Origin of the sequence: Hydrogenophaga taeniospiralis CCUG 15921 (assembly GCF_001592305.1) — a bacterium.
Classification (GTDB): domain Bacteria; phylum Pseudomonadota; class Gammaproteobacteria; order Burkholderiales; family Burkholderiaceae_C; genus Hydrogenophaga; species Hydrogenophaga taeniospiralis.
Map to the genome: position 1 here is coordinate 110,869 of NZ_BCWR01000011.1, position 55,662 is coordinate 166,530.

Annotated in this window: 53 protein-coding genes (2 of these 53 cut by a window edge); 24 read left to right on the top strand and 29 right to left on the bottom strand. The window is 68.9% G+C overall.

The window, feature by feature from the left end; genetic code table 11:
* Nucleotides 1-6, top strand: the 3' portion of a protein-coding gene (locus HTA01S_RS14710; protein WP_068173112.1) for a TM2 domain-containing protein. The gene continues 456 nt to the left of window position 1, outside the view; the window shows 6 of its 462 coding nt (coding positions 457-462); its start codon lies beyond the left edge, outside the window; its stop codon occupies nt 4-6.
* Nucleotides 7-72: 66 nt separating this feature from the next.
* Here the strand turns inward: HTA01S_RS14710 and HTA01S_RS14715 are convergent, their stop codons facing one another.
* From HTA01S_RS14715 to HTA01S_RS14740, 6 genes are all read right to left on the bottom strand, one after another.
* A complete protein-coding gene (locus HTA01S_RS14715; RefSeq protein ID WP_068173115.1) occupies nt 73-1,029 on the bottom strand; it encodes an AEC family transporter in 957 nt (318 codons plus the stop codon).
* Between the two features lie 73 nt (nt 1,030-1,102).
* Nucleotides 1,103-1,501: a DUF3299 domain-containing protein gene (locus tag HTA01S_RS14720; RefSeq protein ID WP_322788365.1), complete on the bottom strand. Its 399-nt coding sequence runs from the start codon at nt 1,499-1,501 to the stop codon at nt 1,103-1,105.
* A 304-nt stretch (nt 1,502-1,805) separates the two neighbouring features.
* A complete protein-coding gene (locus tag HTA01S_RS14725) occupies nt 1,806-2,048 on the bottom strand; it encodes a hypothetical protein (RefSeq protein WP_068173120.1) in 243 nt (80 codons plus the stop codon).
* The gene (locus HTA01S_RS14730) at nt 2,045-3,265 is read right to left on the bottom strand and encodes an ABC transporter permease (RefSeq protein ID WP_068173122.1); all 1,221 of its coding nucleotides are present in this window, start codon (nt 3,263-3,265) and stop codon (nt 2,045-2,047) included. The genes HTA01S_RS14725 and HTA01S_RS14730 overlap by 4 nt, the downstream gene beginning before the upstream one ends.
* The gene (locus tag HTA01S_RS14735) at nt 3,262-3,924 is read right to left on the bottom strand and encodes an ATP-binding cassette domain-containing protein (RefSeq protein ID WP_068173125.1); all 663 of its coding nucleotides are present in this window, start codon (nt 3,922-3,924) and stop codon (nt 3,262-3,264) included. The genes HTA01S_RS14730 and HTA01S_RS14735 overlap by 4 nt, the downstream gene beginning before the upstream one ends.
* Nucleotides 3,921-4,436: a Fur family transcriptional regulator gene (locus HTA01S_RS14740; protein ID WP_245638096.1), complete on the bottom strand. Its 516-nt coding sequence runs from the start codon at nt 4,434-4,436 to the stop codon at nt 3,921-3,923. The genes HTA01S_RS14735 and HTA01S_RS14740 overlap by 4 nt, the downstream gene beginning before the upstream one ends.
* A gap of 77 nt (nt 4,437-4,513) precedes the next feature.
* On the opposite strand from HTA01S_RS14740, the gene aztA reads away from it, so the two are divergent.
* The 8 genes from aztA (at nt 4,514) to HTA01S_RS14780 (ending at nt 12,994) form a co-directional block, all read left to right on the top strand.
* On the top strand, nt 4,514-5,332 hold the full coding sequence (gene aztA / locus HTA01S_RS14745; protein WP_068173128.1) for a zinc ABC transporter ATP-binding protein AztA: 819 nt from the start codon (nt 4,514-4,516) through the stop codon (nt 5,330-5,332).
* Nucleotides 5,329-6,237: a metal ABC transporter permease gene (locus HTA01S_RS14750; protein WP_084236125.1), complete on the top strand. Its 909-nt coding sequence runs from the start codon at nt 5,329-5,331 to the stop codon at nt 6,235-6,237. Before aztA ends, HTA01S_RS14750 begins: the two co-directional genes overlap by 4 nt.
* 21 nt (nt 6,238-6,258) lie before the next feature.
* Nucleotides 6,259-7,203 carry a metal ABC transporter substrate-binding protein gene (locus HTA01S_RS14755; protein ID WP_068173130.1) on the top strand — a complete coding sequence of 315 codons (945 nt, stop codon included), beginning with the start codon at nt 6,259-6,261 and terminating at the stop codon, nt 7,201-7,203.
* A gap of 73 nt (nt 7,204-7,276) precedes the next feature.
* Nucleotides 7,277-8,842, top strand: a complete 1,566-nt coding sequence (locus HTA01S_RS14760; RefSeq protein WP_068173133.1) for an ABC transporter substrate-binding protein — start codon at nt 7,277-7,279, stop codon at nt 8,840-8,842.
* Nucleotides 8,842-9,828 (top strand): ABC transporter permease, encoded by a 987-nt coding sequence (locus HTA01S_RS14765; protein ID WP_068173135.1) that lies wholly within the window; start codon nt 8,842-8,844, stop codon nt 9,826-9,828. Before HTA01S_RS14760 ends, HTA01S_RS14765 begins: the two co-directional genes overlap by 1 nt.
* The gene (locus HTA01S_RS14770) at nt 9,825-10,625 is read left to right on the top strand and encodes an ABC transporter permease (RefSeq protein ID WP_068173139.1); all 801 of its coding nucleotides are present in this window, start codon (nt 9,825-9,827) and stop codon (nt 10,623-10,625) included. Before HTA01S_RS14765 ends, HTA01S_RS14770 begins: the two co-directional genes overlap by 4 nt.
* Nucleotides 10,622-12,088: an ABC transporter ATP-binding protein gene (locus HTA01S_RS14775; protein WP_068173143.1), complete on the top strand. Its 1,467-nt coding sequence runs from the start codon at nt 10,622-10,624 to the stop codon at nt 12,086-12,088. The genes HTA01S_RS14770 and HTA01S_RS14775 overlap by 4 nt, the downstream gene beginning before the upstream one ends.
* A 30-nt stretch (nt 12,089-12,118) precedes the next feature.
* Nucleotides 12,119-12,994 carry an EamA family transporter gene (locus HTA01S_RS14780; RefSeq protein WP_068173146.1) on the top strand — a complete coding sequence of 292 codons (876 nt, stop codon included), beginning with the start codon at nt 12,119-12,121 and terminating at the stop codon, nt 12,992-12,994.
* A gap of 6 nt (nt 12,995-13,000) precedes the next feature.
* Here HTA01S_RS14780 and msrA read toward each other — a convergent pair whose 3' ends face one another.
* From msrA to HTA01S_RS14805, 5 genes are all read right to left on the bottom strand, one after another.
* Nucleotides 13,001-13,534, bottom strand: coding sequence for a peptide-methionine (S)-S-oxide reductase MsrA (gene msrA / locus HTA01S_RS14785; RefSeq protein WP_068173149.1), 534 nt, complete (start codon nt 13,532-13,534; stop codon nt 13,001-13,003).
* Between the two features lie 68 nt (nt 13,535-13,602).
* Entirely contained in the window at nt 13,603-14,262 is a 660-nt protein-coding gene (locus HTA01S_RS14790) for a nucleotidyltransferase family protein (protein ID WP_068173152.1), read from the bottom strand.
* A 4-nt stretch (nt 14,263-14,266) separates the two neighbouring features.
* Nucleotides 14,267-15,316 (bottom strand): XdhC family protein, encoded by a 1,050-nt coding sequence (locus tag HTA01S_RS14795; RefSeq protein WP_068173156.1) that lies wholly within the window; start codon nt 15,314-15,316, stop codon nt 14,267-14,269.
* An 11-nt stretch (nt 15,317-15,327) separates the two neighbouring features.
* Nucleotides 15,328-17,565, bottom strand: coding sequence for a xanthine dehydrogenase family protein molybdopterin-binding subunit (locus HTA01S_RS14800; RefSeq protein ID WP_068173159.1), 2,238 nt, complete (start codon nt 17,563-17,565; stop codon nt 15,328-15,330).
* Between the two features lie 13 nt (nt 17,566-17,578).
* The gene (locus HTA01S_RS14805) at nt 17,579-18,052 is read right to left on the bottom strand and encodes a (2Fe-2S)-binding protein (protein ID WP_068173162.1); all 474 of its coding nucleotides are present in this window, start codon (nt 18,050-18,052) and stop codon (nt 17,579-17,581) included.
* A gap of 200 nt (nt 18,053-18,252) precedes the next feature.
* Between HTA01S_RS14805 and HTA01S_RS14810 the strand changes: the two genes are divergently transcribed.
* Entirely contained in the window at nt 18,253-19,203 is a 951-nt protein-coding gene (locus HTA01S_RS14810) for an AraC family transcriptional regulator (protein ID WP_084236126.1), read from the top strand.
* Between the two features lie 60 nt (nt 19,204-19,263).
* On the opposite strand, the gene HTA01S_RS14815 is transcribed toward HTA01S_RS14810, so the two are convergent.
* The 3 genes from HTA01S_RS14815 to HTA01S_RS14825 form a co-directional block, all read right to left on the bottom strand.
* Nucleotides 19,264-21,135: a TolC family protein gene (locus HTA01S_RS14815; protein WP_245638097.1), complete on the bottom strand. Its 1,872-nt coding sequence runs from the start codon at nt 21,133-21,135 to the stop codon at nt 19,264-19,266.
* Nucleotides 21,136-21,155: 20 nt separating this feature from the next.
* On the bottom strand, nt 21,156-25,928 hold the full coding sequence (locus HTA01S_RS14820; protein WP_157572119.1) for a DUF4347 domain-containing protein: 4,773 nt from the start codon (nt 25,926-25,928) through the stop codon (nt 21,156-21,158).
* Nucleotides 25,929-26,093: 165 nt separating this feature from the next.
* The gene (locus HTA01S_RS14825; protein WP_068173177.1) at nt 26,094-26,990 is read right to left on the bottom strand and encodes a LysR family transcriptional regulator; all 897 of its coding nucleotides are present in this window, start codon (nt 26,988-26,990) and stop codon (nt 26,094-26,096) included.
* A gap of 108 nt (nt 26,991-27,098) precedes the next feature.
* Between HTA01S_RS14825 and HTA01S_RS14830 the strand changes: the two genes are divergently transcribed.
* Nucleotides 27,099-28,286 (top strand): acyl-CoA dehydrogenase, encoded by a 1,188-nt coding sequence (locus HTA01S_RS14830; protein ID WP_068173181.1) that lies wholly within the window; start codon nt 27,099-27,101, stop codon nt 28,284-28,286.
* A gap of 78 nt (nt 28,287-28,364) precedes the next feature.
* On the opposite strand, the gene HTA01S_RS24755 is transcribed toward HTA01S_RS14830, so the two are convergent.
* The 5 genes from HTA01S_RS24755 to HTA01S_RS14855 all read right to left on the bottom strand — a co-directional run bounded on the left by HTA01S_RS24755 (nt 28,365) and on the right by HTA01S_RS14855 (nt 31,763).
* On the bottom strand, nt 28,365-30,086 hold the full coding sequence (locus tag HTA01S_RS24755; RefSeq protein ID WP_084236127.1) for a GIY-YIG nuclease family protein: 1,722 nt from the start codon (nt 30,084-30,086) through the stop codon (nt 28,365-28,367).
* Nucleotides 30,087-30,131: 45 nt separating this feature from the next.
* Nucleotides 30,132-30,452 (bottom strand): type II toxin-antitoxin system RelE/ParE family toxin, encoded by a 321-nt coding sequence (locus HTA01S_RS14840; RefSeq protein ID WP_068173186.1) that lies wholly within the window; start codon nt 30,450-30,452, stop codon nt 30,132-30,134.
* 5 nt (nt 30,453-30,457) lie between these two features.
* Nucleotides 30,458-30,733 carry a type II toxin-antitoxin system Phd/YefM family antitoxin gene (locus HTA01S_RS14845; RefSeq protein WP_068173189.1) on the bottom strand — a complete coding sequence of 92 codons (276 nt, stop codon included), beginning with the start codon at nt 30,731-30,733 and terminating at the stop codon, nt 30,458-30,460.
* Nucleotides 30,734-30,810: 77 nt separating this feature from the next.
* On the bottom strand, nt 30,811-31,344 hold the full coding sequence (locus HTA01S_RS14850) for a GNAT family N-acetyltransferase (RefSeq protein WP_068173192.1): 534 nt from the start codon (nt 31,342-31,344) through the stop codon (nt 30,811-30,813).
* Nucleotides 31,341-31,763, bottom strand: a complete 423-nt coding sequence (locus HTA01S_RS14855) for an MAPEG family protein (RefSeq protein WP_068173194.1) — start codon at nt 31,761-31,763, stop codon at nt 31,341-31,343. The genes HTA01S_RS14850 and HTA01S_RS14855 overlap by 4 nt, the downstream gene beginning before the upstream one ends.
* Nucleotides 31,764-31,873: 110 nt before the next feature.
* On the opposite strand from HTA01S_RS14855, the gene HTA01S_RS14860 reads away from it, so the two are divergent.
* From HTA01S_RS14860 to HTA01S_RS14905, 10 genes are all read left to right on the top strand, one after another.
* A complete protein-coding gene (locus HTA01S_RS14860; protein ID WP_068173196.1) occupies nt 31,874-33,358 on the top strand; it encodes a potassium/proton antiporter in 1,485 nt (494 codons plus the stop codon).
* Nucleotides 33,359-33,422: 64 nt separating this feature from the next.
* Nucleotides 33,423-34,064, top strand: a complete 642-nt coding sequence (locus HTA01S_RS14865; RefSeq protein WP_068173199.1) for a DUF2239 family protein — start codon at nt 33,423-33,425, stop codon at nt 34,062-34,064.
* A gap of 67 nt (nt 34,065-34,131) precedes the next feature.
* Nucleotides 34,132-34,815 (top strand): TetR/AcrR family transcriptional regulator, encoded by a 684-nt coding sequence (locus HTA01S_RS14870; RefSeq protein ID WP_068173202.1) that lies wholly within the window; start codon nt 34,132-34,134, stop codon nt 34,813-34,815.
* The gene (locus HTA01S_RS14875; RefSeq protein WP_068173205.1) at nt 34,812-36,011 is read left to right on the top strand and encodes an efflux RND transporter periplasmic adaptor subunit; all 1,200 of its coding nucleotides are present in this window, start codon (nt 34,812-34,814) and stop codon (nt 36,009-36,011) included. Before HTA01S_RS14870 ends, HTA01S_RS14875 begins: the two co-directional genes overlap by 4 nt.
* Nucleotides 36,012-36,020: 9 nt before the next feature.
* Complete coding sequence (locus HTA01S_RS14880) at nt 36,021-39,215, top strand: efflux RND transporter permease subunit (protein ID WP_068173207.1); 3,195 nt, start codon at nt 36,021-36,023, stop codon at nt 39,213-39,215.
* Nucleotides 39,216-39,257: 42 nt separating this feature from the next.
* On the top strand, nt 39,258-39,953 hold the full coding sequence (locus HTA01S_RS14885; RefSeq protein ID WP_068173209.1) for a protein-L-isoaspartate O-methyltransferase family protein: 696 nt from the start codon (nt 39,258-39,260) through the stop codon (nt 39,951-39,953).
* A 4-nt stretch (nt 39,954-39,957) separates the two neighbouring features.
* Complete coding sequence (locus HTA01S_RS14890) at nt 39,958-40,305, top strand: rhodanese-like domain-containing protein (protein WP_068173212.1); 348 nt, start codon at nt 39,958-39,960, stop codon at nt 40,303-40,305.
* A gap of 55 nt (nt 40,306-40,360) precedes the next feature.
* Nucleotides 40,361-41,722 (top strand): TolC family outer membrane protein, encoded by a 1,362-nt coding sequence (locus HTA01S_RS14895; RefSeq protein ID WP_068173215.1) that lies wholly within the window; start codon nt 40,361-40,363, stop codon nt 41,720-41,722.
* Nucleotides 41,723-41,953: 231 nt separating this feature from the next.
* Entirely contained in the window at nt 41,954-42,694 is a 741-nt protein-coding gene (locus tag HTA01S_RS14900) for a glycosyltransferase (RefSeq protein WP_068173218.1), read from the top strand.
* Between the two features lie 14 nt (nt 42,695-42,708).
* Nucleotides 42,709-44,709 (top strand): 3-deoxy-D-manno-octulosonic acid kinase, encoded by a 2,001-nt coding sequence (locus HTA01S_RS14905; RefSeq protein ID WP_068173220.1) that lies wholly within the window; start codon nt 42,709-42,711, stop codon nt 44,707-44,709.
* Nucleotides 44,710-44,725: 16 nt separating this feature from the next.
* Here the strand turns inward: HTA01S_RS14905 and HTA01S_RS14910 are convergent, their stop codons facing one another.
* From HTA01S_RS14910 to HTA01S_RS14925, 4 genes are all read right to left on the bottom strand, one after another.
* Nucleotides 44,726-46,012: an O-antigen ligase family protein gene (locus HTA01S_RS14910; RefSeq protein ID WP_068173223.1), complete on the bottom strand. Its 1,287-nt coding sequence runs from the start codon at nt 46,010-46,012 to the stop codon at nt 44,726-44,728.
* A 146-nt stretch (nt 46,013-46,158) separates the two neighbouring features.
* Nucleotides 46,159-46,959: a glycosyltransferase family 2 protein gene (locus HTA01S_RS14915; RefSeq protein ID WP_068173226.1), complete on the bottom strand. Its 801-nt coding sequence runs from the start codon at nt 46,957-46,959 to the stop codon at nt 46,159-46,161.
* Nucleotides 46,952-47,815, bottom strand: a complete 864-nt coding sequence (locus HTA01S_RS14920) for a glycosyltransferase family 2 protein (protein ID WP_068173229.1) — start codon at nt 47,813-47,815, stop codon at nt 46,952-46,954. The genes HTA01S_RS14915 and HTA01S_RS14920 overlap by 8 nt, the downstream gene beginning before the upstream one ends.
* Before the next feature lie 48 nt (nt 47,816-47,863).
* Entirely contained in the window at nt 47,864-49,246 is a 1,383-nt protein-coding gene (locus HTA01S_RS14925; protein ID WP_068173233.1) for a phosphomannomutase/phosphoglucomutase, read from the bottom strand.
* A gap of 138 nt (nt 49,247-49,384) precedes the next feature.
* Here HTA01S_RS14925 and HTA01S_RS14930 point away from each other — a divergent pair, with 138 nt between their 5' ends.
* Genes HTA01S_RS14930 through HTA01S_RS14940 form a run of 3 tightly spaced genes read left to right on the top strand, consistent with a single transcriptional unit; the run spans nt 49,385 to nt 52,495 of the window.
* Nucleotides 49,385-50,998, top strand: a complete 1,614-nt coding sequence (locus HTA01S_RS14930) for a DNA-3-methyladenine glycosylase 2 family protein (RefSeq protein ID WP_218017358.1) — start codon at nt 49,385-49,387, stop codon at nt 50,996-50,998.
* Nucleotides 50,995-51,573 carry a methylated-DNA--[protein]-cysteine S-methyltransferase gene (locus tag HTA01S_RS14935; RefSeq protein ID WP_084236130.1) on the top strand — a complete coding sequence of 193 codons (579 nt, stop codon included), beginning with the start codon at nt 50,995-50,997 and terminating at the stop codon, nt 51,571-51,573. Before HTA01S_RS14930 ends, HTA01S_RS14935 begins: the two co-directional genes overlap by 4 nt.
* Nucleotides 51,574-51,577: 4 nt before the next feature.
* Nucleotides 51,578-52,495, top strand: a complete 918-nt coding sequence (locus HTA01S_RS14940) for a DMT family transporter (protein ID WP_068173235.1) — start codon at nt 51,578-51,580, stop codon at nt 52,493-52,495.
* Between the two features lie 3 nt (nt 52,496-52,498).
* On the opposite strand, the gene HTA01S_RS26025 is transcribed toward HTA01S_RS14940, so the two are convergent.
* The 6 genes from HTA01S_RS26025 to nifN form a co-directional block, all read right to left on the bottom strand.
* A complete protein-coding gene (locus HTA01S_RS26025; protein WP_068173238.1) occupies nt 52,499-52,843 on the bottom strand; it encodes a nitrogen fixation protein NifQ in 345 nt (114 codons plus the stop codon).
* Nucleotides 52,844-53,027: 184 nt separating this feature from the next.
* On the bottom strand, nt 53,028-53,336 hold the full coding sequence (gene fdxB, locus HTA01S_RS14950) for a ferredoxin III, nif-specific (protein ID WP_068173241.1): 309 nt from the start codon (nt 53,334-53,336) through the stop codon (nt 53,028-53,030).
* A 25-nt stretch (nt 53,337-53,361) separates the two neighbouring features.
* Nucleotides 53,362-53,562 carry a CCE_0567 family metalloprotein gene (locus tag HTA01S_RS14955; RefSeq protein ID WP_068173244.1) on the bottom strand — a complete coding sequence of 67 codons (201 nt, stop codon included), beginning with the start codon at nt 53,560-53,562 and terminating at the stop codon, nt 53,362-53,364.
* Nucleotides 53,563-53,695: 133 nt separating this feature from the next.
* Nucleotides 53,696-54,190, bottom strand: a complete 495-nt coding sequence (locus HTA01S_RS14960) for a NifX-associated nitrogen fixation protein (protein WP_068173247.1) — start codon at nt 54,188-54,190, stop codon at nt 53,696-53,698.
* Entirely contained in the window at nt 54,187-54,597 is a 411-nt protein-coding gene (gene nifX, locus HTA01S_RS14965; protein ID WP_068173249.1) for a nitrogen fixation protein NifX, read from the bottom strand. The genes HTA01S_RS14960 and nifX overlap by 4 nt, the downstream gene beginning before the upstream one ends.
* Nucleotides 54,598-54,615: 18 nt before the next feature.
* A protein-coding gene (nifN, locus tag HTA01S_RS14970) for a nitrogenase iron-molybdenum cofactor biosynthesis protein NifN (protein ID WP_068173254.1) crosses the window boundary here: on the bottom strand, nt 54,616-55,662 show its 3' portion. The gene runs 354 nt beyond the window's last position; the window shows 1,047 of its 1,401 coding nt (coding positions 355-1,401); the start codon falls outside the window, past its right edge; the stop codon is at nt 54,616-54,618.

A 55,662-nucleotide genomic window follows, 5' to 3' on the forward strand; every position in this document is an offset into this window, starting at 1 on the left:
CAATAAAAACCGGCTCCGCCGGGCCGCAGGTGTTGCCCCTGGAGGGGGTCGCGCGCAGCGCGGGGGGTGGACCTAGCCTATCCAGGACATGAGCAACATCACCAGACTGAGCGTGAACAGTGCCATCGCGGTGGACAGCCCCATGCCGGCGGTGATGGCCTCCTGGGCGACCTCGTAGCGCTGGGCAAACAGAAACACATTGGCGCCCATGGGCAGCGCGGCGGCCACCACCATCACGGTCAGCGGCAGACCGTTGATGCCAAAGGCCCAGGCGCTCACACCCACCAGCAGCGGCAGCACCAGGTTCTTGGACGCGGTGATCCACAGCGTGGTGCGGATCTCGCCGCCCAGCGGGGTGCGCGCCATGGTCACGCCCACCAGCACCAGCGCCAGCGGACCAAAGGCACTGCCCAGCAACTGCAACGGCTTGTCCACCACCACGGGCAGCACCCAGCCGGTCTGCGCGAACAGCAGGCCGCACAGGATGGGCAGCGGAATGGGGTGGATCAGCGCGCTCTTGAAGGCCGACCAGGTGGTGGCCAGCACGTGCGGCTGCGCCTGGCCGTTGGCGCGGTTCTCGCGCGCCACGGCGAGTTCGAGCACCACCGTGGCGACGGTCAGCAGCGTCAGGGCATGGATCGACACCAGGGTGAGCAGCGTCACCAGGCCTTCCTTGCCGTACGCCAACTCGACCAGCGTGATGCCGATCATCACCAGGTTGGAGAACACACCGCCCAGCGCCAGCACCACGCTGCGCCGGTTGAAACCGCGCCAGGCGATCGAGGCGCCCAGCAGACCGAGCGCGGCCAGGAAATAGGCGGCCAGGGGCCGCAGGTCCAGCGTTTCGACGTGCACGGCGCTCATGGTGCGAAACAGCAGCGCCGGGATCAGCAGCAGGAACACGAGGTTGGAGAGGTCCTTGACCGCCTCGTCGCGTATCCAGTGCAGCCGCCCGGCGAGGAAGCCGGCGGCAATCAGCAGGAAGACGGGAGTGAGGGAGGCGACGACGGGGTGGGCAGCAAGGTTCACCGGTCGATGGTATCGCCCGGGCGCCCGGCGGTCCGTCGCGGGGTCATTCGCGGCGCTGGCCGCTGGCCCCGCATCACTTCACGCCGACGGCCTCGGTCATGCGGTAGTACAGGCCGTAGGGGTCATTCTTCAACACGTGGAACCGCCCCTCCACGACCACCGCGCCCTGGCTGTATTTGACCGGCGCCTTGGTGCGCACCTCGACCATGCTCTCGGGCCCGCCGGGCGTGCAGAACGCGCAGGTCAGGGGCACCGACGCCAGCAGGAAATGGCGTTGCTGCTCACCCGCTTCGAGCGGCATCATGAAGCCCTGGATACGCTGCGTCTTCTGGTCCAGCGTGTTCACGGCCGCGGGGTACACGGGCACGATGCGCCGGTTCTCGATGCGCGTCTTCACATCGGTGAGCACCGACCAAGGCAGCACGTCTTCGCGTGGCTTGAGCGGCGCAAACGGCGACAGCGGACTGTGCACACCCGCACCCTGGCCCTGCACATGCGGCAACCCAGACGATGCCCCGGAACCCGACCCAGCACCCGTCACCGTTGACGGTTTGGCAGCCGGCACAGGCGCACCCAGCGGCGACGACAGCTGAGCGCTGGCCAGTCCGGAAAAACAAGCCAACAGCAAAAAGGTGCAACGAAAAAGAGGGTTCATAAAAAAGAGGGGGAACTCCCAACCCAGAACGCGGCGGAACCGGCTCCGCCGGGCCGCTCGCGTTGCCCCCTTGAGGGGGTGACGCGCCGCCAGTGCGGCGCGGCGCGGGGGTGGGCCGCATTCAGTGGCTGTGTTTCATCCCGCAGTATTTTCCTATCGCCAGACCCTTGCACGCGGCCTGGAGTTCCGCCAAACAGACATTTTCACCCTTGCCCGACTCCAGGCACTTGGCCGCGGCTTCGTGGGCGGCGGCCATGGCGCGGTGGCGCGCCACGTCTTCCTTGGTCTCCTGATCGGAGTGTTGGGCCAGGGCGGCGGTGCTCATCAGCGCCGCGGCGGCCAGGAACAGAAAAGTTGGTTTCATGGGAACGACCTCGAATTCAACAATGACATGACATCCACACGGTAAGCCCCGAGCGCCGGCACCAGCGCCGCCACCAGGGCCACCCCCAAAGCCAGCACGGGCACCCACACTTCGGTGGACACCCATTGCCAGCCCGCGATGGCGAGCGACTGCTCGGCCATCAACATCCCGCCCAGCAGCGCCGTCAACCCGTGCGCGGCCAGCAGGCCCAGCCCACAGGCCAGCACGGCCAGCCAGAAGGATTCACACAGCAGCAGCGCGCCCACCTTCCAGGGCGGCGCGCCCAGCATGCGCAGCATCGCCAGATCGGCACGGCGCTCGCGCACCGCGCTCCAGAGCGCGATGAACACCGACAGCGCCGCCACGCCGAGCAGCACCGCGCCCAGGCCCCGCAGCACCCGCGTGCCCACGCCCACCATGCCGAGCAGGCGTGTGATCTCCATCGCCGGGGCGGCGGCCTGCAGGGCGGTGCTGTCGTTGACGTAGCGCGGAAAGCTCAGCGCCGCGATCGGGCTGCGGTAGCGGATGAGCGCGAGCGTGACCTCGCGGTCGGCCTCGATGGCGGCGCGGTCTTCGTCGTCCATGTCGTCGCTGGCATGCATGTCGTCGTGCACCCGCCAGACCGATTCGGTGGCGGTGAGGATCAGGCGGTCCAGCACGCAGCCGCAGGGAGCAAGCACGCCGGTCACCGCATAGTGCGAATCGCCATGCACCGCGCCGCCCGAGCCCAGGCCGTGCGCGCCCACGAAGCCCTGCCCGACCTGCAGGCCGGTGGCGCGCGCCACCTGGGCGCCGAGCACCGCGTCCATGGGCCGCGCCCACAACGCGCCCTGGGCCAGCGTGGCGCCGTAGTGCGCCGGGTAGTCGGGCGTGGTGCCCACGATGCGAAAGCCCTGCAGGTTGTCGCCCAGACTCAGCGGGATCAGCCGCGCCACCTGCGGGTGTTGGCTCAAGGCCTGCACCTCGGCCAGCGGGATGTTGCCCGGCGGCACGTCCAGGTGGAACACGCCCGCCAGAATCAGTTGCAGCGGGCTGCCCTTGGCACCCACCACCACGTCGATGCCGGCCAGATCGCGCTCGAACGCACGGTCGATCTGGTCCTGCGCGATCAGCACGAAGGCCATGGACGCCAGCCCGAGCGACAACAGCAGCAGGTTGAGCAAGGTGGCCAGCGGGCGCGACCACAGGTAGCGCCAGGACAGCGTGAACACGTTCATGGGCCGACCTCGCCGACCCGTTCGCCAAACGCCAGCACCTGCGCATCGGGCAGCGCTTGCCGCACGCGAGCGTCGTGTGTGGCGATCACCAGCGTGGCGCCGCAGCCCTGTGCGCTGCGCCGCAGCAGGCCGATGGCGGCGGCGCAGGCCGTGTCGTCCAGGCTGGCCGTGGGTTCGTCGGCCAGGATCACGCGCGGGCGCAGCAGCACGGCGCGCGCGAGCGCCACGCGCTGCGCCTGCCCGCCCGAGAGCTGGTGGGGCCGGCGTGCCGCGAGCGCCCCCAGCTCCAGCGCCGCCAGCGCCTGGGCGATGGCGGGCCGGTCCACCGGCAGGCCGGCGGCGAAGTGGGCCAGCGCGAGGTTGTCCGCCACGGTGAGCGCGTCGCTCAGGTGCAGCCGCTGCGGCAGGAACCCAATGCAGCGTGCGCGCCAGGCGTCGCGCGCGCCGCCGGCCAGCGAGGCCAGCGCCTGATCGGCCACCACCAGCTCGCCCTCGGTGGCCGTGAGCAGCCCCGCCGCCAGCGCCAGCCAGGTGGACTTGCCGCTGCCCGACGCGCCTCGCAGCAGCAGCGTGCGGCCCTGCTGCACAGTCACATCGTCAAAACGCAGCACCACCTGCCCGCGCGGGTAGGCGTAGGCCAGGCCACGGGTCCGGATCACGCCGACGGTTCCCGCGCGGGGCCGTCCGCCCCGGGTTGCACGCAGCTCGCGCAGGTGCCGTGCACCGACAGATCGACGCGCTGCCCCTGGTGGCCCAGCAGGGCCAGGGTACGGAACAGGTCGTCGGCCACGGCGCGTGTGGGTTCGCTGGCCTCGGTCAGGCGGAACTGGCGGTGGCAGGCGTCGCACTCGAAGCGCGGCACCACGCCCTCCTGCGGCGTGTCGGCCAGGCTGAAGCGCCAAGTGCGGGCGCCGTCGTCGGCGTGGCGCTGCAGCACGCCACAGGCCGCCAGCCGGTCCAGCAGGCGGTAGAGCGTGACGCGGTTGAGGTCCAGCCCCCGGGCCGTGAGCGAGGCCAGCACCTGGGCGTGGCTGAGCGCGCTCTGGGGGTTGCCCAGAAACAGCCCGAGCACGGCGCGCGTGGCCAGGGTGCGGCGCAGGCCGGCGCGCTCCAGGCGCGTCTGCAGCTCGGCGGGCACCGTCACCGGTTCTTTGGGGGGGCGTGTGGACACGGGCATGCTTTCATTATCGCAACAAAGTTGCGTTAATATCGACGTTACTGCAATTCAGTTGCAACAGTTTAAACCCCATGCCACCACTCTCCCTCGCCTCGCCCGCCGAACCATCGGCTCCCGCGCTGGAACTGCGCGACCTCACCCTGGGCTACGACCGCCACCCGGCGGTGCACCACGTGAGCTTGCGCATCGCCCCGGGTTCGCTGGTGGCGCTGGTGGGGCCCAACGGCGCGGGCAAGTCCACCCTGATCAAGGCGCTGGCGGGCCAGCTCAAGCCGCTCAGCGGCGAGCTGCGCGGGCCGGCCCGCCAGCGCATCGCCTGGCTGCCGCAACACAGCGAACTCGACCGCAGCTTCCCGGTAGCCCTGCGCGACATGGTGGCCATGGGCCTGTGGCACCGCGTGGGCGCGCTGGGGCGCTTCACCGCCGAACACCGGCGGCTGTGCGACGCGGCGCTGGCTTCGGTCGGCCTCACCGGCTTCGAGCAGCGCGGCCTGGACACACTCTCGGGCGGCCAGTTGCAGCGCGCCCTGTTCGCACGCCTGATCCTGCAGGACGCGCCGGTGGTGCTGCTCGACGAGCCCTTCGCCGCGGTGGACAACCGCACCACCGACGACCTGCTCGCCCTGCTGCACCAATGGCACCGACAGGGCAAGACGGTGGTGGTGGTGCTGCACGACCTGGCGCAGGTGCGGGCGCACTTCCCGCTGACCCTGCTGCTGGCGCGCGAGCTGGTGGCCTGGGGGCCCACGGCGCAGGTGCTGACCGAGCCGCACTGGGCGCGGGCGCAGCGCATGCAGGAGCCTTTTGACGACGACGCGCCCCTGTGCGAGGCGCCGCCCGCCGAGGCCGCGCGGCCCCACGCCCACCCGGCGCAGGGAGCGCGGGCATGAACGACGCCGCCACGCTCTCCACCGGCTGGAGCCTGCTGCTGGCCAACCCGCTGCTCGGCCCTTTTCTCGAATTCGGCTTCATGCGCCGCGCGCTGCTGGGCTGCCTGGCACTCTCGCTGAGCGCCGCGCCAGTGGGCGTGTTCCTGATGCTGCGCCGCATGAGCCTGACCGGCGACGCCATGGCCCACGCCATCCTGCCGGGCGCGGCCATCGGCTACCTGGTCAGCGGCCTGTCGCTGGCGGCCATGACGGTCGGCGGCATCGCGGCCGGTCTCACCGTGGCCGTGGGCTCCGGCCTGGTGGCGCGCAACACCGTGCTGCGCGAAGACACCAGCCTGGCCGCGTTCTACCTGCTGTCGCTCGCGCTGGGCGTGCTCATCGTCTCGGTGCGCGGCAACAGCGTGGACCTGCTGCACGTGCTGTTCGGCACCGTGCTCGCGCTGGACGATCCCGCGCTGGCCCTGCTCGGCGGCATCTCGGCCGTGACGCTGGTTTCGCTCGCGCTGCTCTACCGCCCGCTGGTGCTGGAGTGCCTGGACCCGGGCTTCCTGCGCAGCGTGAGCGGCTGGAGCCCGGTGGCGCACTACGGCTTTCTCGCTCTGCTGGTGATCAACCTCGTGGCCGGCTTCCACGCGCTGGGCACGCTGATGGCGGTGGGCATCATGGTGCTGCCCGCGGCCACGGCGCGCTTCTGGGTGCGCCGCATCGGCCCGCTGCTGCTCGGCGCCACCGCGATCGCCCTGCTGGCCAGCCTGGCGGGCCTGCTGATCTCGTACCACGCCGACTGGCCCACCAGCCCGGTGATCGTGCTCAGCCTGGGCACGCTCTACCTCGCCTCCCTGCTCCTGGCTCCACACGGTGTGCTGCGCCAGCAGCGCCCCGCTTCTTCCCACCTACGCGCCTGAACACCCCCCAAGGAAACCACCATGACCACCATCCACACCCGAACCCTGCGCCGCACGGCCCTGATCGCCACCGGCCTGTCGCTCACCCTGGCGAGCCCTGCCCTGTGGGCGCAAGCCGCCGCGCCCGTCAAGGCCGTGGCCAGCTTCAGCATCCTCGGCGACCTGGTGCGCCAGGTCGGCGGCGATCGCGTGGCGGTGGAGGTGCTGGTGGGCCCGGGCAGCGACGCCCATGTGTTCCAGCCCACGCCCGCGCAGGCCAAACTGGTCGGCCAGGCGCAGATCGTGTTCTCCAACGGCCTGGGCTTCGAGGGCTGGATGAGCCGCCTGCTCAACACCGCCGGCTACAAGGGCTGGCACGTGGTGGCCAGCCGGGGCATCAAACCCCTGCACAACGAGGAAGCCGGTGAACACAAGCACGGCGGCCACGGCCATGAAGAGGCCGACCCGCACGCCTGGCAAAGCGCGCCCAACGTGATGGCCTACGTGGGCAACATCGCCAAAGGCCTGTGCGAAGCCGACGCCAGCGGCTGCGACAGCTACCAGCGCAACGCGGTGGCCTACAACGCGCAGCTCAAGGCGCTGGACACCGACATCCGCGCCCTCTGGGCCGCCATCCCGGCACCGCAACGCAAGGTGATCACCTCGCACGACGCCTTTGGCTACTACGCCAGCGCCTACGGCGTGAGCTTCCTCGCGCCCCAGGGCGTGAGCACCGACAGCGAGGCCTCGGCCAAGGGCGTGGCGCAATTGGTGCGCCAGATCAAGAAGGAGCAGATCAAGGCCCTGTTCGTCGAGAGCATTTCCGACCCGCGCCTGATCGCCCAGATCGGCCGCGAGACCGGCGTGAAGCCGGCCGGCGAGCTGTTCTCCGACTCGCTGTCCGACGCCAAGGGCCCGGCCGCCAGCTATCTCGCCATGATGCGTTTCAACACCACGGCGCTGACGCAGGCCGTGCGCGGCGAGTGAAGGCCACCACGGGCTTCACCGGCGCTGCCAGGCCCGCCACTCGCTGGCCATCGGACACTTTTTTTGCACGACCATGACATCCCCCGCAGACTTCCATCATCACCGCCGCCATGTCCTGGGCATGGCGTCAACGGCCGCCCTGCTACCGTCGGCCTGGCCGCTGCTGTCCCACGCCCAAGGCACACCGCGCCCGCTCAAGGTCGTCTCGCCCTGGGAGGTGTCCAACCTCGACCCGTCCAAGACCGGCTACGTCTTCACCCGCCTGGAGATCGCCGAAACTCTGGTCGAAGTGAATGGCCAGGGCCTGCTCACCGGCGGTCTGGCGCGCAGCTGGAGCACGGCGCCCAACGGTCTGGAGTGGCGTTTTGCGCTGCGGCCGACCGCCCGCTTTCACGACGGCAGTGCCGTCACCGCCGAGGCCGTGGCCGCCTGCCTGCGGCGTGCGCTGGCGCAGCCCGGGGTCTTGCGCAACACCGGCCTGCAGCAGATCCAGGCGCACGGCGGCGAGGTGGTGTTCAGACTCGCCAAGCCGTTCAGCGCCCTGCCCGCCTTCCTGGCCCACAGCAGCGCGCTGATCCTCGCGCCGGCCGCGTTCGCGGCCGACGGCAGCGTCAAGCGCCTGATCGGCTCCGGCCCCTACCAGGTGGTCGAAGTGAACCCGCCGCAGTCGATGCGTGTGCGCCGTTTCGACGGCTACGACGGACGCCAACCCGTGATCGAGGCGGTGGACTACCTGGGCGCTTCGCGGGGTGAGACCCGCGGCATGCTGGCCAGCAGCGGCCAGGCCGACCTGGTGTTCACGCACGACCCGGTGAGCTTCGGGCGCCTGCGCCAGAACCGCAAACTCCAGCTGCACATGCAGGCCCTGCCGCGCAGCATCTACCTCAAGGTCAACGCGGACCACCGCTTCCTGTCGGACCTGCGGGTGCGCCGCGCGCTGAGCCTGGCGCTGGACCGCCCCGGCATGGCCGCCTCGCTGCTGCGCGCGCCCGAAGCCGCCGCCTCGCAGCTGTTTCCGCCCGGCATGGGCGAATGGCATGTGCGCGGTCTGACACCCCTGACGCAGAACCTTGAACAAGCGCGCCAGCTGCTGCGCGCGGCCGGCTGGCAAGCGGCTGCCGATGGCATCTTGCGCAACCAAGACGGCCAGCCGTTCAAGCTCACGCTGCGCACCTTCTCCGACCGCCCCGAGCTGCCGCCCATGGCCACCGCCATCCAGGCCCAGTTCAAGGCCGTGGGCATCGACATGGCGGTCTCCGTCGGCAACTCCAGCGAGATCCCCAGTGGCCACCAGGACGGCACGCTGGAGCTGGCCCTGCTGGCGCGCAACTACGGTCTGGTGCCCGACCCGCTGGGCACGCTGCTGCAGGACTTCGGCCCCCAGGGTGGCGACTGGGGCGCCATGGGCTGGCACAGCGCCCAGGTGAGCCAGACCCTGGCCGACATGAGCCGGTCGGTGGACCCCCAGCGCCGCTCGGCGCTGCGCGGCGCCATCGCCACCGTGCTGCAGGCCGAGCTGCCGGTGATCCCGGTGGCCTGGTACCAGCATTCGGTGACCGCGAGCCTGCGCCTGAGCAAGGTGAGCATCGACCCGCTGGAGCGCAGCTACCGCATCAGCCGCATGGGCTGGGCCGCGTGATGCGCTGGCACCGCTGGAGCCGCCTGCTGTTGCAGGCGGTGTTCGCGCTGCTCGCCGTGGGCACGCTGTGTTTCGTGATGGCCGAGTCGCTGCCCGGCGATGCGGCCTACCGCATCGCGGCCGGCCGCTACGGTTACGACGTGGTCAGCACCGAGATCGCACAGGCCGTGCGCGCCGAGCTGGGCCTGGACCGCCCGCCGGTCGAGCGCTGGGCCGCCTGGGTGGTGCAAGTGGCCCAGGGCCGGCTGGGCAACTCCATGGTGCTGGGCGACCCGGTGGTGGACCTGGTGCGCCACCAGCTCGGCCACACCGTCTACCTGTCCCTCGTGGCCTGGCTGATGGCGGTGGCGCTGGGGCTGACGCTCGGTCTGTGGACCGCGCTGCGCCCGGCCGGCTGGCTGCGCCGCGCGGTGGACGGCCTCAACACGGTGCTGCGGGCCAGCCCTTCGTTCCTGCTCGGCGTGCTGCTGTCCACCGTGCTGGCGGTGGAGCTGGACTGGCTGCCCGTCGCCGGGCACGGCGAGCTGGACCACGTGCTGCTGCCCGCGCTCACGCTGGCGCTCGCGCTGTGCCCGGGCTTCACCCAGGTGGTGCGCGACGCGGCCCTCAGGCTGCTGGGCTCCGACGCGTTCGAGTTCGCCCAGGTCAAGGGCCTGCCGCTGGCCGCCGCGCTGTGGCGCCACGCGCTGCCTCAGACGCTGCTGGCCACGCTGGCCTATGCGGGCGTGCAACTCGTGCTGCTGGTCGAGGGCATGGTGGTGGTGGAAACGCTGTTCGCCTGGCCCGGCATCGGCCATGCGCTGGTGCACGCCGTCGTCGCGCGCGACGTGCCCATGATCCAGGGCACCGCGCTGGCCATGGCGCTGCTGTTCGTGCTGCTCAACGGACTGATCGACCTGCTGCTGCACCGCCTGGACCCGCGCCTGGCCGACGCACAGGCCGCGCGGAAAGGCGGCGCCCCCCAAGCGCAGGAGAACGCCACATGACCCATTTTCAACGCGCTGCCCTGGGCCTGCTGCTGCTCATCGCCGCCGTGGCCCTGCTCACCCCGTGGCTGGCCCCCGACCCACACACCCAAGACCTCATGGCTTCACTGCAATCCCCCGATGCGCGCCACTGGTTGGGCACCGACCACCTGGGCCGTGACCAACTGGCCCGCCTGGGCGAAGGCCTGCGCACCTCGCTCGGCCTGGCACTGGCCTCTGCCCTGCTGGCGGTGGCCGTGGGCACGGCGCTGGGCCTGCTCGCCGCCGCCCGCGGCGGCTGGGTGGACCGGCTGCTGTCGGTGGCCGCCGACGCGGTCGCCTCCATCCCCGGCCTGCTCTGGGTGCTGCTGATCGCGGCGCTCGCGCCCGGCCAGAAATGGGCGCTCTACAGCGGCCTGGTGCTGACCGCCTGGGTGGAGTTCCATCGCCTGGTGCGCTCGCACGCGCGCTCGGCCCTGCTGGGGCAGCCGGTGCAGGCCGCGCGCCTGCTGGGTTTCGGGCCCTGGTACGTGATGCGCTGGCATGTGCTGCGGCCCATCGCCGGCGTGCTGGCGCGGCTGTGGGCCTACGCCGTGGCCACCGCCGTGCTGGCGATCGCGGCGCTCGGTTTTGTCGGCGTCGGCCTGCGCCCACCGCAGGCCGAGCTGGGCCTGATGATGACCGAGGCCCTGCCCTATTACTACGAAGCGCCGTGGTTGCTGGCTGCGCCGGTGGTGGCGCTGGTGCTGGTGATCGGCTCGCTGCAAGCCCTGGTGGGGCGCGAAGCACACGGTCAAACGGCGGGAGCAGCGGCATGAGCGCCACACCCAGCAACGATGTGGCGCTGCGGGTTCAAGAACTCGGCATCACGCTGCTGCCGACCCGTGCCCACCCAGAGGGCCGCCCCCTGCTGCAGGGCTGCAGCTTCGATCTGCGCGCCGGCGAGCGCCTGACCCTCGTCGGCGAATCGGGCGCGGGCAAATCACTGCTGGCCCAGGCCATCATGGGCACGCTGCCCGCCGTCATGCTCGCCAGCGGCCGGGTACAGATCGCGGGCCGCGACACGGATGGCCGGCGCGCGCTCACGCAGCCCTTGTGGGGCCGGCAGATCGTGATGCTGCCGCAGGAACCCTGGACCGCGCTCAACCCGGTCATGCGTCTGCGCACCCAGGTGGCCGAGGCCGGCCACTTTGCCGCCGGCCGGCCGTGGCCAGCGGCTTTCGAGCGCGCCGACCTGCACCTGGCCGCGCTCGGCCTGTCCCAGGCCGGGCGGCAGTGGCTGCACCAGGTCTCGGGCGGCATGGCGCAGCGCGTGGGCGTGGCCTGCGCCAGCCAGAGCGATGCGAGCGTGCTGATCGCCGACGAACCCACCAAGGGTCTGGACGCGGGGGCCTGCGAACAGGTGGCGCAGTTGCTGGCCAACGCGCAGCGGCAAGGCCAGGCGCTGCTAACCATCACCCACGACCTTGACCTGGCCCTGCGCCTGGGCGGGCGCGTGGCCGTGATGCGGCAGGGCCGGATCGTCGAACAGGGCGAGGTGCAAACCGTGCTGGCGGCGCCGCAGCACCCCTACACCCAGGAACTCATCGCGGCCCAGCCGCGCCACTGGCCTGGCCTGGCGCCCGCTCGCCAGCAGGACGGCAGCGAGGCCTTGATCACCACCGAGGCACTGGGCGTCACGCTGGGCGGGCGCACCATCCTGCGCGATGCCACGCTGTGCATCGCCGCGGGCGAATCGGTGGCGGTGGTCGGCCCCAGCGGTTGCGGCAAGACCACGCTGGGCAACGCGCTGGTGGGTGTGCAGCCACCCACGCAGGGCCGGGTGCGGCGCCGCGATGGCGTGGAGCGCTGGCGCTTCCAGAAGCTCTACCAGGACCCGGTGGCCTCGTTCGCGCCACAGCAGACCGTGCGCCAGGGCATCAGCGACCTGCTGCGCCTGCACCGTCTCGCCCCTGCGCCCATCGCGCACTGGCTGCAACGCCTGCGGCTGGCCGATGAGCTGCTGGACCGGAAGCCCCACGAAGTGTCGGGCGGCGAGCTGCAGCGCCTGGCCATCCTGCGCGCCATGCTGCTGCAACCGGCCTTCGTGTTCGCCGACGAACCGACCTCGCGACTGGACGCGCTGACCCAGCGCGACACCATGCGGGCCCTGTGCGGGGCCATGGCCGAGAGCGGCTGCGCGCTGCTACTGGTCAGCCACGACCCGCACCTGGCGCAGAGCAGCACCCAGCGCCAATGGCAGATCCATGGAAGGCAGTTGATGGCCAACGCGGTAAGCTGAGCGGTTGTTGTTCACCGCCACCGCCCGCCCATGCCCTTTTCCCACCTGTTGCTCGCCCTGGCCGTCGTCTTCGTCTGGGGCACCAATTTCGTGGTGATCCGATGGGGCCTGGACGGTCTGCCGCCTTTCCTGTTCGCCACGCTGCGCTTCACGTTTTCCGCCCTGCCCTGGCTGCTGTTCGTGCCGCGCCCCACCGCGCCCTGGCGGAAGATGGCCGCGTTCGGCGTGTTGCTGGGCGTGGGCCAGTTCGGCCTCTTGTTCCTGGCCATGCGCAGCAGCATCTCGCCCGGGCTGGCCTCGCTGGTGGTGCAGGTGCAGGTGTTTTTCACCATCGGCCTGTCGCTGCTGCTGATGCGCGAACACGTGCGCGGCTTCCAGATCGCGGGCCTGCTGCTGGCGCTGGCCGGTCTGGGCGTGATCGCCCTGAACCTGGACGCCGCCGTGGTCACGTGGCTGGGTCTGGCCCTGGTGCTGTCGGCCGCCTTCTTCTGGGCCTGCGCCAACCTGGTGATCAAGTCGCTCGGCCCGGTGAACATGCTGCACTTCATGGTCTGGAGCAGCGTGTTCGCGGTGCCGCCGCTGTTCGCGCTGTCCTGGCTGCTCGAAGGCCCGCAGCTGATGCAGAGCGCCGTGGTGCAGGCCAGTCCGCTGGTGTGGGCCAGCGTGCTCTGGCAGGCGCTGGGCAACACGCTTTTTGGCTACGGCCTGTGGAACTGGCTGCTGGCCCGCCACCCGGCCGCCACCGTCACGCCGCTGGCGCTGCTGGTGCCGGTGTTCGGCATGGGGGCTTCGGCCCTGTCGCTGGGCGAATCGCTGCCGGGGTGGAAGCTGGGCGCAGCGGCGCTCGTGCTCAGCGGTTTGGCCGTGATCGTTCTGTGGCCACGGCTGCGAGCCCGCCTGAACTGAGTCGGGTTACCTGGCCAGGCGAGCGAAGGTCTTGCGGAACTTCGCCACCTTGGGCGCGGCCACGGCCATGCAATAGCCCTGGTGCGGGTTGCGTTCGAAGAAGTCCTGGTGGTAGTCCTCGGCGGGCCAGTAGTTCGCCAGCGGCACGAGTTCGGTCACGACCGGGCGGTCAAAGGCCTTGTCGCGCGCGAGTTCGTCCAGCAGCGCCTGCGCGGTCTCGCGCTGTTCATCGTTGGTGAAGTAGATGCCGCTGCGGTACTGCGTGCCTGCGTCGTTGCCCTGGCGGTTGAGCGTGGTCGGGTCGTGGATCACGAAGAAGATCTCCAGGATCTCGCGGGTGCTGATCACGGCCGGGTCGTACACCAGCTTCACTACCTCGTTGCAGCCGGTGCGGCCAGTGCACACGTCTTCGTAACTCGGTCGTTCGGCCTGGCCGTTGCTGTAGCCCGACTCGACGTCGGTCACACCGCGCACCTCTTTGTAAACAGACTCGGTGCACCAGAAGCAGCCGCCGCCGAGCACGATGGTCGTTAGGGTCATGGTTGATTCTCCTTGGCCCGCAGTATGGGACAAGCACCAAGCACCCACCGCCCCTGGGGTCGGCCGCGTCAGGCTTGTTTCGGCCAGGCGATGCTCGCACCCGCCAGACGGGACCGCAGCGCCTGCAAGTCGTCCGGCGTGTCCAGGTCGGTGACGTAGGCGTCGCGGTCGGCCTGGAGCCACTGTGTCGAGCCGGTGTGGGCCAACATCCACGCCCGCACCGCATGGGGCCAGGGCTGCCCGGCAACCGCCTGCACGGCCTGCCAGGACAGCAGCACCGGATGACCGCGCACGCCGCCGACCACGGGCACCTGCGCCTGCGTGTGCGCGGGTCGTTGCGCCCAGGCTCGCAGCAGTGGCCGGATGTCGTCGGCCGCCAGCAGCGGCAGGTCCGCCACCAGCAGCATCAGGTCGGTGCCCAGCTGCTGCCGCAGGTGTTCATGCACCGCCAGCCGCTGTGAGGCCGCCAGTTCGTCCGCGGGCCCGCCGTGCCGGATGACCTGCACTTCGCAGCGCCGGGCAAGCGCCAGCAGGGTGTCGGCGTACGGGCCGATCACGACGCTGATGGCCTCAATGCCCGACCGGCGCAGCGCGCGCACCAGCCGCTCGAACAGGCTTTCCCCATCGATCAGCAACGCCGGTTTGGGCACACCACCCAGGCGACGGCCCAGCCCGGCCGCCAACAGGGTGGCCGCCACCGGGGCGCCGGGGTGCACGGGCAGGTTCATCTATTCACACCGGGCAGCTGGCCGGCAGGTCTGCGGGTGCAGCCCCACCGTCCAGCCACGTGGCCTTGCCTTCGGCCACCGGCACCGGCGTGGCCCGCTGAATGCCGTTCTTCGCCGCCACCACCTCGGCCATGATGGACAGGGCGATCTCGGCCGGCGTCTTGCTGCCGATGTACAGGCCGGCCGGCCCGTGCAGCGCGTCCAGCTCCGCCTCGCCCAGGCCGAAGTGTTCGCGCAGGCGCTCGCGCCGCAGCGCGGTGTGGCGTCGCGAGCCGATGGCGCCCACATAGAAGGCCTCGGACTGCAGCGCGTCGATCAGGGCCAGATCGTCGAGCTTGGGGTCGTGCGTCAGCGCCACCACGGCCGTGCGCGCGTCGGGCTGGAGGCGCAGCACCAGGTCGTCCGGCATCTCGTGGCTGAGGGTCACGCCGTCGAGTGACCAGCTGGCGCGCTGTTCCTCGCGCGGGTCGCAGACGATGACTTCGAAATTCAGGCTCAGCGCCATCTGACTCAGGAAGCGCGAGAGGTCGCCCGCGCCGATGAGGATCAGCCGGTGGCGCGGCCCGAAGTGGGTCACCAGCGCGTCGTCGCTCAGCTCCGGCACGCCGTCGCGCCGGCCCAGTTGCAAGTCCACCGCGCCGCTGTGCAGGTCCAGCCGACGTTCTGTGCTGCGCCGCTCCAGGTTGGCCTGCAGCAGCTCGGGCAGCTGGCTGTGCGCGGCCACCGGCTCCAGCACCAGTTCCACCGTGCCGCCGCAGGGCAGGCCGAAGCGGTGCGCCTGGTCGGCCGAGATGCCGTAGCGCAGCGTGGCGGGCCGGCCCTGCGCGCACACCGCGTCCAGGCCCTCTTCGCGCACGCGGCGGATCAGGTCGTCCTCGATGCAGCCGCCCGAGACCGAACCCACGGTTTCACCCCGGCCGTTGATGGCCATGAGCGAGCCCGGTGGCCGGGGCGACGAGCCCCAGGTGCGCGTCACCGTGACGAGCAACACGGGCAGGCCCGCCGCGTGCCAGGCCTGCGCCGCGCGCAGGACTTGGGTGTCCAAGTCTTCCATAGCGGTATTCATCACGCCAGCTTGAATGGCAGCTCGCGCAGCGGCTTGCCAGTGAGGCGGCTGATGGCGTTGGCAAAGGCCGGCGCCAGCGGTGGCAGGCCCGGTTCGCCCATGCCGGTGGGTGGGTCGGCGCTGGGCACGGTGTGCACGCTGATGGCCGGCATGTCGGTCATGCGCGCCACCGTGTAGTCGCCGAAGTTCTGCTGCTCGACCACGCCGTCCTTGAGCGTGATGGCCGCCCCCGGCAGGCACATGCCCAGGCCCATCAGGGCCGCGCCCTGCACCTGCGTCTCCAGCGTGCGCGGGTTGACCACCAGGTTGCAGTGCACGCCGGCCGTGGCCGTGTGCAGCACGGGCTGGCCGTCTTTCACCGAGGCCTCGACCACGTAGGCCACCACCGACTCGAACGACTCGTGCACCGCCACGCCCCAGGCGCGGCCTGCAGGCAACTGCTTCTTGCCGTAGCCGCTCTTGTCCACCGCCAGCTGCAGGGCGGCGCGGTGGCGCGGGTGCTCGGCGCCCATGAGCTTCATGCGGTAGGCCACCGGGTCCTGGTTGGTCTCGCGGGCGATCTGGTCGATCAGCGTTTCCATGACGAAGGCCGTGTGGGTGCTGCCCACGCTGCGCCACCACAGCACCGGCACGTTCTGCTTGGGGTGATGCACCGTCAGCCGCATGGGCAGCGGGTACGGCGCGCGCATGCCCTCCACGGCGGTGATGTCAACGCCGTTCTTGACCATCATCGCTTCGAAGGGCGAACCGGCCAGGATGGACTGGCCCACGATCACGTGGTCCCAGGCCAGCACCTTGCCGGTCGCGTCAAAGCCGACCTGCGCGCGGTGCAGGTGCATGGGGCGGTAGTAGCCGCCCTTGATGTCGTCCTCGCGGCTCCACAGCGTGCGCACCGGCTCGCGCAGGCCGGCGGCCTGGGCCGCCTTGGCGATGGTGCAAGCCTCCACCACGTAGTCGCTGGTGGGGATGGCACGTCTGCCAAACCCGCCGCCGGCGGACTGCACCAGCACCTTCACCTGCTCGGGCTTGAGGCCCAGGGTCTTCGCGGCGGCCATGCCGTCCAGGCCCGGCATCTGCGAGCCGACCCACAGCGTGGCGCCCTGCTCGGACAGCTCCACCGTGCAGTTCAGGGGCTCCATGGGCGCGTGCGCCAGGTAGGGAAAAACGAACTCGGCCTCGATCTTTTTCGGCGCGTTCGCGAGCGGCGCCATGTCGGCGTCGAAGTGTTTCGCGCCGGGTTGGCCGGCCAGTTCGCGGTACTGCACCAGCTGGCGGGCGCTGTCCACCTTCTCGACAGCGCTGGCGTCCCACTCCAGCTTGAGCGCGTCGCGCGCGGTCTTGGCGGGCCAATAGCCGTCGGCGATCACCGCCACGCCCTCGGCACCGCGGTCCAGCGGCACGCGCAGCACCGCCTTCACGCCCTTGACGGCGCGCGCTGCGGTGTCGTCCACCGACTTCAGCTTCGCGCCGAACACGGGCGGGCGCGCAACCACGGCGGTGAGCTGGCCGGGGCGGCGCACGTCGATGCCGAAGTCCTGCCGGCCGCTGCTCTTGGCGGCGGCGTCCAGCCGCGTGGTGGGCTGGCCGATCAGGCGGAACTGCTTAGGGTCCTTGAGCGTGACGCTGGCGGGCACCGGCAAGGCCATCGCGGCTTCGGCCAACTCGCCGTAGCCCAGGCGCCGGCCACCGGCGCCGAGCACCGCGCCGTTCTGTGTGCGCAGGCTGGCGGCGTCCACGCCCCAGCGCGTGGCGGCCGCCTGCACCAGCATGGCCCGGGCGCGGGCGCCCAGCTCGCGGTACTGCGTGAAGCTGTGTTTGATGGAGTTGGAACCGCCCGTGAGGTGCATGCCAAACCGCGGGTCGGCGTAGGCCATGTCGTTGGTGCCCAGCTGGCTGCGCACCTTGCTCCAGTCGGCGTCCAGTTCCTCGGCCAGGATCATGGGCAGCGCGGTCTGCACGCCCTGGCCGAACTCCAGCCGGTTGACCGTGACGGTGACGATGCCGTCGGGCGCGATGGCCACGAAGGCACCGGGCATCTCCACCGGCTTGAGGGCGGCGGGGGCAGCGGCGCCCTGGCTCTGCGCGGCCAGCGGGAACAGGCCCAGCGCAAAGCCGCTGGCCGCGCCCAGCTTGAGGAAGGTGCGGCGCGGCAGCTCGGCCACGGGCGCCGCCGCCTGGTCGCGCGCCAGCAGGTGTTGCAGCGCGCGTGGGAGTTCTTGCATCGAATGGGTGAACATGGTGGGTGCTCCTTCAGGCCAGGTTGCGCGCGGCGTCGGCCACGGCGGCGCGGATGCGGGCGTAGGTGCCACAGCGGCAGACGTTGCCGGCCATGGCGGCGTCGATGTCGGCGGCGCTCGGTTGTTTACCCTTGGGCAGTGTTTTGAGGAAAGCGGTGGCGCTCATGATCTGGCCGCTCTGGCAGTAGCCGCACTGCGCCACGTCGTGCTTCACCCAGGCGTCGCGCACGGCGCGGCCCACGCGGTCGTCTCCCCCGGTGACGGCTTCGATGGTGGTGATCTTCTTGCCCTCGACGCTGCTGATGGGCGTGACGCAGGAGCGCACGGCCTGGCCGTCGACGTGCACGGTGCAGGCGCCGCACAGGGCCGCGCCACAGCCGAACTTGGTGCCGGTCAGGCCCAGCGAATCGCGCAGCGCCCATAGCACGGGCGTGGAGGGATCGACGTCGAGCTGCTGGGCGCGACCGTTGACTTGCAAGGTGGTCATGGGGGATCTCCTGGAAACATGGGGAACGGGGATGCGGGTTCCCGTGGCCGCAACCCCGGGAAGGGCGCCAGTGTCGTCTCGGGGCCCCGCCCGGCGTTAGCCTGAACCTGCGCCATGTTTGCCCAATCCTGCGACCGCCCTGCACAAACGGGCAAGGGCCGATACCATGGGCCGCCGAGACAACACCGCCCTGCCTTGCCATGCCCGTCCCTTCTTCCTCCTCCCCACCCGCGCCCGGCGCGCGCGCATCCATCGTCCGGCGTTTGCTGGAGCGGGCGATCGACGGTCCACCGCAACAGCCCCCCGAGATTCCGGGGCTGGTGCTTATCCGCGTCGACCAGCCCTACCTGAACATCTGCAGCGTCTATGAACCCTGCGTGGCCGTGATCGCGCAGGGCAGCAAGCGGATCGTGCTGGGTGACGAGACCCTGTGTTACGGCGAAGACCGCTACCTGATCACGTCGATGGACCTGCCAGTGAGGTCGGCCGTGGTCGAAGCCAGCGCCGAGCGGCCGTACCTCGGCGTGGCGCTGCGCCTGGACTGGCGCGAGATCGCCTCGCTGATGCTGGAGTCACCCGCGTCCGTGCCCGCGCCCATGCTGGGCGGCGCCGCCCGCGACAGCCGCGCCATGACCACCGGCGCCCTCACCGCGCCGCTGCTCGAAGCCTTTGACCGACTGCTCGGCCTGCTGGACCAGCCCGAGCACATTCCGGCGCTGGCGCCGCTGATCAAACGCGAGATCCACTACCGCCTGCTCACGGGCGAAGCCGGGGCGCGCCTGCGCCAGATCGCCACCGTGGACACCCAGAGCCACCAGGTCGCGCGCGCCATCGCCAGCCTCAACGCCCGCTTCACCGAGCCCTTGCGGGTCGAGGCGCTGGCCCGCGAATCGGGCATGAGCCTCTCGACCTTCCACCACCATTTCAAGACGCTGACGGCCATGAGCCCGCTGCAGTACCAGAAGCAGCTGCGCCTGACCGAGGCGCGCCGCCTCATGCTGTCCGAAGGCATGGACGCGTCCACCTCGGCGTTTCGCGTCGGCTACGAAAGCCCGTCGCAGTTCAGCCGCGAGTACCGGCGCATGTTCGGCGCCCCGCCGTCGAAAGACATCGCCGATTTCCGCTGGCAGCAGGAGCCCGTGGCGGCCTGACGGGCGAACGTCCCACGGAACGTCGCCCCCGTGGACGGTGCGATGGCGCCCGCTGCGGGCTCACTCGGCGTGCAGCCACTCGCGCAATGTGCCCAGATGGGCCGTCAGCGCCGCGAGCAGGGTCTTTTGATGGATGCCGGCGCGCGCCTCGCGCGGCACCGTGGTGTCGAAGCGCGAACGGCGCAGCACCTCGCCCTGGGCATTGCTCAAGGACAGGGTCCAGGTCGCCTTCTCCAGGTCGCCGGCCTGCTGGCGCTGCAGGTCCAGTGTGAGCGTGGCGGGCTCGCTCCCGTTGTGGCCCATGTCCTGGCGCTGCAGGAAGTCGGCGGTCAGGGTGGTCAGCGGCGTGACATCGCCCGGTGCCACATCGCCCGTGACCGCCAGGCCCACGCTGTGCGGGGCTGGCCCGAAGAGGTTGGACGACATCACGAAGGCGTTTTCCTGCGTGGCCCGCAGATGGGCCCGCACCCGCTCGGTCAGTTGGGGCAGGTCGTTGCCCTCGAAGTCGTCGGCGATCGGGTCGAAGCCCAGGGTGTTGTACAGGCGCCCGAAGGCGATGTGCGCGTTGGCGTAGGCGTTGGCGCGCTGGTAGGCGCCCAGCACGGCGCGGGCCTGGGTGCGGATCGCTTCGAGTTCGCTCTCCAGCCGGGCCGAGACCGAGGCGCGCGTGAACGCGGCCAGGCGCGTGTCCACCTGCGCGGCCTGGTCGGCCAGCTTGAAATCTTCCAGCGCCATACGGTAGCGCTCGGCGCTCACGCGGGCCTGCGTGAGGATGGCCATGGACAAGGCCATGCGGCGGGCCTCGTCAGTCTGCGCCTGGTAGGCCTGGGCGTTCTTCATCGCCGGGACCGACACCAGCCGCATCAGGTTCCAGGCCAGGCTCAGGCCGCCTTCGCTCCAGCTGTTGTTGTACAGAAAGCGGTTGGAGTCGAACTGGCGCCCGTAGCTGAAACTGATGCCGGGCAACAGGGCCAGCATCTGCTTGCGCGCCTCGTCGGCGGTGATGCGCCGGCGCAGGTCTTCCTCGCGCAGCTCCGGGCGCTGCAACAGCGCCATGTCTTCGAGCTGGGTGACGTCTTTGGGCGCCGCGGGCAAGGCCACCTCGTCGGCCTCGGCGACCTGGAAGTCCACGCCGGGGGGCACGTTCATCAGGGCGGCGAGTTCGCGTTTGGCGAACTCCAGGTCCTGGCGGCGCTGGTTGAGCAGCACGGTGGCGTCGAGCAGGGCGCGCTGGTAGGCCAGGGCCACGCCGGGCGGAATGATCTTCTGCGTCTCGGCCTCACGCGAGCGGGCCAGCGCCAGCGAGGCTTTCTGCAGCACCTCGTCCGCCTGGGCGTTGAGACGCTGCGCGCCCAGGGCGCGCCAGTAGGCGGCCCGCACGTCCTGCAGCATGTTCTGCACGACTTTGCGGCGGCGCTCTTCGGAGATCAGGAACTGGTCGCCCTGCTGGCGCGCGCGGTAGTACGAGACGCCGAAGTCCAGCGCGTTCCAGCTGAATTCGATGCCGCGCGTGTGGTGGCGGCGTTCGTCCGAACGGGTCGGGTTGCTCGACGCCGCACCGTCCAGCAGACCGATGCTGGTGCCGCCCGAGTCGTTGCTGCGCTCGTTGTAGCCCGCACTGGCCACCAGTTGCGGCAGCATGTCGTAACGGGTGTGGTTGGCCAGACCCTGGGCCAGCGCGGACTCCATCTTCTTGAGGCGGTAGTCCAGGTTGTATTTGAGGGCGCGGGCCACCGCTTCTTCCATGGTGATGGCGGCGGTGATGGGGGCCTGGCCGCTGTACATCCTGGCGGTGTCTTGCAAGACGCGCTCGCGCACCTCGTCCTGGGTCAGGGCCTTGGGGGCCACGGTGCAGCCGGCCAGCAGCGCCGCGCAGGCCAGGGCCAGCGCGATCCGCGGCCCGGGGGCACGGGTCAGGGATGGGGTGTTCATGGTGTGCATTCCTCTTCGCATCAAGGGGTGAGGCCGTGCCGGACGGTGGCCCGGGTCAGCGGCCGCTGGCCATTCCCGCGCGCGCTGGCTTCCAGCTGGTTCCTGAAACCGGGTGCGGCCTTGACCGGTGCCCGGTCTTCGGGCGGCTCGGGGGCCGGTGCGCCATCCGCACGCGCCTCGCCGGCCGTGGGGCTGGCCGCTGGGGCATCTGGCACTTCCGGCGGGCCGCCCGCTTCGGGCCGCCCGGAGCGGGTCTGCGCGTCCGCCGGCTCGCCCGCGCCCGCCTCGGCCTGCGGCGCGAGGGGCCAGGGGCCGAGCGGCGCCGATGGGTTCAGCGACGCCCAGCGGCCCGCATCGGCGACGGCCTGCCGCAGGGCCGACTCCAGTTGCGAGGCCCGCACGGCGCGCTGCACGAACAGGCCGTGATCGTCCATCACCGGCTGGTGGCGCACCGCGCGTTGCACATACAGGGACGAAGACACCGAGTCGCCGGGTGCGCCCAGATGGTCCATCGGGTTGTCCCGCGTGGAGCCCAGCAACAGCCCCTCAGGCCACTGCCCGGCGAATTCGGCGTGGGCCAGGTCGAGGCCAAGCCCGGCCCCCGCCGAGGCCATGCCCAGTTCCCCCGGGTAGGCCTGGGTCAGCGCGCCGATGGTGTAGGTCAGGGGCGGCTCGGCCGGTGAGAACGTCCACACGGCACCCGGTGCCGCAGGGGCCGACGCGCCCGGGGCTGCGCCGGCAATGGGCGAAGCCAACACCTGAGCAGCGGACGGCGTGGGCGCATCGGGCACGGTGGGGCGCGTGGGTGCCCCCGGGTCGGAGCCGTCCGTGGGTGGTTCCGGTTCCGGCGGAGGCGGTGGGGGTGGGGGTGGGGGTGGCGGAGGTTCGGGATCATCGGCGACCCCGTTCACCGTGACGGTCACGGTGGCCGTGGCCGTGCCACCCTGCCCGTCGCTGACGGTGTAACTGAAACTGGTGGTGCGGCTCTCGCCCGCCTCCAGGTCGTCGAAGGCCCCGTTGGGGTCGAAGCTGACCTGGCCCGTGGCGTCGATGCTGAACAGGCCACCCGCACTGCCGGGTGTGTTCGTCTGCACCACCGTGGCCAGCGTGTCGCCGTCCACATCGCTGTCGTTGCCCAGCACGTTGCCCAACACAGCGGGCGCCGCGTCCTCGGCCACCACGAACGCATCGTCGGCGGCCACCGGCGCGTCGTTCACATCGCGGAAGTCCAGATCGGTCACCAGAGGGACCGCGTTCGACCCGTCGGGCAGCAGGCCCGGCACGCCGCCCAGGTTCAGCGTGTCGGCCGTCCGGTTCTCATCGTTGGCGTCGAAGCCGTCGAGCGCATCGCTGCCCTCGAAGATGTCCAGCAGGCCGTCGCCATCGCTGTCGGTGGTGCCGGTGACCGAGACCGGCTGGCCATCGCCGCGCTCGGCCACGTCCTGCAGGCCGTCGTTGTCGCTGTCGGCATCCAGGACGTCGACCGCGCCATCGCTGTCGGTGTCCACCGGCGTCAGGCCTTCACCGGCGCCGGGGCTGCTCTCGTACGCGTCGTCCAGGCCATTGCCGTCGCTGTCGGTGCCCGAGGGCGCCACGTAGCCGGCGGTGGTCTGCGCCTCCACGTTGTCGGTCACGCCGTCGTCGTCGCTGTCCAGGTCCAGCGCGCCGCCAATGGGAATCGCCACCACGCCAAAGACCAGGCCCTGCGGGTCGTAGCCTGCGTAGGTCAGTTGCAGGGCTGCGGCCTCGGGGCTGATCTCAAAGAAGGTGTAGCCGCTGAAGCCCCCGGGGTTGGAGGTGATCACCGTCCCGCTCTGGCCCGGCGTGGTGGACTCCACACCATCGAGCAGCGCATAGAGGCCGGTGTTGAACACATCGGCGTTGTCCAGCACCACCAGGGTTTCGCTCGACGTGACGGTCGAGGTCTCGCTACCACCGCCCTGCCCCGCCAGGCCGATGACGTAGCGGTAGACGTAACCGCCCGAGCCCAGTGCTTCGGCCGAGGTGCCAAAGTCGATCTCGATCGTGCGGGGAAAGTCACCGATCAAATCCAGATACAGCGATGGCAAGGTGAGCGACTGCCCATACAGCTCCACGTCGGCGGTGGGCTGCGTCGGCTCCCAGAGCCGCCACTGATCGCCGGCGGTGTCGCCACTCAGCACCGTCACGGTGACGCCGCCACCGGGCAGCGTACCGGGCCCGGCGGGCTCCAGGGGCGCGAAACCCGACCCGGCCTCCAACTGGTCCGCCAGGGCCACCGTGGGAATCATCATCGATACCTCGGCGCTCTGGTATTCGGTGGTGTCCAGCATGCCGTCGCCGTCGTCGTCGATGTCCTGCGTGTTGGTCACGCCGTCCCCGTCGCTGTCGAGGTGAATGCTCACCGTGGCGGTGGTGTTTCCGCCCTGCCCGTCCGACACGGTGTAGGTGAAAGTCTCGGCCTCCGGCACGCCGGGCGCGGCGTCGTAGGACAGCATGCCGTCGGCATGGAAGGTGACGGTGCTGCCCGAGGGCAGGGTCACCGGCGTCTCCACCACCACGTCAGCACCGTTGATGCGGGTCAGGTTCAGCACGCCGTCGCCGGCATCGCTGTCGTTGGCCAGCACGTCCAGCACGGTGCTGGTCGGCCCCACCGTGAAGGCGTCGTCAATAGCCACCGGTGGGTCGGCGTTGACCGGCAGGATGGTCACGTTCACCGAGCCCAGCGCGGTTTCGCCGTCTGGGTTGGTGACCCGGTAGGTGAAGGTGTCGGTCATGGCGGTGACGCCATCGCCCATGATGGTGACCTGCCCGTTCGCTTCCAGCGTCACTGTGATCCCCGAGGGCAGTATGGCGATGTAGCCTGAGCTCATCGGCAGCTCCCCGATTTCCGTGATGGTCAGCGTGCCGCCCGAGAGGTCGGTGTCGTTGGCGGTCAGGTCCACCGTGATCGGCAGGTTGGCCGCCGTGGTCACCGTGTCGCTCTGCGCGATCACCTCGGTCTGCCCCGAGTCCGCGCGCACGAACAGCCAAGAGTCGAAGTGCACATCCCCAATGTCCGCGATGCCGATGCGCAGGGTGTTCGCCTGTCCGTACACCACGCTGAAGGTCAGCGGGATGGTGACGGTGAAGCCATTCATCTGCGTGTTGAGCACGCCGCCCGAGTTGTCCACGAACAGCGAGGGGTTGGCGCTTTCGTAGCTGGTGGAGGTGTGTTCGGGGTTGGGGTCGTTGGCCACATCCGATTCCATGCTGGTCGGGTTGACGTTGCCCGCGTCGTTGATGGTGTCGATGCCGACCGGCAGCCCGTTGGGCACCAGGGCCTGGTTCACACCGTTGACGTTGACGAGCACGGCGTCGCCGAAGGTCGAGTACACGTAGTCGTTGTAGTCCTCCGAGCCGAAGACGATCTCCAGTGTCATCTGGCCGGTGTCCCCGGCGCTGGCGCCCGGCGGCACGTCCGGCACGAACACCACGTCCAGGAACGAGGCGTCGAACGAGCCCAGGCCGTTCGACATGGCGTCGAAGGTCGGGTCGCCGTCCACGCCATCGGGCGCGTCCACGCTGTAGAAGTCGTCGTCGTTGGGGCCGGCCACGCTGTCGATGTTGTCCGAGGTGGTGAACACCACGCCGGAATTGAAGCCCAGGGCAAACGGATCGAAACTGGCGCCCGACCCTGTGGTGAAGGTGCCCGCCTGGTCCGCGCCGCCGCTGTAGGTGGCCGACACGATGCTCACGCCATTGCCCAGAATGGTTTCCGCCAGCCCCACGGCGCCCACCGTGCCCACGGGCGTGAGCGTCAGGTCCAGCGCGTGCAGCCAGTTCTGGGGCGCCAGCTCGGCGGTGTCCACCGTGCCCAGCTGCGCCTCCAGCGTCCAGTCGCCGCCCAGCTCGGTGTGGCCGGTGGCGTCGGTCGAGGCGGCGACGTCCGCACCGCTGAGGTCGGCCCACAGAGACAGGGCCTGCTGGCCTTCGGCGCCCGCAGCGTAGTCGCAGGCGTAGATGAGGATGTCACCCTCGGGCGACAGGGCCTGCCCGATGATCAGCAGGTCGTCGCGGTGCAGCGCCTCCATGGAATCCACGGTCACAGCCCCGCTGCCCAGGGACAGGCTGCCGCTGTCGCCGTGGCTCACGATGTGGATGGCGTCGATACCGGTGCGACCGTCCAGCGCGTTGGCGATCTGGTCGATGCCGTCCTCGTCCAGGTTCAACACGATCACCTCGCGCCCGGGCGCGGTGAAGGCGGCAGGGTCGGGCACCCGGGCGTCCACGAACACCAGCTCCTGGCGCTCGGGGGTGTCGGTCGATGCACTGTCGGTGGCGGTGTCGGTGGTTTCGCTGGACGGCGCGGGGGACTCGACCGGCTGCTGGGTGTCGGTTTCGGTGGTGGCGACGCTGGCGTCGCTTTCGGGCTCTGCCCCAACCCCGGTTTCGGCGCCTGCTTCGGTATCGACATCGGTGCCGGTGTCCGACCTGGTGTCGTCATCGGACACCGCGACCGCCGGTACCGGCGGTTCGTCTTCAGTGTCGTTCGGAGCGGGCGCGGGTTCCGGCGCCGGCGATTCCGGCTCGGCCACCTCCACCGGCTCGGGCGCCTCGACCGAGGCCGGCTCCTGCTCGATCACGGTGGGGGCGAGGGCCCCGTCAAAAACAATGCGGGGCTCCAGCACCCATGCTGTGCTCACAGCTCTGGGCGGCGTGCGCCGCGGGGTGGGCGATGCGTTGGCCGCGACCGCGCGGGCAACACCGACCCCGGGCACGGCGCCGCCGCTGCCCAAGTCTTCCAACCCTCGTGTCTTGCGTGTCTGATCCATGCGTGTGGCCTTGCGTCGGCTCCAAACCGCCCCATGCAGACCATGGGGTGCGCCAGCGCAGTTTCCCTCTCAGCATGATGCCCCCGGCCAGCGCACCCGATCCATCCATAAGACCGCTAAAACACACCCAACTCCTTGTTTTTGCTTACAAAATTCCAGCGCACCTCAGCCACCGGAGAGCGCGGCCGAACTGCGTCGCACCATGTCCAGAAAAGCCAGCAGCGCGGGGTGGTGCCCCCCGTCTTTGGAGAGGCAGTGGGTGTCGTAGGGCAGCAGCGGGCGGGCCAGCGGGCGAAACACCACCCCCGGCAGGCCGGCCTGCTGCAGCGCCGCCGGCACCAGGCCCACGCCCAGCCCCTGCGCGATGACCGACACCACGCTCAGCCAGTGCCGCAGCTCAAACGCCAAAGAAGGCTCGAAGCCCGCGTCCGCACAGGCGGCGAGGATGCGGTCGTGGTAATCGGGCGAGACGGCGCGCATCACGATGGCGAAAGCCTCGCCCTTCAAGCGCTCCAGCGGCAGCACCGCTTCGCCCGCGAGCGGGTGCCCCGCCGGCAGGCAGGCCATGAACGGCTGACTGGACACCAGGATCTGCGAAAACCCCGCCGGCACGCGCGTGGTGTGCACGAAACCCAGGTCCAGCCTGTCGTGCACCAGCTCCACCAGTTGCTCGCTGCTGCTGAGTTCGCGCAGTGCCAGCCGCAGCCGGGGGTGCGCGGCGGCAAAGTCGCGCAGCACCTGTGGCAGGCCGCGGTAGAGCACGGTGCCGGCAAAGCCGATCTGCAACTGCCCGGCGAGCCCCTGCCCCACGTCGCGCGCCTCGCGCGCCGCCAGCGCCGCCTGCTCCAGCAGGGCCTGCGCGCGCGGCAGAAACGCCAGCCCGGCCGCCGTGAGCGCCACGCCGCGGCTGTTGCGCTCGAACAGGCGCGCCCCCACCGAGGCTTCGAGCTGCTGGATGTTCATCGACAGCGGCGGCTGCGTCATGGCCAGCCGCTGGGCCGCGCGGCCAAAGTGCAACTCTTCGGCGAGCACGGTGAAACAGCGCAGGTGGCGGAATTCCATAAATATGCAATACGTATTGATCAATCGGCAATCAATATTAGACAGCTATTCATGCGGCGCCGACAATCGGCCTCAACCCCCTCTTCCAACCCGCCCCGGAGACACCCCATGGCCAGCCCCAAAAACACCTTCAACTGGGAAGACCCGTTCCACCTGTCCGCTCAACTCACCGACGACGAGCGCCAGGTGCAGGACGCGGCCCGCGCCTACTGTCAGGAAAAACTGCTGCCCCGCGTCACCGAAGCCTTCCGCCACGAGAAGACCGACGTGGCCATCTTCCGCGAGATGGGCGAGCTGGGCCTGCTCGGCCCCACCATTCCCGAGCAGTACGGCGGCGCCGGCCTGAACTACGTCTGCTACGGCCTGGTGGCGCGCGAAGTGGAGCGCGTGGACTCCGGCTACCGCAGCATGATGAGCGTGCAAAGCTCGCTGGTCATGGTGCCGATCAACGAGTTCGGCACCGAAGCCCAGAAGCAGAAATACCTGCCCAAGCTCGCCACCGGCGAGTGGATCGGCTGCTTTGGCCTGACCGAACCCAACCACGGCAGCGACCCCGGCAGCATGGTCACCCGCGCCAAGAAGGTGGACGGCGGCTACAGCCTCTCCGGCGCCAAGATGTGGATCACCAACAGCCCGATCGCCGACGTGTTCGTGGTCTGGGCCAAGGACGACGGCGGCCAGATCCGCGGCTTCATCCTCGAAAAAGGCTGGAAAGGCCTGAGCGCCCCGGCGATCCACAGCAAGGTCGGCCTGCGCGCCAGCATCACCGGCGAGATCGTGCTCGACGAAGTGTTCTGCCCCGAAGAAAACGCCTTCCCGGATGTGCGCGGCCTCAAAGGCCCGTTCACCTGCCTGAACAGCGCGCGCTACGGCATCGCCTGGGGCGCGCTCGGCGCGGCCGAAGACTGCTACTTCCGCGCCCGCCAATACGTGCTGGACCGCCAGCAGTTCGGCCGCCCGCTCGCCGCCAACCAGCTGATCCAGAAAAAACTGGCCGACATGCTGACCGAGATCAGCCTGGGCCTGCAGGGCTGCCTGCGCCTGGGCCACATGAAGGACGAAGGCACGGCCGCCGTGGAAATCACCAGCATCCTCAAGCGCAACAGCTGCGGCAAGGCGCTCGACATCGCCCGCATGGCGCGCGACATGATGGGCGGCAACGGCATCAGCGATGAATTCGGCGTGGCCCGCCATCTGGTGAACCTGGAGGTGGTGAACACCTATGAGGGCACTCACGATGTGCATGCGCTGATCCTGGGGCGGGCGATCACGGGGATTGCGGCGTTTGCGAATTGATCGGGTTCGCAATCAGCAACAAGAAGGGCTGCCAGTGGCAGCCCTTCTTGTTAGGCGACCGGATGCGGCATAACAAAGTCAGCTGGCTCTTGAAGGGCGTTTCTGTCCACCCATTAAGTTGGATTTCTTGCCGCGCCCGACAAGTGTGCCGGCTTGTTTCATCTGGGCGGCGTTACGCTGAGACGCTTCTGATTTGCCCATCCACACACAGTTGTCAGATGTGAACCCTTTACCCTTGTCGAGGCGAGCGAGCACCTGACCCTTTTCGGACGGCTGCCCCACGTCTTTGAGAAACTTGTGAAAGTCTGCCCAGCCCGGGTGCAGCGCGACCCCTGGAACGAAGTCCTTGCTGTTGGGGTTGGTCACGCAATGGACGATGCGGCTCCAAGCTTTATACGCAGGTGTCCTGCTGACAGCATGCCCTGGCTTGGATGGGGCTGTGACATCCAGACGCCCAGACCGCAGGCGACCTTTGGCAGCCTCGAACGAGATCCCCCTTGTGTTGGCAACATGATTCGCCGCTTCACGAATGGTCGTGAACTTGAGACCATCCACAACGGTTTCGCGCCCCATGGCTCCTCCGCTACCGCCACCGGGAGAGATGTTGAAGCCTTTGGGAACGAGAGTTTCGAGCCGGACAATCCAATGTCGCTCCTTGCTTTCCAGGTCCAGCTTGGTGGTACCCGTATCAACAACCCTCACACTGAACTCGGCTTCGCCGTGTGTGCGTATCGCAGCATGCAGGGATTCGAGGCTCTTGATGTGTCGCGCCCGGGCTTGCTCAATGTGCTGCCTCCATCGCTTGATGTGAGAGACAACGGTCAGGCCTACATACCGGCGACCGGTTGGCACATGCTCAACCACATAGATAGTGCCGTTTGCATAGCCCGGGTTCGGTACACGGACAAATGCGTCCTCGGGCGTCATCCCCGAAGCAATCCAACGCGCTAGAGTGTGGCTGGAAGCAACGGGTTTCAATTTGCGGACGGCGGCTTCCATGTTGGGGTAGATCAACCCGTGAACAGTGACTGGGTTTGTTCGACGTTCGGATCGCAGGGATACTCCCGACAGCACTAGTTCGGCGCTCATGCCGGCTTCACGGCGTTTGAGAGCGTTCCAGTAGTCGATGCCTTTCCGGAAACACTCGGCCTTTAACGAATCGAGATGTTGATTCTCTTTCGCGCAATGAGGACAACCAGTACCTCGCAAATGGTTGCTCGGCGTCTGATGAAAGCTGCCGTGCCTTGGGCAGATGAACTCCCCCTTTCGGGCCATGCCTTGGTACTTGAATCGGTCGTAGATGTAGGCGTTGCCATGTACGGCGATTGCGCGCGCCACAAAATGATTCTGTGTATGTTCCTCGGCCTTGAACTCACCCCTGAGGGCGGCAGGGCCAGACAACTTGTTCGACAGGCACTTCGGGCAGCCAACGTGGCCGTTCATATGGGCAGAAGCGCTCTGGTCAAACCAGTGGTCGTGAACCTTGCATCGGATGGACACCTTGTCTGTGGTTTTGACCGTCTCCGATACCAGGCTGTAGTCGAACCGCGAACTGTGCGCCGCAGTGCATCGCTCAAGGAAATGCGTCAGACCTTTTCGATTGCTCTCGAAGTAGCAGTGTCTACAACCCACGCCATTTATGTGGTGACTAGGCTGGAGTTCGAACGGGCCGTGTGCACGACAGACTATTTCGATTTTTTCCTTCGCTCCCCGGTAACGGACCTGGCTGTAGTCATAGCGGTCACCGTGAACGCGTTTGAAATCCGCGATCACTTCTAACTGAGAGCGCTTCTTTGGCATGTAGTTGGAACGTGTGAGCGTTGGGGGTCTTGCCTTTGCCCACGCTCATCGCTTAAACAATCGTTTGAGCAGCAGCGTCTGAAAATCCTGCGTCTGCCCGGCCACTGCGTACACATAGGTATTGCCGTCGATTTGCCGGTACAGGATGCGGTGGTGCGAACTCAGGATGGTTCGGTAGTCCGTCATGCCCACGCTGGCGAGCAAGGGAATCACCGGGCCGGTGATGAAACCCGTGTCCACCTGCGCGAGCTGGTCAAAGATGTCTTGTTCAGCGGCGATCCAGAGCTCGGGCGTCCAGCGTTCCAGCATGTAGTCCTGCAGATCGAGCAGGTCGGCCTGCGCGTCCGGCAGGATGACGATGGCCATGGCGTTCAGCGCTGCTGGCGCCGTTGTGCCAACTGTGCGCGGGACTCCTCCACCGAGAGCCCTAGGCCGGCCTGCCGGTCTTTTTCCCCCAGGGCCAGCAGCTTGAGCAGGGCGATCAGGTCTTCCTTTTCCTGGTACTGCTGCACGCCCTCGATCACCATGGCGGCTTCACCGTTCTGGGTGATGATGAACGGAGCGCCGGTGGCGGCCACCTCTTCAGAGATCTGGGCGGCGTGGCTCTTGAGGTAGGAGATGGATCGGATGTGTTCGCGGGCTTGCATGGCGCCTCCTTGGGGTGGACTGAATCTATCCCCGTATTTGGTCCCAGTCAAGTTTTCGCCGGTGGCCAGAACACCGTTCATCCCGCGCGGACGTTGCTGGAATGGCGCGCAGCCACCGCCAAAGGCTTGGCCAGATACCGCACCAGCCCGATGCGCCCAAGCTTGGGCTCCATGTACTCGGTGAACCCCGCCGCTTCGTAGGCGCGTCGGGCGGCCAGGTTGTGATCGTCCACGCAGAGCGCGAGCAGTGAGCAGGTCGGCCAGTGTTCCGCCAGCCAGGCCTCCACCAGGGCCAGCGCGCGCCGGCCGTGGCCTTTGCCCTGTTCGCGGCTGTCGATGCGCATGGCCCTGAGGGCGACGGCGCCGGCTGGCGCCCACTCCGGCAGCCGGGAGCCCCGGCAGAGCACCACGAACCCCACCGGCGCACCGGCTTGAAGCACGGCCAGGCCGGCCACGTCGTCAGGGCTAGCGCCCTCGCCCACCGCGACGGCCTGCGCCATCGTTCCGGCGAATTCGATCTGCTCCTGTGAAATGTGCAGGGCCAGCACGGATTGCTGCTGTTCGCTGGTGAGCGCCTGCCAGCGCGTGAGTTGAAGTGGGGTGGTGGTCATGTCGGGTCGAGAAGGGGAAGCGCCAGCCTGAACACCCAGTACACGGCAATCCCCATCTGCACACCGAAGGCGGTGAACCGGGCCGTCACGGCGGCGGGTGAGGTCGAGGCGAGGTGGATGAGGGACTGGACGACCCGAGCCGCGAGCAACGCCCAGGCCAGCGGGTCGGTGACGGCGGAGCGGTCCGCGACCGTGGCGATCAGCATGAGCCCGCCGAAGATGGGCAGACCTTCGAGGCAGTTCGCGTGCGCCCGGGCCAGGCGCTGCATGAAGGGCGAGAGGTTCGAGTTCTCCGGGTTGAAGCCGTTGGCGGGCACGGCACCCGAGAGCACGAGCCAGGAGCGGATGCCCTCCATGAGCACCAGCAGGCACAGGGTCCAGGCGATGAATCCGAGAAGGGCTTGCAGTGTGACGGTCATGGAACGGCTCCCGGCTGATGGCGTGGGCGACCTGCCACGGCAACCATGCAGCCTGACGAAATGTATCCGCCAGGCCCAACGCTGGCACACATTCTGTTAGCTTGGCGGACATGGCTCTTTCGCTCGATTTCCTTGCCCTGCCCTTGATGGTGGCTGCGTCGCTGGTGTTCATCAGCGTGCTGGCCGGTGTGTTGTCCACGCGCAAGGGGTTTTCCTTTCTGCTGGTGTTCCTGCTGGTGGGCACGCTGGCGGGTGAGGACGGCCCGGGCGGGCTGGTGTTCGACGACTTCCGCCTGGCCTTCTGGGTGGGCAACGTGGCGCTGGCGGTGATCCTGCTCGACGGCGGGCTGCGCACCGACTTCACCACGTTTCGCACCGGTTTGAAGCCTTCGCTGCTGCTGGCCACGCTGGGCGTGGTGGTGTGCACCGCCATCACCGGGGCAGCGGCGCACTGGCTGCTGGACCTGAGCTGGCCGCTGGCGCTGCTGGTGGGCGCCATCGTCGGCTCCACCGACGCGGCCGCCGTGTTTTCGCTGCTTAAGTCGTCCGGCGTGCGGCTCAACGAGCGCGTGGCCGCCACGCTGGAGATCGAGTCCGGCATGAACGACCCGATGGCGGTCTACCTCACGCTCACGTTCATTGGTGTGGCACTGGCCGCGGCGGCGGCCCCCGGTCAGGCCGGCGGGCTGGACGCGGTGGAGGTGCTGCGCACGCTGCTGCAGCAGTTTGGCTGGGGCGCCGCCCTGGGGCTGTGCAGCGGTTTCGCCCTGGCCGAGCTGCTCCAGCGCCTGGGCCGTGGCACCTACGGCAGCGGGGGCATCCGCGCGCTGCTGGTGGTGTCGGGCGGGCTGGCGGTGTTCGGCGCCACCACCTGGCTTGGCGGCTCGGGCTTCCTGGCGGTGTACGCCATGGGCGTGATCACCGGCAATCGGGCGCGGCGCCAGGTGCGTGCGGTGCTCTCGGCCATGGACGGCTACGCCTGGCTGTCGCAGGCGGGCATGTTCCTGCTGCTGGGCCTGCTGGTCACGCCGTCCGCGCTGCTGCGCACGCTGTGGCCGGCGCTGGGCGTGTCGCTGGTGCTGATGCTGGTGGCCCGACCGCTGTCGGTCTGGCTCTGCCTGGCGCCGCTGCGTTTCAACGTGCGCGAGATGACCTTCATTTCCTGGGTGGGCCTGCGCGGCGCGGTGCCGATCGTGCTGGCGGTGTTCCCGCTGATGGCGGGCGCGCCCGATGCGCCGATCTTTTTCAACGTGGCCTTTGTGGTGGTGCTCACCTCGCTGCTGCTGCAGGGCTCGACCATCGCCTGGAGCGCGACCCGTCTGGGCGTGACCCTGCCCGACCCGACGGACGCGGCGCAGGCCCGGCTGGTGTACGGCGACTTCGTGATCGACGCGGGCACCCCCATGGACCAGTTGTGCGCGTTCTATGGCCTGCCCGTGCCCGCCGAGCCCGCGCAGACCCTGGGCCAGTGGCTGAACGACGAGCTCAACCGCCCTCCGGTGGCGGGCGACAGCGCGATGCTCGGCGCGGCCGAACTGAGCGTGCGCCTGATGGATGGCGCCCAGATCGCGCAGGTGGGCATCAAATTGGGGTGACCGTTCATCGGAATATTACCCGGGTTTAATTGACAAACCATTTGTACCCGGGTAATAATTCGGCATGCTCACGCCCGAATTCCCCATCCCCGCACCGGCCCCCACGGCCTGGATCGCCTTTGACGGCCACACCCGCCTCGCCCATGGCGCCCCCCACGACGTGGCGGCCACGCTCCACGCCCTGGCCGGGCGCACGCCCACCCTGCAGCCGCTGGTGTTCGACGACCGCAGCAGCCAGCGCATCGAACTGAACCTGCGTGCCCCCCTGGCCACCCTGCTGGACAGCCTGCCCGCCGAACCGGCCGAACCGATGGACCCACCGGCCGAGCCCCAGCGTGGGCCGGGGCGCCCCAAGCTGGGCGTGACCGCCCGCGAGGTGACGCTGTTGCCGCGCCACTGGGACTGGCTGGCCAGCCAGCCCGGGGGCGCCTCGGTGGCGCTGCGCAAGCTGGTGCAACGGGCCATGCGCGAGAGCCGCGAGCGCGACCAGGCGCGCGAGGCCACCGAGGCTGCATACCGTTTCATGTCGGTCCTGGCCAGCAGCCTGCCCGGCTTCGAGGAAGCCAGCCGGGCGCTGTTTGCGGGCGAGCTGGTGCGGCTGGAGCACCTCGTGGCCTCCTGGCCCGCCGACGTGCGCGATCACCTGCTCACGCTGGCGCGGCGCGCCCTCGCCCCGCTGCCGGACGCGGCGCAACAGACCGCTTGAATCCGCGGGCCGCGTTGACATCCATGGGGCGACCCACTACATTACTGACCAGTCAGTCATTAGATAAATGAATACTCCCCCCATCACCACCAAACGCGAACGCCGCAAGGAGGCGCGCCCAGGCGAACTGCTGGACGCCGCGCTGGCCCTGTTCGTGGAAAAGGGCTTTGCCGCCACGCGGGTGGAAGAGGTCGCGGCGCGCGCGGGCGTGTCCAAAGGCACGCTGTTCCTGTATTTCCCGAGCAAGGAAGACCTGTTCAAGGCGGTGGTGCGCGAGACCATCGCCGGGCGTTTCACCGAATGGAACGAGGAACTGGAGGCCTTCGACGGCAGCAGCGCCGAACTGGTGCGCTATTGCATGCGGTCCTGGTGGGAGCGCATCGGCATGACGGCCGCTTCGGGCATTACCAAGCTGGTGATGAGCGAGGCCGGCATGTTCCCCGAAATCGCGGCGTTCTACCAGCAGGAAGTGATCGGCCCCGGCCACGACCTGCTCAAACGCGTGCTGCAGCGCGGCATCGACCGTGGTGAATTCCGGCCCATGGAGCTCGAATACGCGATCTACAGCCTGATCGCGCCCATGATCTTCCTGCTGATGTGGAAACATTCCATGGCGCCGTGCTGCCCGCCGAGCCAGCAGATCGACCCCGTAGGTTTCATTGACAGCCAGGTCAGCCTGCTGCTGCACGGCATGCTGGCCCAGCCCGCCGCACCAGCCACCGAAACCCCCAGCCGCACCGCCGCACCATGAACCACCCCTCTACCCGTTCTTCCTGGATCAAATGGCTGCTGCTGGCCGCGCTGGTGCTGGCTGTGGCACTCGGCCTGCTGCGCGCGTTCAACAAACGCCAGACGCAGACCGAAGCCGCCACCACGGCGGCCAAGGCCCTGCAGCAGGCCCCGGTGTACGAACTCTCGCCACAGGACGTGGCGCGCGTGCAGACGCTGGCGCTGAGCCAGGCGGTGGGGGTCTCGGGTTCGCTCAAGGCGCTGCAGACCGCGGCGATCAAGGCGCGCGTGGCCGGTGAGGTGCAGGGACTGGACAAGCGCGAAGGCGAAACGGTGCGCGCCGGCGAAGTGGTGGCCCGCATCGACAGCACCGAGGCGCAGGCGCGCGTGCGCCAGGCTGGGCAACAGGCCCAGGCCGCGCTGGCGCAGGTGAGCATTGCCCGCCGCGCGCTGGAGAACAACCAGTCGCTGGTGAAGCAGGGTTTCATTTCGGCCACCGCGCTGGAGACCAGCAGCAACAACCTGGCCGCCGCCGAGGCCAACCACCAGGCCGCGCTGGCCGCGCTGGACATCGCGCGCAAGGCGCTGGGCGACACCACGCTGCGCTCGCCGCTGACTGGCCAGGTCTCGGCCCGGCTGGTGCAGAACGGCGAACGCGTGGGCCTGGACGCCCGCATCCTGGAAGTGGTCGATCTCTCGGGCTTCGAACTGGAAGCCGCGCTCGCCCCGGCCGACGCCATGAGCGTGGTCGCCGGCCAGAAAGCCCAGCTCAGCGTGGAAGGCCTGGCCCAGCCGGTGGACGCCCCCGTGGCACGCATCAACCCCAGCGTGCAGGCGGGCAGCCGCAGCGTGCTGGTCTACCTGCGCGTGCCCGCCGTGACCGGCATGCGCCAGGGCCTGTTCGCGCAAGGCCAGATCGTCACCGGCGAGCTGAACGCGCCAGCGGTGCCCCTCTCGGCCGTGCGCAACGACAAGCCGCAGCCCTATATCCAGATCGTCCAGGACGGCAAGATCGCCCACGTGCCCGTCACGCTGGGCCGGCAGGGCCTGCTCGACGGCGAACCCATGCTGGTGATCGACGGGGTGAAGTCGGCGCCCGTGGGCACCACGCTGCTGCGCGTGCAGGCCGGCCTGATCCGCGAAGGCACGGCCGTGAAGCTCGCGCCCACCGCGAGCACAGCCGCGACGCCGGCCGCTGCCACCGCGGCCTCCCACTGAGCGCGCGCCATGTGGTTCACCCGGATCTCCCTGCGCAACCCGGTCTTCGCGACCATGGTGATGCTGGCCCTGCTGGTGCTGGGGCTGTTCTCGTTCCAGCGCCTGAAGGTCGACCAGTTCCCCAACATCGACTTCCCCGTGGTGGTGGTCACCACCGAGTACCCCGGCGCCTCGCCCGAGATCGTGGAGAGCGAGGTCACGAAGAAGGTGGAGGAGTCGGTCAACGCGATCGCGGGCGTGAACACGCTCACCTCGCGCAGCTACGAAGGCCAGTCGGTCGTCATCATCGAATTCCAGCTGCACATCGACGGGCGCAAGGCGGCCGAAGACGTGCGCGAAAAAATCGCCATCCTGCGCCCCACCTTCCGCACCGACGTGAAGGAGCCGCGCGTGCTGCGCTTCGACCCGGCGTCGCGGTCTATCTGGTCCGTCGCGGTCATTCCAGAACCCGTGAACGGCAAGGCGCCGAGCGCGGTGGAGCTCACCACCTGGGCCGAGCAGACGCTCAAGAAGCGGCTGGAGAACGTGCGCGGCGTGGGCTCGGTCACGCTGGTGGGCGGCACGCGGCGCGCGGTCAACATCGACCTGGACCCGGCCGCGATGGAGGCACTGGGCATCACCGCCGAGCAGATCACCACCGCCGTGCGCAACGAAAATCAGGACCTGCCGGTGGGCACGCTCAAGACCGCCGAGCGCGACCGTGTGGTGCAGGTGCTCTCGCGCTTGCAGAACCCGAAAGATTTTGAGTCCATCATCGTGGCGCGCCGCGGCGGCAGTGCGGTGCGCCTGGCCCAGGTGGCGCGCGTGAGCGACGCGACCGAAGAAGTCGAGAGCCTGGCGCTCTACAACGGCCAGCGCACCCTGCTGCTGCAGGTGCAGAAGGCGCAGGACGAAAACACCATCGCCGTCACCGACGGGCTCAAGGCCGCCGTCGCCTCGCTCGGTGCCGAGATGCCGCCGGGCCTGCGGCTCGAACAGATCGCCGACGGCTCGCGGCCGATCCGCGTGTCGGTGGACAACGTGCGCCGCACGCTGATCGAAGGCGCGCTGCTCACGGTGCTGATCGTGTTCCTGTTCCTGAACTCGTGGCGCTCCACCGTGATCACGGGCCTGACGCTGCCGATCTCGGTGATCGGCACCTTCTTCTTCATGAACCTGTTCGGCTTCACCATCAACATGATCACGCTGATGGCGCTCACGCTGTCGGTGGGTCTGCTGATCGACGACGCCATCGTGGTGCGCGAAAACATCGTGCGCCACGTGCAGATGGGCAAGCGCCCGTTCGACGCCGCCATGGACGGCACGCAGGAGATCGGCCTGGCCGTGCTGGCCACCACGCTGTCCATCGTGGCGGTGTTCCTGCCCATCGGCTTCATGGGCGGCATCATCGGCAAGTTCTTCCACGAGTTCGGCATCACCATGGTGGCGGCGGTGTTGATCTCCATGTTCGTGAGCTTCACGCTCGACCCGATGCTGTCCTCGATCTGGCACGACCCCGAGATCGAAAAGCACGGCCACCACGCCGCGCCCGTGTCGCTGTACGACAAGACCATTGGCCGTGTCACCGGCTGGTTCGACCGCGTGCAGGACGACCTGACCGAGGCCTACCAGGGCACGCTGCGCTGGTCGCTGAAACACAAGCTGGCCACGCTGGGCCTGGCGCTGGCCATCTTCGTGGGCAGCCTGTTCATGGTGCCGCTGCTGGGCACCGAGTTCGTGCCCAAGGCCGACTTCTCCGAAACCTCGCTCTCCTTCCACACGCCGGTGGGCTCTTCGCTCCAGGCCACCGAGGCCAAGACGCGGCAAGTCGAAGCGATCCTGCGCGAGTTTCCCGAGGTGAAGTACACGCTGTCCACCCTGAACACCGGCAACGCCCAGGGCACCATGTACGCCAGCGTCTATGTGCGCCTGGTGGACCGCCAGGAGCGCAGCCTGAACGCCGACGCCATGGCCGCCAAGCTGCGCGAGCGCCTGCGCACCGTGCCGGGCATCACCGTCACCCACGCCGGCCTGCTCGATCCGGTGGGCGGCAACAAGCAGATCGAGTTTTCGCTGCAGGGCGACGATCTGGCCGAACTGGAACGGTTGATGAAACAGGTGATGGAGCGCGTGCGGCCCATCGTGGGCCTGGTCGATCTGGACGCCAGCATCAAGCCCGACAAACCCACCGTGGACGTGCGGCTGCGGCGCGAGATCGCGTCGGACGCAGGGCTCAGCGCCGCCACCGTGGCCAGCAGCCTGCGCACCCTGGTGGCCGGCCAGACGGTGGGCAACTGGCGCGCTGCCGACGGCGAGAGCTACGACGTGAACGTGCGCCTGGCGCCCGAACAGCGCGCGCGCACCAGCGACCTGGAGCAACTGCCCTTCGTGGTGGGCAGCGCCGCCGACGGCACGGCGCGCGTGGTGCGCCTGGGCCAGGTGGCGCAGGTGGTGGAATCCACCGGGCCGAACCAGATCAACCGGCGCAACCTCAACCGCGAGGTGGCGATCAACGCCAACGTCTACGGCCGCTCGGCCGGCGAGGTGTCGGCCGACATCCGCCAGGTGCTCGACACCATGAGCTTCCCGCCCGGCTACCGCTACGAGTTCGGCGGCTCGACCAAGAACATGCAGGAGTCGTTCGGCTATGCGGTCTCGGCGCTCGCGCTGGCGATCATCTTCATCTACATGATCCTGGCCAGCCAGTTCCAGAGCTTCCTGCAGCCGCTGGCGCTCATGACTTCGCTGCCGCTCACGCTGATCGGCGTGGTGCTCACGCTGCTGATGTTCGGCTCGTCCATGAGCATGTTCTCGGTGATCGGCATCGTGCTGCTGATGGGCCTGGTGACGAAAAACGCCATCCTGCTGGTGGACTTCGCCATCCGCGCGCGCCAGGGCCTGGCCGGCGCGGCGCCGCTGGACCGCGAAAGCGCCCTGCTGATGGCGGCCCGCGTGCGGCTGCGCCCCATCCTCATGACGACCATGGCCATGGTGTTCGGCATGGTACCGCTGGCCTTCGCGCTCACCGAAGGTTCGGAGCAACGCGCGCCCATGGGCCAGGCGGTGATCGGGGGTGTCATCACCTCGTCGCTGCTGACGCTGGTCGTGGTGCCCGTGGTCTACTGCTACATGGATGATCTGGCGCAATGGCTGCGCCGCTTGCTGGGCGCTCGGCCCGGCGCGCAGCCCCCCGCTGTCAGCGGGTCGGCGGCCAGCGCTCAGTAAAATGCATCAGGATCGGCTAATATACCCACCGGAGTATCAAACATGACTTCTCAGACCCCCCTCAGTTTCGACCAGGCGCGCTTCAACATGATCGAGCAACAGATCCGCCCCTGGGAGGTGCTCGACGCCCAGGTGCTGGAGCTGCTGGCGCGGGTGCGCCGCGAAGATTTCGTGCCTGCGGCCCACAAGGCCCTCGCTTTCGCCGACATGGAGCTGCCCCTGACGCAACCGGCCGTGGACGGCCAGGCCATGCTGGCGCCTCGCGTGGAAGCGCGCCTGCTGCAGGACCTCGCGATCCAGCCGACCGACAAGGTGCTGGAAATCGGCGCCGGCAGCGGTTTCATGGCCGCGCTGCTGGCCAGCCAGGCGCAGCGCGTGGTGTCGCTCGAGATCGACCCCGACCTGGCCCGCACCGCCCGCGAGAACCTGCAGAAGGCCGGCCTCACCAACGCCGACGTGCGCGTGGCCGATGCCGCAGCCAACAACTTCGCCGCCTGCGGCGCCGAAGCGCCGTGGAACGTGATCCTGCTCAGCGGCTCGGTCGCCGAAGTGCCGCCCGCCCTGCTCGCGCTGTTGGCCCCCGGTGGCCGGTTGGCCGCCATCGTCGGCCACGAGCCGGTCATGCGCGCCACCTTCGTCACGCGCACCGGCGACGCGTCCTACGTCACGGCCCAGCCCTGGGACACCGTGGCCCCGCGCCTGCGCAACTTCCCCGAACCGTCGCGTTTCCAGTTCTGACGCCATGATCTCGATCCACCCCGCCCAACTCCAGGACTGGCTGCAGCAGGCCGCCACCAAGGCACCCGGCGTCGAGCCCGTCGTGCTGGACGTGCGCGAGCCCTGGGAGCTCCAGACCGCGTCGGTCAAGCCGGACGGATTCGAGCTGCGCCACATGCCCATGCGCAGCGTGCCCGCGCGCTACCTGGAACTGGACCGCCACCAACCCATCGCCTGCCTGTGCCACCACGGCGCGCGCAGCGCACAGGTGGTGCATTTCCTCATGCAGAACGGCTTCACCGAGGTGGTGAACATCCACGGCGGCATCAACGCCTGGTCCCACGAACGGGACCCGGGTGTGCCGGTCTATTGACGCCCACCACCCCAGCTCCGTCTGCCATCGCGCCCTGTCCCCGAAGGAACCTGCCATGAATGCCCCATCTGCCCTCTTTCCCGCCGTTTCGCCGCTGTTTGCCCTGCGGCGCCTGACCGCTGCCGTGGCGCTGGCGCTGGGGGCCGTGGGCAGCGCTCAGGCGCAGGGCCTGCTGGAGATCTACGACGCGGCGCTGGGCTTCGACGCCACGCTCCAGTCGGCCCGCATGCAGTACGAGGCCAATCTGGCCAAGGCCGAACAGGCCCACGCCGGCCTGCGTCCCCAGGCCGGGCTGTCCGCAGGGACCCAATGGGCCAATGTGAACACCAGCACCCTGCCCTCCAGCCGGGCCACCGACAGCCAGAGCGTCGCCCTGTCGGCCAGCCAGCCGCTCTACCGCCCCGCCAACCGCCTGACCAGTGAGCAGGGCACGCTGTCGGTCGACGTGGCCAAGGCCCAGCTGCAGGTGGCCGAGCAGGACCTGATCGTGCGCACGACGCAGGCCTATTTCGACGTGCTCGCCGCCCAGGACACCCTGACCTTCGTGCAGGCCCAGAAGGCCGCCGTGGCCGAACAGCTGGCCTCGGCCAAGCGCAATTTCGAGGTCGGCACCTCCACCGTGACCGACTCGCGCGAAGCCCAGGCGCGCTACGACCTCGTGCTGGCCCAGGAGATCGCGGCCGAAAGCGACCTGCGCGTGAAGAAGCTGGCGCTGGACCTGCTGGTGGGCAAAACCGGCACGGCGCCCAAGCCCCTCGTGGTCCCGGTCGCGCTGCCCGCGCTGGAACCCGCCAACCCCGACACCTGGGTGGCGCAGGCCGAACGCCAGCACCCCGCGATCCTGCAGGCGGAAAAGGGCTACGAAATCGCCCAGCTGGAAACCCGCAAGGCCGACGCCGGGCACAAGCCCACGCTGGACCTGGTGGGCCAGTACCAGGTCGCCCGCGGCCCCAGCAGCAGCCAGCCCACCCTGGGCAACATCCGCACCAACACCGCCAGCGTGGGTCTGCAGTTCAACCTGCCCCTGTTCGCGGGCTACGCGATCCAGAACCGCGTCAAGGAAACCCTGGCGCTGGAGGAAAAGGCCCGCTCCGATCGGGAAACGGTGCTTCGCAACGTGATCCAGGCCACCCGCAGCGCCTATTTCGGTGTGCTGTCCGGCCAGGGCCAGGTCAAGGCACTGGAAGCCGCCGAAGCCTCCAGCCAGAGCGCGCTGGAAGCCAACCAGCTGGGCTACCAGGTGGGCGTGCGGATCAACATCGACGTGCTCAACGCCCAGAGCCAGCTGTTCCAGACCAAACGCGATCTGGCCCAGGCCCGCTACAACGTACTGCTCGGTGGCCTGCGCCTCAAGCAGGCCAGCGGCAGCCTCACCGTGGACGATCTGCGGGCCGTGGACGCACTATTGGCGAAATAGGCCCCCACGCTCCACCGCTGCGCGGGTCGCTGCCCCCCGAGGGGGCTGACCCGCCTTGGGGCGGCCCGGCGGCGGATCCGTTGCCCCCACGCTCCACCGCTGCGCGGGTCGCTGCCCCCCGAGGGAGCTGATCCGCCTTGGGGCGGCCCGGCGGCGGATCGGCCGGCTACGCTAAACTTCGGCACGGCGCATGCAAGGCATGCGGCATCTGCGATCCAGTGAAGGGCTTCTATGCAAGCAGTCAACGTGCTGTGCATCAAGTGGGGCAAGAAATACGGCCCCGAATACGTCAACAAACTGCACAGCATGGTCCGGCGCCACCTGCACCGGCCATTTCGTTTCGTCTGTCTGACCGACGATGCCCAGGGCATCGATCCCGCCATCGAAGTCAAGCCGATCCCGGCGGTCGGCTTTGACGAGTTTGACCAGCGCAAGCCCTGGACCTTCGGCCACGGCTGGCTCAAGCTGACCAGCTTTGCCAACCCGCTGTACGACCTGCAGGGCCGCACGCTGTTTCTCGACCTGGACATCGTCATCGTCGACAGCCTGGACCCGTTCTTCGAACAGCCCGGTGCGTTCACCGTGATCAAGGAATGGGACAAAAGCGATGGCACGGGCAACACCTCCTGCTACCTCTACACCATCGGCGCCCACGCCGATGCGCTGGAACACCTGAAGAACGACTACCCCGCCTCCATTGCGCAGGTGCGCAACGAGCAGGAGTTCATCACCGGCTACCTGGCCCGCCAGGGCAAGCTCGACTACTGGCCCGACGAGTGGTGCCGCAGCTTCAAGCGCCACTGCCTGCGCCGTGGCCTCATGGGCTGGTTTGCCCCGCCCACCATCCCCAAAGGCGCACGCATCATCGCGTTCCACGGCAAGCCCAACCCACCCGACGCCATCGCCGGCGTGAGCGGCAAGTGGTACCGCCGGGTATTGCCGACCCAGTGGGTCGCCGACCATTGGCGCTGACGCGGCCCTCCCCAATGCACCGGGGGTATCGCCTGCTGTGGCGGCTGCTGGTGCTGCCCATGCTGGGCTGGCTCTGGTGGCGGGGCCGCAAGGAGCCTGGGTACCGGCGCCATGTCGGGCAGCGGCTCGGCTTCATCCACCCTGCGCCCGAATCGTCGGGCTGCCTGCTGATCCACGCCGCGTCCGCCGGAGAAATGCAGGCCACCCTGCCGCTGATCCAGGCGCTGCGCACCGTGTGGCCGGACCACGCCCTGGTGGTCAGCACCCAGACCCCCACCGGCGCACAGGCCCTGCACGCGCAGTGGAACGGCGCCATCCAGCACGTGTACCTGCCGTTCGACACCCCGGGCGCCACGGCCCGGTTTCTGGACCGCCTGCAGCCCCGGCTGCTGATCCTGACGGAGCGCGAGCTGTGGCCGGAACTGCTGCTGCAATGCCGCCGCCGGGCCATTCCCGTGGTGCTGCTGAACGCGCGCCTGTCCGAGCACTCCCTGCGCAGTTACCAGCGCTGGCATGCCCTGATGGACCCGGTGTGGTCGCAACTGGCCTGCGTCTGCGCCACCGACACCGCGAGCCTGGAACGCTACCGCAGCCTCGGCGTCCCGCCGCAGCGGCTGGTGCTGGCCGGCAACCTGAAGTTCGACGCACCCCTGCCCGAGCACGCATCACCGCCGCCCCCCTGGGCCGAAGGGGCCACCGTCGTGGTGGCGGGCAGCACCCACGAGTTTGAAGAAGAGCAGCTTCTGCCCGCCTGGAAAAGCTTCTCGTCACGCCACCCCGATGCCCTGCTCATCCTCGTGCCCCGGCACCCGCAGCGCTTCGAGGCGGTGGCCCGCCGCCTGGACGAGCTGGGTCTGGTGTACGCCCGGCACAGCCGGGGTGAAACGCCCGGCGCGGGCGTGCGCATCCTGCTGGGCGACAGCATGGGCGAACTCGTGCGCTGGTACCGGCTGGCCACGGCCTGCTTCATTGGCGGAACGCTGGCACCCATCGGCGGACACAACGCCCTGGAGGCCATGGCCCTGGGCAAGCCCGTGCTGTTCGGCCCGCACACGGAAAATTTCCAGAACCTGTACGAGGAAATCGAGCGCAGCGGCGCCGGCCTGCGGGTCGGCTCCGCCGACGAGCTGTTCGCCCGCGTCCAGCACTGGACCAAAACACCCGAGGAATGGGCTCGCAGTGGCCAGGCCGCACAAGAGCTGGTGTTGCGCCACCAGGGCGCCACGCGGCGCCACCTGGACGCCATCCGCCCGCTCTGGCACGTGAGTGACGAGGCCCACCGCACCCGCATCGTGCAGCAGGTCGTCGGGCCACAGACCCTCTGGCACGACCCCGCCCTGCTGGACCGGGTCGAACCCGCGACCTTCGAGCCGCCCAGGCCGGACGATGCCAGCGCCCAGCGCCTGGCCACCGGCAGCGGGCGCGGCCAGGCCCACCTGATCCAGGCCGGCGGGCAGGCGCTGGTGCTGCGGCACTACCGCCGGGGCGGATGGATCGCGCGGCTCAGCCCGGACCGGTACGCACGCACCCCGGTCGCCAACAGCCGGGCCATGCGGGAATACGCGCTGCTGCGCCTGATGCGCTCGTGGAACCTGCCGGTGCCCCAGCCCGTGGCGGCCAGACACTGGTCACATGGCTGGCTGTACAGCGCCGACATTCTGGTGGCGATGATCCCCGACACGCGCAACGTGGCACAAATGCTGTCCCAGGAACGCCTCCCGGCCCAGGCCTGGCGCCAGTTGGGCTCGGCCATCCGCCAGCTGCACGACCACCAGGTCTTTCACTCCGATCTGAATTGCCACAACCTGCTGCTGGACGGTTCGGGCCGGGCCTGGATCGTCGATTTCGACAAGTGCGCGCTGCGCCCCGGCGACACCTGGAAACCGGACAACCTGGCCCGTCTTCTGCGCTCGCTGCGCAAGGAGCTTGGCCGGCTCCCGGTGTTCCACTGGCACGAGGCGGACTGGGAACACCTGCTGCAGGGCTACAACGCGCCCGAACCCCGGCCCGTCTAGGCGCCGGCGAGCGCCGTCAAGGCGGCGACTGCGCCGGAGCGTCGGCTGCGGCGCCCGGTGACTGCACGGCACGGCGCGAACCGGCCGACGCCATCAGTAGCGCCATCATCAAGATGAAGAAATGGCTCTCGGTGGACAGCCAGAACGAGCTGTGCGTCATGTTGGACGTCACCAGCACGGCGACGAAGGACAGCATCAGGGCCCGATGGGCCCGCGGATACCGGAAGGCCTGGCGCACGATCACGAACAGCAGCCAGAAGAACAACACCAGCCCCACCAGGCCGAGCTCGAAGAAGAACAGCAGAAACTGGTTGTGGGGATGCGGGCAGACCGTGGCGCAGAACTGCGGGTCCTTGAAATAGTTCTGGGCCAGCACGGGATACGACGCCGTTCCCGCGCCCAGCAGCGACCGTTCCGACGAGTTCTTCACCACGAAGCGCCAGACCTCCACCCGCGCACCCACCGAGGTCACGGTGGACAGGCTGCTGCTGCGCGCCTCTTCCCAGGCCTGCATGCTGCGGTGCTGGAACTGCGGCGACACCAGGAAGGCCACGGTCAGCACGGCCAGGGCGCCGACCAGGATGCCCAGCACCTTCTTGATGCGGGCCCCCACGAAAAAGATGCCGAACACCAGAGTCGAAAACAGCAGGCTCAAGTAGCCGGTGCGACCCGCGGACAGGAACAGGATGCTGGCGGCACCCAGCGCCGCCACCAGCCACCAGCCCACGGCGGCCTTGCGGGAGTGCGCCCGGATGGCCCAATAGGCGCACAGGCACACGAAGAACGCCATCATGATGCCCTGGGAGATGTAGTCCTTGAACACCGTGTGGTCCACGCCAAAGCCCTGGTTGTCGGTGCGCGACCAGGGGATGGAGATCCAGACGTTGAGCCAGGTGGACACCAGGGTGAACAACATGGCCAGCGCGAAGGCCTTCCAGCACAGCACCCGCGTCTTCTTCTCGAACAGCAGCGTGATGAAGATGGGCAGCAGCAGGAACTTGAGGTATTTCTTGAAATACCCCCCGATGTCGATCCATTCGGCTGGCGACCAGGTGGCCGCGAGCAGGATGTAGGCGGCCAGACAGAACACCGGCCAGGCCACCGGGTTCTTGAGGATCGAGGCATCGACGCATCGGGTGCCGTGCCGGAACACCCGCGGCAGCAGCAGCAGCAGGGTCAACGCCATCAGGGAGTTGGCCAGCGCCACGGACACCGGGAACGCGGCGAACACCGCCACCAGGGTCAGGGCGGCGGCTTTGCTGCACAGGACGTCCATCCCGGCGCCGGGACGCGGCAGGCTCATGGGATGGCCACCGTCATGTCGTTCCATCGGCTGCGCAACGTGGGTTTCACGAGAGTCATTTTTTTGTAGCGTGTTTCGACCGGGGCCCAACAACGTGGACATTTTTCGCAACCCCGGGTCTTGTACATCGGCTTGGGCACCTGGATTCATCGCTTGACCACATCCGCGTTTTCCGACATCGGATCGTATTTCAGTATCGCGTACCGGAAAAAGCACTCCAGCGAAACCACCAGGCAGAACAGAAAGCCCGGTCCTCCGCAGAGAAACCCCTTGCGGAAGAAATAGAACCGCACGAAATTCATCAGGGCCGACGCCAGGCCACGCCGGATACCGCCCTTTTTCCCGGCCTGGGCACGCCGCACGGCGCCGAGCTGCGCGTACTGCGCGAGCTTGAGCAGGCTGCCATAGACGGTCTCGCGGGAGTGGTGCAGCAAACGGCCCTTGAAGGCCCGCTCGGGCGTGTCCGGGTGGCGCAGGATGGCGTGTTCGTGCACCACGCCCTCGTAGCGCAGGATGTTCGACATGGCGAACAGGCGCCTCACGCCACCGGCCACCTTGGTCATGCGCGTGAGCGGTGTGCCAAAGGCCACCTGCTCCCAGAAGACTTTCCAGACCGCTTCGCTGCGGGTTTCGACCGCATGCTGGATTTCCTGCTTCAGCGGCGCGGGAATCGTCTCGTCGGCGTCGAGAAAGAAGATGTAGTCGGTGCGCACATGTTCGAGCAGGCGGTTGCGCTGAACCGCAAAGCCCTGCCAGTCGGCGTACAGATGGACCTCGGCGCCCTTGTCGGCGGCGATCTCGCGGGTGCGGTCGGTGCTGCCGCTGTCGATCACGATGATCTGATCGGCAAAAGCCGCGTTGTCGATGCACGCGGCGATGCGGCGCTCTTCGTTGAGCGTCAGGATGCCGATGCACAGAGTCGGTTTTTTGTCTTGATCTTCAATCATGACGTTTCCACTCCATCAAACCCATCCACCGACCCCACATGCGCGCCAGCAGCTTGGGCGAGAAGGCGATGAGCCGCAACGGCATCGCCAGCGTGGTCGTCAGCAACAGAAAACGGCGCAGCCGCAACGCGGCCGCAAGCGACTGGTGCTTCACCGCGAAGATCAGCTTGGACTGCGCATGGTGGTAACCACGCACGTACTCGCTGCGCCACGGCGCGGCCCCCTTGACCGAGCCCCGCGAGAAATGCACGGCCAGCACCTGCGGCAGCACCACCATAGGCAGGTGGGCGTTGAACAGCCGCAGGCAGAGGTCGTCGTCTTCGTAGTACAGGAAAAACTGTTCGTCGAAAAAACCCACCGACTCGAAACGGGCCATGCGGAACAACATGGCCGCACCACAGACGAAACCCACACAGACCGGACCACTGGCCCGCGGCCCCGTGGATGTCCACAGCGTCTTGGGCCAACGGTAGTTGATCTCGGGCTTGCCGGTAACGCTGACCAGTTGGGGCGCCAGGATCGCCGCGTCGCTCAGTTCGTTCGCGGCCGAGATCAGCGCCCCCAGGCCTTCGACCGTGACTTGGCAATCGGGGTTGAGCAAGAAGGCGAACCCGGTCCGCACCTCCGCCAGGGCGCAGTTGTTGGCGGTGCCAAAGCCCAGATTGCGACCGTGGCGTAGCACGCGGGCGTGCGGCCACAGCTGCTGCGCCTGCTCGGGCGTGCCGTCGGCGCTGCCGTTGTCGGACACGATCACATGCGGGCACTGCGAGAGCAGGCCATCGAGCCCGCGCAGACAGTGCGCGCTCTCGTGGGTCACCACCACCACGGTGACCTGGTTCAGCAAGGCCGCGACCACGGGTGCTGTTTCAGGTGGCTGCGCTGGTAAGGACGGACTCAAGGGAACTCAATGGGCGCTCGCACCCACCACCGCGTCCGGCTTGCCCTGCAGCAGCAGGTCCAGCATGGCGGTTTCGATGCGGTGCAGGGCTTCGGTGGTGTGCCCTTCAAAACGCAGCACCAGCACGGGCGTGGTGTTCGACGCCCGGATCAGGCCGAAGCCGTCCGGCCAGTCCACACGCACGCCATCGATGGTCGAGACCTTTGCGGGCGCGTCGAAATGCGCGAGCGCCACGAGCTTTTCGACCACGGCATGCGGCTCACCCTCGGCGCAGGCCACGTTGAGCTCGGGCGTGCTGAAGCTGGTGGGCAAGGCGTTGAGCACGGCGTTCGCGTCGGGGCTGCGGCTGAGGATTTCCAGCAGGCGCGCGCCGGCGTAGGTGCCGTCGTCAAAGCCGTACCAACGCTCTTTGAAAAAGATGTGACCACTCATTTCACCGCCGAGCGGGCTGTCCAGCTCTTTCATGCGCGCCTTGATCAGCGAGTGGCCGGTCTTGTAGATGTGGGCCACGCCGCCAGCGGCCTCGATGGCCGGGGCCAGACGCTGCGAGCACTTCACGTCGAAGACGATGTTGCCGCCCGGCACGCGCGAGAGCACGTCCTGGGAAAACAGGATCATCTGGCGGTCAGGGTAGATGTTGTTGCCGTCCTTGGTCACGATGCCCAGGCGGTCTCCGTCGCCGTCGAAGGCCAAGCCCAGCTCGGCGTCGGTCTCGCGCAGGGTGCGGATCACGTCCTGCAGGTTCTCGGGCTTGCTCGGGTCCGGGTGGTGGTTGGGGAAGTTGCCATCGACCTCGCTGAAGAGCTCGATCACCTCGCAGCCCAGCGCGCGGAACAGCGCCGGCGCCGAAGCCCCGGCGATGCCGTTGCCACAGTCCACCACCACTTTCATCGGCCGCGAGAGCTTCACGTCGCCAATGATGCGATCGGTGTAGGGCGCCAGCACATTCACGTGGCGCACGCGCCCATCGTCGGCGAACCGGTGGCTATCGGTCTCCATCATGCGGCGCAGGGCCTGGATGTCCTCACCGTAGATGGCGCGGCCGCCCAGCACCATCTTGAAACCGTTGTAGTCCTTGGGGTTGTGGCTGCCCGTGACCTGGATGCCGCTCTTGCACAGCGTGCTGGCCGCGAAATACAGCATGGGGGTGGTCGCCAGGCCGATGTCGATCACGTCCACACCGGCGGCCACCAGGCCGCGGATGAGGGCGGCCGACAGGGCCGGGCCGCTCAGGCGGCCATCGCGGCCGACGGCCACCGTGTTTTCGCCCTGCTGGCGGGCCTGGGTGCCGAAGGCCAGGCCGAGGGCCTCGGCCACCGCCTCGTTGAGGGAGGCCGGGACCACGCCCCGAATGTCGTAGGCCTTGAAGATGGATGCGGCAACTTGCATGTAATTGTCTCAATCTCTGGATACGCCGATACCGTGGATTGTAGGTGGCCGGGCTGGTGCGCTTTTTGCTGCCCGTCAGGCAGGGACATGTCCGGAAACGGCCAGTCAGACCCCTGTGATCGCCGTACCATGCAGCCCATGGACACCCCAAGACGCCCCGACGACGACGCCCGCTACCGCGCCCTGTGCTCGCACGACGCGCGCTTTGACGGACGTTTTTTCATCGGCGTCACCTCCACCGGGGTCTACTGCCGGCCGGTCTGCCGGGTGCGCACGCCGCGGCGCGAGAACTGCCGTTTCTTCGACCATGCCGCCCAGGCCGAGCGGGCCGGTTTCCGCCCCTGCCTGCGCTGCCGCCCCGAGCTGGCGCCGCTGGAGCGCCACTGGTCGGTGGAAGACGCCTCCACCATCCTGGTGCAACAGGCCACACGCCTGCTCGACGACCCCCAGACCTGGCTGGACGCCGCGACCGAAGGCGCCACCGTGAACCGGCTGGCCGACCGCATGGGCGTGAGCGACCGCCATCTGCGGCGCATTTTCGAGGCCCGGCTCGGCGTCTCCCCGCTGCAGTACCTGCAGACCCGCAAGCTGCTCGCCGCCAAACAGCTGCTGGCCGACACCACCCTGCCCGTCACCCAGGTCGCGCTGGCCAGCGGTTTCGCCAGCCTGCGCCGCTTCAACGCGGCCATCCAGGCGCGCTACGGCCTGAGCCCCACCCAGATGCGCCGCAACCCGCTGACCCTGGCCACGCCCTCGCGCGTACCGGCCGGCCACGCTGGCACGGTGCGCCTGTCGTGGCGGCCACCGTACGACGCGGTGGCGATGCTGGGCTTCCTGGGCACCCGCGCGCTGCCCGGCGTGGAATGGGTGCAGCCCGATGCCCTGCGCCTGCAGCGCACGGTGCGGCTGACGGTGGCCGGGCAGCCGCACACCGGCTGGCTGGACGCGCAGCTCGACCCGACGGCCCACCGGCTGCTGCTGCGCGTGAGCGACAGCTTGCACGCGGTGCTGCCCAGCGTGATCTGGCGGGTGCGCGCGCTGTTCGACCTGGACGCCGACCCGCAGGCCATCAACGCCGTGCTGCAGGCCGACTTCCCCGGTGGCGACGGTCTGCGGGTGCCCGGCTGCTTCGACGGCTTCGAGCTGGCGGTGCGCGCGGTGCTGGGCCAGCAGATCACCGTGGCGGCGGCGCGCACGCTGGCCACCCGTCTGCTGGAGCGCTTCGGCGAACCCATCACCACGCCCGAACCGGCCCTGCACCGCCTGTTTCCCACGCCCCAGGCGCTGGCCGAGGCCGAGCCGCAGGCGCTGGGCGAGCTGGGCATCGTGCGCCAGCGCCAGGCCGCGATCCAGGCGCTGGCGCGCGCCGTGGCCAGCGGCCAGCTCGACCTGAGCGGCCACGCCGACCTGGCGCTCACCACCCAGGCCCTGCTGGCCCTGCCCGGCATCGGCCCCTGGACCGCGCAGTACATCGCCATGCGCGCCCTGCGCTGGCCCGACGCCTGGCCCCGTGGCGACGTGGCGCTGCACCAGGCTCTGGGCCTGGCCGATCTGAAAGGCCCCGCCGCCGCCCTTGCAGCCGCTGACCAGGCCGCCGCCTGGCAACCCTGGCGCAGCTACGCCGTGGTCCGCGCCTGGGCCGGCTGCCACGCCCGCCCGGAGCCCCCTGGCGCCACGACCTGCGCCACCAACGGCGCCGAGAACCCCATCGAGGCCCTCACCGAGCCCCCCACCCAGGACGACACACCATGAGCTTCCTACCGCAAGCGGTTCAAACCACCATTCCTTCCCCCCTGGGCCCGCTGCTGCTGGCCGCCAGCCCCCGGGGGCTGGCCGGCGTGTGGTACGCCGACCAACGCCACTTGCCCCTGCCGCAACAGGTGCAGCGCTGGCCCGTCGACCACGACCACGCCCTGCTGCGCTCCGCCGCCGCGCAACTGGACGCCTATTTCCAGGGCGAACGGTTGGACTTCGACCTGCCGCTGGACCTCTCGGGCGGCACACCGTTCCAGCGAGCGGTGTGGCTGGCCCTGCTCGGCATCCCGGCGGGCCACACCCGCAGCTACGGCGACATGGCGCGCCAGATCGAACGGCCGGCCGCGGTGCGCGCGGTGGGCGCGGCCGTTGGTCGCAATCCGCTGGGCATCGTGGTGCCCTGCCACCGCGTGGTCGGCAGCCAGGGCGCCCTCACGGGCTACGCCGGCGGGCTGGACCGCAAGCGGGCCCTGTTGCGGCTCGAAGGCGCATTGATCGACAAAGCGCATCAATCGCCGGGGCAAACAGCATCAACCGGCCATACCGCCGCACAGCCTTTGGCGGCACACTGAGCCCATGTCACCCGCCCTCGTCCTCGAATTCATCCTGCTCGCCGCCCTCTGGGGCTCGTCCTTTCTCTTCATGCGCCTGGGCGCGGCCGAGTTCGGCGCCTTGCCCACGGCGGGCCTGCGCGTGGCGCTGGCCTCCCTGTTCCTGCTGCCGGCCTTTCTGGTCCCCGGCGTCTGGAGCGACTTCGTGCGCCGCGCCAAGCCCATCCTCTTCGTGGGCCTGCTCAACTCGGGCATCCCGTTTGCGCTGTTCGCCTTCGCGGTGATGCACATCACGACCGGCCTCACGTCCATCCTGAACGCCACGGTGCCGCTGCTGGGCGCGGTGGTGGCCTGGCTCTGGCTCAAGGACCGCCCGGGCGGCTCGCGCATGCTGGGCCTGGCGATCGGCTTCGCGGGCGTGACGCTGCTGGTGATCGGCAAGTCCGGTGCCACCGGGGTGGCCGGGGCCGGGGCCGAGTCCACCGGCACCACCCTGCTGGCCATGGGGGCCTGTCTGCTGGCCACGCTGTGTTACGGCATCGCCGCAAGTTTCACCAAACGTTACCTCACCGGCGCCCACCCGTTGGCCACCGCCACCGGCAGCCAGATCGGCGCGGCTCTGGGCCTGGCCCTGCCCACGTTGTGGCTCTGGCCCGAGCAGCCCGTGAGCCCAACGGCCTGGGGCGCGCTGGCCGCGGTGGCGCTGTTCTGCACCGCCATCGCCTACATCCTGTTCTTCCGCATCATCGAAAAGGCCGGCCCGAGCAAGGCGCTCACCGTCACCTTCCTCGTGCCGGTGTTCGCCCTGCTCTACGGCGTGTTCTTCCTGGGCGAGCGCATCACGCCCTGGATGGTGATCTGCGGGCTCATCATCGTCTGCGGCACCGCGCTGTCCACCGGGCTGGTGCGGCTGCAGTGGCTGGAGCGCCGCGCCAGCGCCTGAGATTCACTCGGCGCCGAAACACAGGCTGTGGTCGCTGCAGACGCCGCAACTGGGCGACTTGCAGATCAGCAGGTCCTCGCGCAGGCACAGCTGCCGGTAAAAGAACTTCTTCCACTTCATGTGCTGGGTGTTGCGCGCCGCCAGCGCCGGGAACCAGTGACCGATCAGGGCCGAGAGCTCGGCCCGCGAGGGCAGGCGCAGGTCCTGCCAGAGGTGCTGGTCGCCCAGGCTGGCGCAGGCGATGGCCCAGGCGACGGCCTCGGCCGCCTCGGCGCTGCCGGCCGCGGGGTCGGTGTGGTCGCGCAGCAGGCCCATCAGGTCGTCGATCTCGTCGCGCCGCGCCTGCATGCGAACGGCCAGCGCAGCCCAGTCGGGGCTCGGCGTCGGAGCGCCATCCGCGACGCATGAAGTGATCGGACCGGAGGACACCGCCGGGCCGCCCTTCGACAACCTCAGGACGGATGGCTGGTGCTGTCCCCCTGACGGGGGATGCGGCCACGCGAAGCGGGCAAGCGACGGGGGTGGGCTCATCTCACAAGCTGGCCGCTGCGTGCGTGTAGCACTTCTTGGGGCAGATGCGGGCGCAGGCTGTGCAGCCGATGCACAGCTCCTTGTGCGCCAGCGTCATCACCTTTTTCTCGTACTCGTCGTCATCATCGTCGTCCTCATCGACGTGCACGTATTCACCATCCTCGTTGAGGCCGACGAGTTCGAGCACGCCGCGCGGGCACACCTTGAAGCAGCGGCCGCAGCCGATGCACTTTTCCTCGTCCAGCGCGGCCACGAAGGTCGGCGTCCAGGTGGCGCCGCTGGGCAAGGTCACGTTGAAGGTCTGGCTCATGGGGTTCTCTCCGTCGGGGGCGTGTTCAGTCCGTGGCCGCGGCCAGCGCCTGGCGCGCCGCCATCAGCGCGGCGTGGGCGTCGTGGCAGCGCCGGGACACTTCGGGGATCTTTTCCCAGCCGGTGGGCAGATCCTCGGACAGGTCGTGCAGGTCCATCTTGGCCTGCGTGGCCTGGGCGTTGAGCTTGCGCACGCGCAGCTTCAGTTCGTCGGTGTCTGTGTTCATGTCGGTTGCTCCATGGCTTGAGGGGAAACACCGCCCCCACCCAGGGCCAGCGCGGAACCGGCTTCGCCGGGCCGCTGCTGGCCCCCCCTTGAGGGGATGATGCCGAAGGCAGCGCGGAGGTGTATTCCCATGGTTATGCGCCGTACTGCGCCACCTCGGGGTAGCTGCGGATCATGGTCACGGCTTCTTCCAGGAACTTGCCGCCCGCGGCAGCCAGCTTGGCCAGCGAGGGAAAGCCGAAGCGGTGCACGTCGCGCAACTGCTTGTTCACCACCACCAGCCGGCCCGCGATCAGCACCATGCGGCCAAAGCCCTCGTGGCTCATCTTCATCATGGGCGAGACCATCTGGCCGGTCTCGCGCTCGATCGCCACGGCGATGGCGTTGTAGAAGATCTCCAGGTGCCACAGCGTCTCGGGGTCCGGGTCGCCCAGGATGGGCAGGGCGCGGCGCTCCTCGGCGGTGTGGATGTAGGGCTTGAGCAGTTGCAGGTCGCTCTTGCCATCCCAGGTGCCGTGCGTGTCCTGCGCGCGCATCTGCTTGATGAGCTGCTGCACGAAGGGCGTGGCCAGCAGAGCCTCGTCGCTGCTGGCGTCGCTGGGGGTGTCGATGCTGGCGCTGGCGGTCATGGGGTCACCTCGTCGTCTTCGAAGTCGTGCACGCGCTCGCCGGCCTTGGCCATGGCCTTGCGCAGCCAGGGCGGCGGCGTGCCTTGCAGCACCGCCTGCAGCTTGTCCAGGATGGTGGCGATGGGTTCGGGCTGCGGCACCTTGATCGGGTGGATCTTCATGGCCACGACGCGCGCCGCGCCCGAGCCGCCGATGGCCGCCACGTACAGGATGGCCACGTCCTGGATCGCTTCGAGCTTGGGCGCGAGCTTGTCCTCGTCGCCGTCTTCTTCGAGCTTGTCGCCGAACTCGAAGCTCTCGACGAAGTGTTGCGATCCGGGGGTGACCTCGTACACCACGATGCTCTTGGCCCAGCCAAAGTGCGCATCCACGTGCACCTTGTCCTGGGTGGCGAAGGCGATTTTCATGACATTTCTCCTTGGAATTCAGGCACTGGCCGAAGCCAGTGTGGTGGTGTCCGGGGCTTCGGTGCTTGTAGCGATGTGGGTCGCTGCGCGCCGGGCCTCGGGCGTGAGGGGCCAGTCGCCCACGTGGTGGTGCGCGATGCGTTCGATCATCAGGTTGGCGATCTCGAAGATCAGGTTCATGGTGCCGCGGTAGCCCACCTGCACGCGGTGGGCGTTGCCGACGCGGTCGAACACCGGAAAGCCGATGCGCAGGAACGGCTTGTCCAGGCGCGCGGCCGCCTGGCGGCCATGGGAATGGGTGATCAGCAGGTCGCAATCGGCCCCGCCCGCCTCCAGGTCTTCCAGGTCGCCCAGCAGCACCTCCTGGGCCGGCAGCAGCGCGTGCGCGGCGGACTTGGTGGTGCTCACGCAGCAGCGCAGCTCGGCGCCCATCTCGTGCAGCAGGCCGCCCACGGCCAGCAGCAGATCGGGCTCGGCGCCAATGGCCACCTTCACGCCCCCGGTGTAGAAATGGCCGTCGAGCATGGCGTCGAGCAGCTGGCTGCGCTGGCGGCGGTACCTGGCCGGCACCGGCCGCCCCGAAATCTGCGAGAGGCGCTGCAGCAGGCGGTCGTTCACCTCCAGGCCGGTCAGCCGCTCAAAGATCTCCAGCGGCGTGCCGGAGATGGCCTGCAGGGCCTCGGCCCCTTCGCGGGTCTGCTCGCCCACGCCGAGGGTGAAGGCCGAAGCGCCGGCGCGGCGGATGTCGTCCAGCGTCGTGCCGCCCAGCGTGGTGCCGCGCCAGTCGGGGGGGATGTGGCCGTCGAGCGACCCCGAGATGTCGGGCAGCACGATGGGGTCCAGGCCGAAGGCCTGGACAATCTCGCGCAGCTCATCGATGTCGCCCGGCGAGAGGTGGCTGCCCGGCAGCAGCGTGATCTGGTTCGCCACCACCGGCAGCGGCTTGACCAGCGTTTTCACGATGGCGGTGATGGCGTGCTGGAAGCCGTCTTCAAACGCGCCCACGTAGTCGGGCGTGGACACGTAGACGATCTCGGTGTCGTCCAGCTCGGGCTTGCGTTTGCG

Bases quoted from the DNA above. Each gene is read 5' to 3' on its own strand.
- HTA01S_RS14890 (WP_068173212.1), top strand. From the start codon at position 39,958: ATGATCTCGATCCACCCCGCCCAACTCCAGGACTGGCTGCAGCAGGCC.
- HTA01S_RS14790 (WP_068173152.1), bottom strand. From the start codon at position 14,262: ATGAACCTGCCCGTGCACCCCGGCGCCCCGGTGGCGGCCACCCTGTTG.
- HTA01S_RS14930 (WP_218017358.1), top strand. From the start codon at position 49,385: ATGGACACCCCAAGACGCCCCGACGACGACGCCCGCTACCGCGCCCTG.
- HTA01S_RS26025 (WP_068173238.1), bottom strand. From the start codon at position 52,843: ATGCAGGCGCGGCGCGACGAGATCGACGACCTGATGGGCCTGCTGCGC.
- HTA01S_RS14865 (WP_068173199.1), top strand. From the start codon at position 33,423: ATGCTCACGCCCGAATTCCCCATCCCCGCACCGGCCCCCACGGCCTGG.
- HTA01S_RS14895 (WP_068173215.1), top strand. From the start codon at position 40,361: ATGAATGCCCCATCTGCCCTCTTTCCCGCCGTTTCGCCGCTGTTTGCC.
- HTA01S_RS14850 (WP_068173192.1), bottom strand. From the start codon at position 31,344: ATGACCACCACCCCACTTCAACTCACGCGCTGGCAGGCGCTCACCAGC.
- HTA01S_RS14795 (WP_068173156.1), bottom strand. From the start codon at position 15,316: ATGGAAGACTTGGACACCCAAGTCCTGCGCGCGGCGCAGGCCTGGCAC.
- HTA01S_RS14845 (WP_068173189.1), bottom strand. From the start codon at position 30,733: ATGCAAGCCCGCGAACACATCCGATCCATCTCCTACCTCAAGAGCCAC.
- HTA01S_RS14755 (WP_068173130.1), top strand. From the start codon at position 6,259: ATGACCACCATCCACACCCGAACCCTGCGCCGCACGGCCCTGATCGCC.
- HTA01S_RS14730 (WP_068173122.1), bottom strand. From the start codon at position 3,265: ATGAACGTGTTCACGCTGTCCTGGCGCTACCTGTGGTCGCGCCCGCTG.
- HTA01S_RS14760 (WP_068173133.1), top strand. From the start codon at position 7,277: ATGACATCCCCCGCAGACTTCCATCATCACCGCCGCCATGTCCTGGGC.
- HTA01S_RS14885 (WP_068173209.1), top strand. From the start codon at position 39,258: ATGACTTCTCAGACCCCCCTCAGTTTCGACCAGGCGCGCTTCAACATG.
- HTA01S_RS14955 (WP_068173244.1), bottom strand. From the start codon at position 53,562: ATGAACACAGACACCGACGAACTGAAGCTGCGCGTGCGCAAGCTCAAC.
- HTA01S_RS14840 (WP_068173186.1), bottom strand. From the start codon at position 30,452: ATGGCCATCGTCATCCTGCCGGACGCGCAGGCCGACCTGCTCGATCTG.
- HTA01S_RS14815 (WP_245638097.1), bottom strand. From the start codon at position 21,135: ATGAACACCCCATCCCTGACCCGTGCCCCCGGGCCGCGGATCGCGCTG.
- HTA01S_RS14940 (WP_068173235.1), top strand. From the start codon at position 51,578: ATGTCACCCGCCCTCGTCCTCGAATTCATCCTGCTCGCCGCCCTCTGG.
- HTA01S_RS14905 (WP_068173220.1), top strand. From the start codon at position 42,709: ATGCACCGGGGGTATCGCCTGCTGTGGCGGCTGCTGGTGCTGCCCATG.
- HTA01S_RS14855 (WP_068173194.1), bottom strand. From the start codon at position 31,763: ATGACCGTCACACTGCAAGCCCTTCTCGGATTCATCGCCTGGACCCTG.
- HTA01S_RS14910 (WP_068173223.1), bottom strand. From the start codon at position 46,012: ATGAGCCTGCCGCGTCCCGGCGCCGGGATGGACGTCCTGTGCAGCAAA.
- HTA01S_RS14880 (WP_068173207.1), top strand. From the start codon at position 36,021: ATGTGGTTCACCCGGATCTCCCTGCGCAACCCGGTCTTCGCGACCATG.
- HTA01S_RS14860 (WP_068173196.1), top strand. From the start codon at position 31,874: ATGGCTCTTTCGCTCGATTTCCTTGCCCTGCCCTTGATGGTGGCTGCG.
- HTA01S_RS14825 (WP_068173177.1), bottom strand. From the start codon at position 26,990: ATGGAATTCCGCCACCTGCGCTGTTTCACCGTGCTCGCCGAAGAGTTG.
- HTA01S_RS14830 (WP_068173181.1), top strand. From the start codon at position 27,099: ATGGCCAGCCCCAAAAACACCTTCAACTGGGAAGACCCGTTCCACCTG.
- HTA01S_RS14820 (WP_157572119.1), bottom strand. From the start codon at position 25,928: ATGGATCAGACACGCAAGACACGAGGGTTGGAAGACTTGGGCAGCGGC.
- HTA01S_RS14810 (WP_084236126.1), top strand. From the start codon at position 18,253: ATGCCCGTCCCTTCTTCCTCCTCCCCACCCGCGCCCGGCGCGCGCGCA.
- HTA01S_RS14800 (WP_068173159.1), bottom strand. From the start codon at position 17,565: ATGTTCACCCATTCGATGCAAGAACTCCCACGCGCGCTGCAACACCTG.
- fdxB (WP_068173241.1), bottom strand. From the start codon at position 53,336: ATGAGCCAGACCTTCAACGTGACCTTGCCCAGCGGCGCCACCTGGACG.
- HTA01S_RS14805 (WP_068173162.1), bottom strand. From the start codon at position 18,052: ATGACCACCTTGCAAGTCAACGGTCGCGCCCAGCAGCTCGACGTCGAT.
- nifX (WP_068173249.1), bottom strand. From the start codon at position 54,597: ATGAAAATCGCCTTCGCCACCCAGGACAAGGTGCACGTGGATGCGCAC.
- HTA01S_RS14870 (WP_068173202.1), top strand. From the start codon at position 34,132: ATGAATACTCCCCCCATCACCACCAAACGCGAACGCCGCAAGGAGGCG.
- HTA01S_RS14960 (WP_068173247.1), bottom strand. From the start codon at position 54,190: ATGACCGCCAGCGCCAGCATCGACACCCCCAGCGACGCCAGCAGCGAC.
- HTA01S_RS14775 (WP_068173143.1), top strand. From the start codon at position 10,622: ATGAGCGCCACACCCAGCAACGATGTGGCGCTGCGGGTTCAAGAACTC.
- HTA01S_RS14925 (WP_068173233.1), bottom strand. From the start codon at position 49,246: ATGCAAGTTGCCGCATCCATCTTCAAGGCCTACGACATTCGGGGCGTG.
- HTA01S_RS14875 (WP_068173205.1), top strand. From the start codon at position 34,812: ATGAACCACCCCTCTACCCGTTCTTCCTGGATCAAATGGCTGCTGCTG.
- HTA01S_RS24755 (WP_084236127.1), bottom strand. From the start codon at position 30,086: ATGCCAAAGAAGCGCTCTCAGTTAGAAGTGATCGCGGATTTCAAACGC.
- msrA (WP_068173149.1), bottom strand. From the start codon at position 13,534: ATGACCCTAACGACCATCGTGCTCGGCGGCGGCTGCTTCTGGTGCACC.
- HTA01S_RS14900 (WP_068173218.1), top strand. From the start codon at position 41,954: ATGCAAGCAGTCAACGTGCTGTGCATCAAGTGGGGCAAGAAATACGGC.
- HTA01S_RS14725 (WP_068173120.1), bottom strand. From the start codon at position 2,048: ATGAAACCAACTTTTCTGTTCCTGGCCGCCGCGGCGCTGATGAGCACC.
- aztA (WP_068173128.1), top strand. From the start codon at position 4,514: ATGCCACCACTCTCCCTCGCCTCGCCCGCCGAACCATCGGCTCCCGCG.
- HTA01S_RS14780 (WP_068173146.1), top strand. From the start codon at position 12,119: ATGCCCTTTTCCCACCTGTTGCTCGCCCTGGCCGTCGTCTTCGTCTGG.
- HTA01S_RS14770 (WP_068173139.1), top strand. From the start codon at position 9,825: ATGACCCATTTTCAACGCGCTGCCCTGGGCCTGCTGCTGCTCATCGCC.
- HTA01S_RS14750 (WP_084236125.1), top strand. From the start codon at position 5,329: ATGAACGACGCCGCCACGCTCTCCACCGGCTGGAGCCTGCTGCTGGCC.
- HTA01S_RS14915 (WP_068173226.1), bottom strand. From the start codon at position 46,959: ATGATTGAAGATCAAGACAAAAAACCGACTCTGTGCATCGGCATCCTG.
- HTA01S_RS14935 (WP_084236130.1), top strand. From the start codon at position 50,995: ATGAGCTTCCTACCGCAAGCGGTTCAAACCACCATTCCTTCCCCCCTG.
- HTA01S_RS14765 (WP_068173135.1), top strand. From the start codon at position 8,842: ATGCGCTGGCACCGCTGGAGCCGCCTGCTGTTGCAGGCGGTGTTCGCG.